Origin of the sequence: Thermostichus vulcanus str. 'Rupite' (assembly GCF_022848905.1) — a bacterium.
Taxonomy (GTDB): domain Bacteria; phylum Cyanobacteriota; class Cyanobacteriia; order Thermostichales; family Thermostichaceae; genus Thermostichus; species Thermostichus vulcanus_A.
The window spans coordinates 1-40,670 of the sequence record NZ_JAFIRA010000037.1 but is presented as its reverse complement, the minus strand read 5'-3'; the positions used below and the strand labels follow the sequence as shown (position 1 = coordinate 40,670).

General features: G+C 54.4%; 34 protein-coding genes, 2 tRNA genes and 1 pseudogene. 17 read left to right on the top strand and 20 right to left on the bottom strand.

The features are described from left to right. Together JX360_RS13015 and JX360_RS13010 are read left to right on the top strand one after the other, a co-directional pair. Window positions 1–2,151: translocation/assembly module TamB domain-containing protein (locus JX360_RS13015; RefSeq protein ID WP_244351760.1), on the top strand; the 2,151-nt coding region annotated here is incomplete at its 5' end. Between the two features lie 218 nt (window positions 2,152–2,369). Next, the gene (locus JX360_RS13010) at window positions 2,370–3,359 is read left to right on the top strand and encodes a methyltransferase domain-containing protein (protein WP_425244407.1); all 990 of its coding nucleotides are present in this window, start codon (window positions 2,370–2,372) and stop codon (window positions 3,357–3,359) included. A 168-nt stretch (window positions 3,360–3,527) separates the two neighbouring features. On the opposite strand, the gene JX360_RS13005 is transcribed toward JX360_RS13010, so the two are convergent. Further along, window positions 3,528–3,833 (bottom strand): Mo-dependent nitrogenase C-terminal domain-containing protein, encoded by a 306-nt coding sequence (locus JX360_RS13005; RefSeq protein WP_244351742.1) that lies wholly within the window; start codon window positions 3,831–3,833, stop codon window positions 3,528–3,530. Window positions 3,834–4,435: 602 nt separating this feature from the next. Between JX360_RS13005 and bchB the strand changes: the two genes are divergently transcribed. From bchB to JX360_RS12975, 6 genes and pseudogenes are all read left to right on the top strand, one after another. Next, window positions 4,436–5,968, top strand: coding sequence for a ferredoxin:protochlorophyllide reductase (ATP-dependent) subunit B (bchB, locus tag JX360_RS13000; RefSeq protein WP_244351739.1), 1,533 nt, complete (start codon window positions 4,436–4,438; stop codon window positions 5,966–5,968). Between the two features lie 119 nt (window positions 5,969–6,087). Then, window positions 6,088–6,795: a cyclic di-GMP-binding domain-containing protein, MshE-related gene (locus JX360_RS12995; RefSeq protein WP_244351735.1), complete on the top strand. Its 708-nt coding sequence runs from the start codon at window positions 6,088–6,090 to the stop codon at window positions 6,793–6,795. A 205-nt stretch (window positions 6,796–7,000) separates the two neighbouring features. Next, window positions 7,001–8,314, top strand: a pseudogene (locus JX360_RS12990) (AAA family ATPase); the annotation flags it as partial. Window positions 8,315–8,656: 342 nt separating this feature from the next. Next, window positions 8,657–9,676 carry a hypothetical protein gene (locus JX360_RS12985; RefSeq protein WP_244351732.1) on the top strand — a complete coding sequence of 340 codons (1,020 nt, stop codon included), beginning with the start codon at window positions 8,657–8,659 and terminating at the stop codon, window positions 9,674–9,676. Continuing rightward, window positions 9,673–10,452: a 16S rRNA (guanine(527)-N(7))-methyltransferase RsmG gene (gene rsmG, locus JX360_RS12980; protein ID WP_244351721.1), complete on the top strand. Its 780-nt coding sequence runs from the start codon at window positions 9,673–9,675 to the stop codon at window positions 10,450–10,452. The genes JX360_RS12985 and rsmG overlap by 4 nt, the downstream gene beginning before the upstream one ends. A 215-nt stretch (window positions 10,453–10,667) precedes the next feature. Continuing rightward, on the top strand, window positions 10,668–10,961 hold the full coding sequence (locus JX360_RS12975; RefSeq protein WP_244351718.1) for an RNA recognition motif domain-containing protein: 294 nt from the start codon (window positions 10,668–10,670) through the stop codon (window positions 10,959–10,961). Between the two features lie 77 nt (window positions 10,962–11,038). On the opposite strand, the gene JX360_RS12970 is transcribed toward JX360_RS12975, so the two are convergent. Both JX360_RS12970 and JX360_RS12965 read right to left on the bottom strand, forming a co-directional pair. Further along, the gene (locus JX360_RS12970; RefSeq protein WP_244351715.1) at window positions 11,039–11,884 is read right to left on the bottom strand and encodes a metal ABC transporter permease; all 846 of its coding nucleotides are present in this window, start codon (window positions 11,882–11,884) and stop codon (window positions 11,039–11,041) included. 36 nt (window positions 11,885–11,920) lie between these two features. Beyond that, complete coding sequence (locus JX360_RS12965) at window positions 11,921–12,682, bottom strand: metal ABC transporter ATP-binding protein (protein ID WP_244351713.1); 762 nt, start codon at window positions 12,680–12,682, stop codon at window positions 11,921–11,923. A 63-nt stretch (window positions 12,683–12,745) separates the two neighbouring features. On the opposite strand from JX360_RS12965, the gene JX360_RS12960 reads away from it, so the two are divergent. Further along, window positions 12,746–13,675: a metal ABC transporter solute-binding protein, Zn/Mn family gene (locus JX360_RS12960; RefSeq protein WP_244351710.1), complete on the top strand. Its 930-nt coding sequence runs from the start codon at window positions 12,746–12,748 to the stop codon at window positions 13,673–13,675. A gap of 82 nt (window positions 13,676–13,757) precedes the next feature. Continuing rightward, a complete protein-coding gene (aspS, locus tag JX360_RS12955) occupies window positions 13,758–15,563 on the top strand; it encodes an aspartate--tRNA ligase (protein ID WP_244351708.1) in 1,806 nt (601 codons plus the stop codon). Window positions 15,564–15,614: 51 nt separating this feature from the next. On the opposite strand, the gene JX360_RS12950 is transcribed toward aspS, so the two are convergent. From JX360_RS12950 to JX360_RS12940, 3 genes are all read right to left on the bottom strand, one after another. Then, window positions 15,615–18,713, bottom strand: a complete 3,099-nt coding sequence (locus tag JX360_RS12950; RefSeq protein ID WP_244351706.1) for a PAS domain S-box protein — start codon at window positions 18,711–18,713, stop codon at window positions 15,615–15,617. A 161-nt stretch (window positions 18,714–18,874) separates the two neighbouring features. After that, on the bottom strand, window positions 18,875–20,047 hold the full coding sequence (locus tag JX360_RS12945; RefSeq protein WP_244351694.1) for an RNA-guided endonuclease TnpB family protein: 1,173 nt from the start codon (window positions 20,045–20,047) through the stop codon (window positions 18,875–18,877). Between the two features lie 82 nt (window positions 20,048–20,129). Further along, window positions 20,130–21,584 (bottom strand): response regulator, encoded by a 1,455-nt coding sequence (locus JX360_RS12940; protein WP_244351691.1) that lies wholly within the window; start codon window positions 21,582–21,584, stop codon window positions 20,130–20,132. A gap of 142 nt (window positions 21,585–21,726) precedes the next feature. Between JX360_RS12940 and fabI the strand changes: the two genes are divergently transcribed. Then, complete coding sequence (gene fabI / locus JX360_RS12935; protein WP_244351688.1) at window positions 21,727–22,503, top strand: enoyl-ACP reductase FabI; 777 nt, start codon at window positions 21,727–21,729, stop codon at window positions 22,501–22,503. A 33-nt stretch (window positions 22,504–22,536) separates the two neighbouring features. Beyond that, the gene (locus JX360_RS12930) at window positions 22,537–23,679 is read left to right on the top strand and encodes an AI-2E family transporter (protein WP_244351677.1); all 1,143 of its coding nucleotides are present in this window, start codon (window positions 22,537–22,539) and stop codon (window positions 23,677–23,679) included. An 11-nt stretch (window positions 23,680–23,690) separates the two neighbouring features. Here JX360_RS12930 and JX360_RS12925 read toward each other — a convergent pair whose 3' ends face one another. The 4 genes from JX360_RS12925 to JX360_RS12910 all read right to left on the bottom strand — a co-directional run bounded on the left by JX360_RS12925 (window position 23,691) and on the right by JX360_RS12910 (window position 26,548). After that, the gene (locus tag JX360_RS12925) at window positions 23,691–24,902 is read right to left on the bottom strand and encodes a coiled-coil domain-containing protein (RefSeq protein WP_244351675.1); all 1,212 of its coding nucleotides are present in this window, start codon (window positions 24,900–24,902) and stop codon (window positions 23,691–23,693) included. A 67-nt stretch (window positions 24,903–24,969) separates the two neighbouring features. Beyond that, window positions 24,970–25,728: a DUF92 domain-containing protein gene (locus tag JX360_RS12920; protein ID WP_244351674.1), complete on the bottom strand. Its 759-nt coding sequence runs from the start codon at window positions 25,726–25,728 to the stop codon at window positions 24,970–24,972. Between the two features lie 51 nt (window positions 25,729–25,779). Then, a tRNA-Ser gene (locus tag JX360_RS12915) sits at window positions 25,780–25,869 on the bottom strand. A 130-nt stretch (window positions 25,870–25,999) separates the two neighbouring features. After that, the gene (locus tag JX360_RS12910) at window positions 26,000–26,548 is read right to left on the bottom strand and encodes a hypothetical protein (RefSeq protein WP_244351670.1); all 549 of its coding nucleotides are present in this window, start codon (window positions 26,546–26,548) and stop codon (window positions 26,000–26,002) included. A gap of 475 nt (window positions 26,549–27,023) precedes the next feature. On the opposite strand from JX360_RS12910, the gene JX360_RS12905 reads away from it, so the two are divergent. Together JX360_RS12905 and JX360_RS12900 are read left to right on the top strand one after the other, a co-directional pair. Continuing rightward, window positions 27,024–28,007 carry a PhoH family protein gene (locus JX360_RS12905; RefSeq protein WP_244351667.1) on the top strand — a complete coding sequence of 328 codons (984 nt, stop codon included), beginning with the start codon at window positions 27,024–27,026 and terminating at the stop codon, window positions 28,005–28,007. Next, entirely contained in the window at window positions 28,007–28,798 is a 792-nt protein-coding gene (locus JX360_RS12900) for an HAD-IA family hydrolase (RefSeq protein WP_244351666.1), read from the top strand. The genes JX360_RS12905 and JX360_RS12900 overlap by 1 nt, the downstream gene beginning before the upstream one ends. Here JX360_RS12900 and JX360_RS12895 read toward each other — a convergent pair. From JX360_RS12895 to JX360_RS12885, 3 genes are read right to left on the bottom strand one after another with little or no spacing between them, the layout of a single operon-like run. Further along, window positions 28,776–29,558: an alpha/beta fold hydrolase gene (locus JX360_RS12895; protein ID WP_244351664.1), complete on the bottom strand. Its 783-nt coding sequence runs from the start codon at window positions 29,556–29,558 to the stop codon at window positions 28,776–28,778. The genes JX360_RS12900 and JX360_RS12895 overlap by 23 nt on opposite strands. A 14-nt stretch (window positions 29,559–29,572) precedes the next feature. After that, on the bottom strand, window positions 29,573–30,358 hold the full coding sequence (locus JX360_RS12890; RefSeq protein WP_244351662.1) for a lysophospholipid acyltransferase family protein: 786 nt from the start codon (window positions 30,356–30,358) through the stop codon (window positions 29,573–29,575). Then, window positions 30,355–31,494 carry a cob(I)yrinic acid a,c-diamide adenosyltransferase gene (locus JX360_RS12885; RefSeq protein ID WP_244351660.1) on the bottom strand — a complete coding sequence of 380 codons (1,140 nt, stop codon included), beginning with the start codon at window positions 31,492–31,494 and terminating at the stop codon, window positions 30,355–30,357. The genes JX360_RS12890 and JX360_RS12885 overlap by 4 nt, the downstream gene beginning before the upstream one ends. Window positions 31,495–31,805: 311 nt before the next feature. On the opposite strand from JX360_RS12885, the gene JX360_RS12880 reads away from it, so the two are divergent. Together JX360_RS12880 and JX360_RS12875 are read left to right on the top strand one after the other, a co-directional pair. Continuing rightward, window positions 31,806–32,741, top strand: a complete 936-nt coding sequence (locus tag JX360_RS12880) for a PLP-dependent cysteine synthase family protein (protein WP_244351658.1) — start codon at window positions 31,806–31,808, stop codon at window positions 32,739–32,741. Window positions 32,742–32,825: 84 nt separating this feature from the next. Next, a tRNA-Leu gene (locus JX360_RS12875) sits at window positions 32,826–32,906 on the top strand. 31 nt (window positions 32,907–32,937) lie between these two features. Here JX360_RS12875 and JX360_RS12870 read toward each other — a convergent pair. From JX360_RS12870 to JX360_RS12850, 6 genes are all read right to left on the bottom strand, one after another. Further along, window positions 32,938–33,774: a type II CAAX endopeptidase family protein gene (locus JX360_RS12870; protein WP_244351657.1), complete on the bottom strand. Its 837-nt coding sequence runs from the start codon at window positions 33,772–33,774 to the stop codon at window positions 32,938–32,940. Window positions 33,775–33,779: 5 nt separating this feature from the next. After that, window positions 33,780–34,061, bottom strand: a complete 282-nt coding sequence (gene clpS, locus JX360_RS12865; protein WP_244351656.1) for an ATP-dependent Clp protease adapter ClpS — start codon at window positions 34,059–34,061, stop codon at window positions 33,780–33,782. A 304-nt stretch (window positions 34,062–34,365) separates the two neighbouring features. Beyond that, window positions 34,366–35,913: a lysine--tRNA ligase gene (lysS, locus tag JX360_RS12860; protein ID WP_244351655.1), complete on the bottom strand. Its 1,548-nt coding sequence runs from the start codon at window positions 35,911–35,913 to the stop codon at window positions 34,366–34,368. Between the two features lie 291 nt (window positions 35,914–36,204). Further along, a complete protein-coding gene (locus JX360_RS12855) occupies window positions 36,205–36,885 on the bottom strand; it encodes a transposase (protein WP_244351654.1) in 681 nt (226 codons plus the stop codon). A gap of 148 nt (window positions 36,886–37,033) precedes the next feature. Continuing rightward, window positions 37,034–37,354, bottom strand: a complete 321-nt coding sequence (locus JX360_RS18015; protein WP_425244406.1) for a DUF2252 family protein — start codon at window positions 37,352–37,354, stop codon at window positions 37,034–37,036. Between the two features lie 32 nt (window positions 37,355–37,386). Next, the gene (locus tag JX360_RS12850) at window positions 37,387–37,647 is read right to left on the bottom strand and encodes a DUF2252 family protein (protein ID WP_244351652.1); all 261 of its coding nucleotides are present in this window, start codon (window positions 37,645–37,647) and stop codon (window positions 37,387–37,389) included. A gap of 57 nt (window positions 37,648–37,704) precedes the next feature. Here JX360_RS12850 and JX360_RS12845 point away from each other — a divergent pair, with 57 nt between their 5' ends. After that, the gene (locus JX360_RS12845) at window positions 37,705–38,841 is read left to right on the top strand and encodes an iron-containing alcohol dehydrogenase family protein (RefSeq protein WP_244351636.1); all 1,137 of its coding nucleotides are present in this window, start codon (window positions 37,705–37,707) and stop codon (window positions 38,839–38,841) included. Window positions 38,842–38,849: 8 nt separating this feature from the next. Here the strand turns inward: JX360_RS12845 and JX360_RS12840 are convergent, their stop codons facing one another. Beyond that, on the bottom strand, window positions 38,850–40,442 hold the full coding sequence (locus JX360_RS12840; RefSeq protein ID WP_244351624.1) for an ArnT family glycosyltransferase: 1,593 nt from the start codon (window positions 40,440–40,442) through the stop codon (window positions 38,850–38,852). Window positions 40,443–40,670 lie beyond the last annotated feature (228 nt).

Below are 40,670 nucleotides of genomic sequence, written 5' to 3'. Positions count from 1 at the left end.
CTGGAAGATATCATCTCTACTTTTAAGTGGCGGCAATGGAGCGATCTCACCCGTCGTGGGTTGCAGTTGCCCCCCTTGCGCCCTGCATCTGTGTTGGAGAGCGAACCGGTAGGCTTGCCCGAACACCCTTTGGTGGAGCAGCTGCAGTACTATGCCCAGGTGTTGGCCACCCACCTGGAAACGTTGGCCAGCCGCATGGATCCCTTGATCCCACCCCCTAGCAGCTTGCGGGGTGAGTTTCAGGCCAGTGTCACCCTTGCTGGTGAGTTAAGTCAGCCTAGCGTCAGCTTTCAACTGGAGGGTCAGAATTGGCAAGCGGAAGAATTTGGGGTCGATACCCTCTCCGCCAGTGGTAGTTTTGCCGATGGAGCTGTGGTCTTGGAACCGCTGCTGCTGCGCAGTGGAGAACGACAGGCCAGCTTCTCCGGTACCTTGGGCCTGAACGAACAGTCGGGATCCCTGCAAATTCAAGGGTTGCCCTTGGCCTTGGTGGATCGCTTTTTGCCAGATGAGCTGGAGCTGGAGGGGGATCTGAACCTGGATGTGGAATTGGCGGGCAACCTGCGGGATCCCCATGCCACCGGATCCCTGACAGTGTTGAACGCCCAGATCAACCAAGTGCCACTGCGGGAGGTGGGGGGCCAATTTGACTACAACCAAGGGCAGTTGCGCTTCAATAGCACTCTCTTGGCCAATGGGGACGAACCGATCCGCATGGTTGGCCTAGTGCCCTACACCCTGCCGTTTGCGGAAGTGCGGGCCGAATCCGACCAGATCGATCTCACTTTACAAGCCCAAAATGGCGGTTTGCGGCTGATCAACCTCTTTACCGATCAAGTGCGCTGGGAAGGGGGACAAAGTCAACTGGAGCTAGCCATTCAAGGTACTTTGCGAGAACCCAGTTTGCGGGGAAACCTCAGCGTCAGCGACGGGATCCTCAGCTTTGCCGCCTTGCCGGAACCAATTACCGACCTGAATGGCCAGATTGCCTTTAACCTCAACCAACTGGAGGTGCAGCAGCTGAGCGGGCAATTTAGCCAGGGATCCCTCTTGGCCAATGGCATTTTGCCCATCAACTCCCGCGGGGCCTTGCAATCGGGGGAAGGGTTCCAACCCTTGAGCCTGCAACTGCAGGGGATCAACCTCACCTTGCCCAATCTCTACAGTGGCCAACTGGAAGGGGAAGTGGTGGTGGCGGGCTTGCTTTTGCAACCGCTGATCGAGGGCCGCCTGCAGGTGTCGGAGGGGATTGTGGATGTCAGCCCCCGCAATGGGGAGACCCCAGCAGTGCCAGGGATCCCCTCGGATCCGCCCCCCTGGCAACCGCGCCTAAACGGACTGGAACTGACTCTGGGATCCGGCATCCAAGTTGTACGTCGCAACCTGTTTGAATTCACCGCTTCCGGTAACCTGCGCCTGTTCGGTACACCCCAAGATCTGCGCCCAGCGGGCACCATCACCTTGGATCGAGGCCGTGTTGCCCTGCCTATAGCGGCCTTTCGCCTGGATCGCTCCCGTCGTAACACCGCCATCTTTGATCTGGACAATGGGTTGGATCCCTTTTTGGATTTGCGCTTGGTAACTCAAGCTACCGAGGTTTACCGCTTCCCACAAGATATTTCCCCCTTTGACACCAACCGCAATGTCTTGGGATCCCAGCAGAGCATCGACATTTTTGCCACGGTGAATGGGCGGGCCAGCGAGTTGGGGGAAGCCGATCCCCGCAATGGCATTTTGGCCCTCTCCAGCAGCCCCAGCCGCTCGCCGGAAGAGATTGTCGCCCTCCTGGGGGGAACGGCTTTGGCCCGTCTGAATGCGGAAGTGGGGGTGGCGGGCTTGGCGGGAACTGCGCTTCTGAACGACTTGCAAGAAGCCTTGGGGGATACCTTGGGCCTGGATGAAATTCGTCTCAGCCCTGTCCCGCAAATCGATACTCGCGCCCCCAATCGCTCCTCGGTGGGACTGGCTCTGGAAGTGGCCAAAGATCTCGGCCCCGCCCTGTCGGTGTCAGTGCAGCGGAACCTGACGGATTCCTTCCAGCCCACCCGCTACAGCACCCGCTATCGACTGAATGAGCAAACTCTCACCCGTGCCAGTACCGATCTAGAGGGTAATAATGTCATTTCCGTAGAATTTGAGACCCGCTTCTAAAGGGATCCTTCCCTGGGATCGGTTCATTCAAGGCTACAATGCAATCCTATCCTAAGTTTTGTAACGACCTCGGTGAGGCAAGGAATCCTTATGGATGCGTTCATCTGTTGGAACTCGCGGGGTGGATCCCTGGGGTTAGGCAGAATGTATTGGGTAAATGTATTGGGCAGAAGCTGGACAGAATACCAAATCACTGACCACAAGATTGAGGAATGGCGATGATGGTGCTGGGTTGGGGATTAAGCCTGCTGGGTTTGCTGCTGTTGGCGGGCATTGGACTCTATCTACTCAGCGCTCGCCCCTACCGATCGGCGGATTCGGTGGCCAACTCCTATGACCAATGGACCGAAGACGGCATCCTGGAGTTTTACTGGGGAGAACACATTCATCTGGGCCACTACGGATCCCCGCCGCAACCCAAAGACTTCTTGAAGGCTAAAGTGGATTTTGTCCACGAAATGGTGCGCTGGGCTGGGTTGGATCAACTGCCTGCCGGAACCCGGGTGTTGGATGTGGGGTGTGGCATTGGGGGGAGCAGCCGCATCTTGGCCCAGGACTACGGCTTTTCCGTAACGGGGATCACGATTAGCCCCCAACAGGTGAAGCGGGCGCAAGAACTGACACCAACCGGTTTGGATGTGCAATTTCTGGTGGAAGATGCCCTGGCCATGTCTTTCCCAGACGGTAGTTTTGATGTGGTTTGGTCGATCGAAGCCGGTCCCCACATGCCAGATAAAGCTCTGTTTGCCAGAGAGTTGCTGCGGGTGCTCAAACCGGGGGGCATCCTGGTGGTCGCGGATTGGAACCAACGGGATGACCGGCAAAAACCGCTGAATGGATGGGAACGTCTGGTGATGCGACAACTGTTGGATCAGTGGTCTCACCCTGCCTTTGCCAGCATTGAAGGCTTTGCAGAACTATTGGCTGCAACCGGATGGGTGGAAGGTGAGGTGATCACCGCCGACTGGACGGAACCGACATTGCCCTCTTGGCTGGATTCGATTTGGCAAGGGATCCGGCGGCCCCAAGGGTTTCTGCGCTTTGGCCTGGCGGGCTTTCTGAAGTCTATCCGGGAAGTGCCGACGCTGTTGCTGATGCGCTTGGCCTTTGGAGTCGGCTTGTGCCGGTTTGGGATGTTTCGCGCTGTTCGAGCGGCAGCTTCTCCTCTGGCTACCGAAGTTTCAGCCGGCGTGGCAACCTCTCAATAGGTAGGGAACTCTTACGCCAATAAACCCGACAGCATCCTACCTTAGGCAGAGCGCCCACTCAAAAAGGGGGGTGTCGCCCGCATTCCAGCCCTAGGGTGAAAGCCTGGATCCCTAGAGACTAGGCTGCGGATCCCGGCTTCACTGTTCTTGAGGTGAGGGATCCCGTTCCTACTGCAAGTAGGGGGTTATATCTTCCCCTCGCTCAGCCAGAAACGACAAAGCCCGAAAGCGTAAGCCCATCATTTGGTCGTACAGAGGGTTGAGCTTGCACATAGGGGGAATATGCATTACCTTATGGCCGAACAGCACCACATCTCGCTCAAAGGGACATTGAGCCGGGATCCACCGACAAACCCAGTGAGCCAAGCGGGGATCCCGGATTTTGAAGTTGTCGATAGAAGCTTGAAAGGGTCGTAACGGGGCCTGCAACCAGTCGCGCAGGCGGGCCGTAGGTTTGAGGCGCAAGGAAGTCATGGAAACTGTCAGCTCCCGAGGAGCTTTGCGAGCACATTGCGAGGAAATTGTTGCGGAACTCATAGGTCTTCACCTCACACCCTGAAGGAGCACCACTCCTTCTAAACTGGTTAGTCACTACGTACGAAATCAATCGATCTTCTGTATCAAGGGAAACATTGGCTACATCCCCTCTCTTAGTTTGCCTCCCCCAACCGAAAACTGGCTTGTGTAAAACAAAATCTCCGACCAACGTTGTAGAGCTACACATTTTGTCTTCAAAAGTTAATGTGTAACGATAACTACAAAAATTACCTCCTCAGCGCTCTCGGTCACCGGCGCTTTGGCTAGAGGGATGGGTCAAGCGATAGACTCTAAGCTGACTTTCCCTATTTCTGTTATAATCTGTTATAAAACTTATCTCTGACCTAAAACCAGGCAGATACCAGCAGTTTCGGTTGCCTTGACTCGCTTAGGGAGAAGTTTTCTTTTGATCAAAGCTGGTGTAATGCGAGCGTTACGGAGGATAACGATTGCCCAATCCCAGCGAAGCGACGTTCTAGAATTCCAAGAGAGATTCCAGCCGGGATCCCAGTTCTAACCCCTTGCTTGGGAGCCTCCCTATGAAATTGGCCTATTGGATGTATGCTGGCCCCGCCCACATTGGCACCCTCAGGGTGGCTAGCTCGTTCAAAAACGTTCATAGCATTATGCATGCTCCCCTCGGAGATGACTATTTCAATGTGATGCGATCCATGTTGGAGCGGGAGCGTGACTTTACCCCCGTCACCACCAGCGTTGTTGATCGGCATGTATTGGCGCGGGGATCCGACGCAAAAGTCATCAACAACATCACCCGCAAAGACAAAGAAGAACACCCGGATTTAATTGTTGTCACCCCCACCTGTACCTCCAGCATCCTGCAGGAAGATTTGAACCACTTTGTTCAACAAGCGCAATTGCTGAGTCGCTCCGATGTGTTGTTGGCGGATGTTAACCACTACCGCGTCAACGAGCTGCAAGCCGCGGATCGCACCCTGAAGCAGATTGTCGAGTTCTACATCAACAAAGCTCGGAAAAATGGGGAACTGAGCGACTCACCCCAAAAGACGGAACGCCCCTCCTGTAACATTCTCGGCATTTCCAGCCTTGGGTTTCACAATGCCCACGACCTGCGGGAACTGAAGGTGTTGTTGCGGGATTTGGGAATTGACCTCAATTTGGTGATCCCGGAAGGAGCCAGCGTACACGACCTGAAGCACCTGGGCCGAGCCTGGTTTAATGTGGTGCCCTACCGCGAACTGGGACCGATGGCGGCTCGCTATTTGCAGGAGCAGTTTGGCACACCCGCGATTGAGGTGACCCCGATGGGGGTGGTGGAAACCGCCCGCTTCATCCGTCAGATCCAAAAAATCCTGAATGAGCAAGGGATCCCGGTCGATTATGAACCCTATATCCAGGAGCAAACCCTACATGTTTCTCAGGCAGCTTGGTTCTCTCGCTCCATCGACTGTCAAAACCTAACCGGCAAAAAAGCAGTGGTCTTTGGGGATTCCACCCACGCCGCAGCCATCACCAAAATTTTGGCCCGTGAGATGGGGATCCATGTCGTGTGGGCGGGTAGCTATTGCACGTACGATGCGGAGTGGTTCCAAGCGGAGGTTGGCCAGTATTGTGATCAAATTTTGATCACCGATGATCACACCCGCGTTGGGGATGCCATTGCCCAGGCGGAACCGGCAGCGATTTTTGGCACTCAGATGGAACGCCATGTCGGTAAGCGGCTGCACACCCCCTGTGGCGTGATCTCTGCCCCCATTCATGTGCAGGATTTCCCGATTGGCTATAAACCCTTTTTGGGCTACGAAGGCACCAACCAAATCACCGACTTGATCTACAACTCCTTCACCCTCGGCATGGAGGATCACCTGCTGGAGATCTTCGGGGGCCACGACACCAAAGAAGTGATTCACAAAGGCTTAAGTGCCGACTCTGACATCAACTGGACACGAGAAGCACAAGCGGAACTGAATAAGGTGCCCGGTTTTGTGCGGGGTAAGGTGAAACGCAATACTGAGAAATTTGCCCGCGAACGGGGATTGACTGAGATCAGTGTGGAGGTGATGTACGCTGCCAAGGAGGCCGTTGGGGCTTGAGTTAACCTTCCATGCCATGACCACGGATGATCACTCCATCGGAGCGCAGATTGAGTGCTTGCGGATAGAGTGGGAGGCAGAAGGGTGCTGTTTCTCAATTTCTGGAGGGATCCCGAATCATGAGTGCTGATCTACCCAATGAGCCAGGCTCGCCACCTAAAGTACCTGAGAAGCAACCAATCGGGCAAGTTCTAAAACAAGCGGGCCTTTTGAATGAAGGGCAGATCCAGGTGGCGCTGATGGATCAAAAGTATTCCGGGCTTTTGTTCGGTGAGGTCTTGGTGGCTCGGGGCTGGATTAAACCGGAAACCATCACCTTTTTTCTCGATCACTTGATCTTGCCGCGCACCAGTGAAGAGCAATCCCCCAGTACAATCCCTCCAGTCGCTCCGCCCGTGGACTTTCAGCCCGACCCTTCCCCGAGGGATCCCGCCACTGTGCCTAAACCCCTGACCTCGGCAACAGAACCTCCCCCCCCGCCCGATGAGGATTTATCCCGCTACATTACCCGTTCGGAGCGGATCCCTTCCGTACCCATCCGCACCAACGCCCCCTCAGCGCAACGGCCTACACAGCCTCCAGCAGCCATTCCTCCCCATGCTGATCGCCGTACCCGCAGTGGGTTGAATCCCTTCCGCCGTACGGCTCCGCCCACGCAGTTTCCCTCTCCAACCCTATTCCAAGCCAAATCTTCCAAATCTAAAGAAACCTTCTTCTCCGGTTTGAAAGTAGATGGGTACTCCATCCAGGAGGAGTGGGATGCTGCCAGCGAGCATTTATTGGATGAGCTATTGGAAGATAGCGATTTGCGGGAATTGTTAGAGTAATTCATCCGCTCAAACCATGAAAAGTCGTTTTTCCCCTGGTTTGTGGCTAAATATCGACGCCACGCTTCGGGAAGATATCAACTCAGTGTTGCAACCTTTGCAATCTGGGGTCCAGACTTTAGAACATCAACAATGGGTTCAACCACTGCAGAAAGATCAACCCTCTTCATAACCTTATAAATGGGGGTTTTACATTAAGGGCATTATGGATTTGTTCGAGTATCAAGCTGCTCAGCAGCGGGAAAAGCAAGCCCCTTTAGCCGCACGAATGCGCCCCCGCACCCTGGATGAATTTGTGGGTCAGGAAGCCATTTTGGGGGAAGGGCGGTTGTTGCGACGCGCCATCCAAGCGGATCAACTGTCATCCCTCATTTTCTTTGGCCCACCCGGAACCGGAAAGACAACTCTAGCTCAGATTATTGCCAATCAAACTCGCGCTCATTTCATCGCCATCAATGCTGTCTTGGCTGGGATCAAAGAGATTCGAGCCGCCATCGATGAAGCCCAAGAACGATTGCGATTGTATGGCCAGCGCACCATTTTGTTTGTAGATGAGGTGCATCGCTTCAACAAATCGCAGCAGGATGCTCTCTTACCTTGGGTGGAAAACGGCACGGTCATTTTAATTGGAGCCACTACTGAGAATCCTTATTTTGAAGTCAATGCTGCTTTGGTGAGCCGCTCCCGATTGTTTCAACTGAAGACCCTTACCCCCGAGGATCTGACCCTTATTGCTCAACAGGCTCTCCAGGATCCGGAACGGGGTTATGGCGCACGTCAAGTCCAGGTGGAACCTGCAGCCCTGGAGCATTGGGTGAATGTTGCCAATGGGGATGCCCGTGCTTTGCTCAATGCCCTGGAACTGGCGGTAGAAACCACGGATCCCAATTCCGAGGGCGTGGTTCACATCACCTTGGCAGTGGCGGAAGATTCCATTCAACAAAGGGCCTTATTGTACGACCGTGATGGAGATGCCCACTTTGATAGCATCAGCGCCTTCATTAAAAGTGTGCGCGGATCCGATCCTGATGCTGCTTTGTATTGGCTGGCACGGATGATTCATGCGGGGGAAGATCCTCGTTTTTTATTCCGTCGTATGGGAATTTTGGCCAGTGAAGATGTCGGGTTAGCCGATCCGCAAGCGATTGTAGTGGTGAATGCCTGTGCTGCCACGTTTGATCGGGTGGGTTTGCCGGAAGGGCATTATGCCTTGGCTCATGCGGCGCTCTACTTGGCCACAGCCCCCAAATCCAACAGTGTTTTAGGCTTTTTTGAGGCCCTGCGTGCTGTTGAACAAACGTATTCTGGTGAAGTGCCCAATCACCTAAAAGATAGCAATCGAGATCAAAAAGGCTTAGGGCATGGGTCAGGGTACCGCTATCCTCACGCTTTTCGAGAACACTGGGTCCCTCAACAATACCTACCCGACCATTTACAGGGATCCCATTTTTATCAACCTTCCGATCAGGGTTACGAAGGCAAAATTCGGAATCAGGTTCTCAAGCGCCGAGCCATCCAGCCTGAATAGGCCCTTTTCATGCTCCGCAGTCGCGTGTCGCGTAGCATTAGCGTTGCGTAGCAACGATGCCTACGGCAGGCTGCGCCAACCCAACAGTAAACGCAGGTTTGCAACAACAACGGTGGTGTCCCTAGCCCATTTCAACCGTGCTAGGGTGCTCCGCACCGCTGTCGCGAAGGGGATTAACCCCGTGCTAGATGACTAGTGTCGGTGGGGCCGACCTGGCCTCACCCCCTAGCCCAGAGCTGCTCTTGTGGGCGCTCTCCTGTAGCAAAGGGCGCACTATCCTATGATCAGGAGTAAGACCTATGTCAGCAGGGATCCCATCAAGACCATCTTTCCATGCTCATTGCTGCCGAGTCCTTTCAAACCTACTTGTATCGCCGCCGTCGTCAGCTCACCCGCCGCCTTAAACGACAACAGGGGTGGGTTTTGGTTCTCGCTTTGCTGGCTTTGTATTTGATCCGTTGTGAGGGACTCTCGCCTCGGCAGTGGGCTGGGCAAACTTGGTGGCTGGTGTTGATCCCGTTGTTGGGGGGAGGACTTTATAGTTTGGGCGCAGGGCTGATCTGGATACTGCGTCAGCAGTGGCTCGCTCCTGCCTCAGGACAAGGATCCCGGCGTTCGACCCACCTGTTGGCCCAAATGATCAGCTTGCCCCACCTGGCTCTGGCGGCTCTCATCTGGCTGGGGCTGGCAGTGTGGGGAGAGCACCTCATGCCCCTTTTGGTTCGGCAAAAACCGCAACTGTTGGCAGGTCTGTTGATCAGCTGGCTTTTGGCCCAGGGGTGGATTCTTATCCGACCGGGGTGGATGGTGGAGGCGGGCCAGCTATGGACCGATTATCTGCAAGAGCTGCGGGGATCCGTTTTGCAGCCCTGCTACCAACGGCTGGAAACCTGTCGCCACTCGCTCCGTCTCTATCACGCCATTTGGCAAGACCTGCAATTGGAGGAGATGGAAGCTCAGCACCTGCTGCAGTTGTTCTCAGAATCTTTGCTACCCCTGACCTGGCCGTTGCGGGCTTATGCCCAGCAGGTGCATCAGTGTTGTCAGCAGCTATCGGGTCTGTTGGCGCAAATGCAAGAACGGGTCGAACGGCTAGAGAAGGTTCTATTGGATGTGGAACTGGAGTTGGAAGCCCATCAACCGCTGCAGGCTCAGCCCCAACCAATCAATTTGCTAGCAGAAGATTGGGCGGGTTGGCGAGAGCTGGATTTACAAGAGCTGGTTTCTTTGAACCAGGAACTGCTGGGTACGGATCGCTCTCTACAGGGTCTGACCCAAGAACTGAAGGGCTGGGCCGATCAAGCCATTCCGGTGCGGGTGAAATCGGGACGATGGCTGGGATCCCTGGGATGACGGAGGCAGAACCCTCCCCGTCGGATTCCCCACAATCTTTGTGGGAACGTTGGCCTCTTGATCTGGGTTGGCAGCCGTCCCCTCTCCAGCAGCAGCAATTGCAACAGCTTTATCCGCTGGTGATGGCCGGAAACCAAACCCAAAACTTAACCCGCATTACGAACCCTGTGGACTTTTGGGAGAAACATCTGTGGGATTCTCTACGGGGATTAACCCTGTTAGGGGATTGGGATACCCTGCAATCTCAAACTTGGCGAGGCATTGACATCGGTACTGGTGCAGGTTTCCCAGGGATCCCGGCCCAAATTGCCCTACCCCGAAGCTCTTTTACGCTGCTGGATAGCACCCAGCGCAAAATTGCCTTTGTTCGAGACACACTGCAAAAGCTCTCCCTCAATCAGGCTAGGGCGGTGGCTCAGCGGGCAGAAGTTTGGGGGCAAACCCGACAGGAACGGGGTAGCTACGACGTGGCCTTAGCCAGAGCCTTGGCTGCGGCTGAAATTTGCGCTGAATATTGCCTACCGCTGTTGAAGGTGGGTGGACGGGCCATCCTCTACCGGGGCTACTGGACAGAGGCGGAAGCCCAAACCCTGCGACAAGCCCTTAAACCTTTGGGGGGAACGTTGGCTCAGGTGGAAGCGTTTACCACGCCCCTCAGCCAAGGGGTACGTCACTGCCTGCTTCTGGAAAAAATTGCCCCTACTCCGGCCATCTATCCTCGCTCTCCTGGCATTCCCAAACGCCAACCGCTTGGGCAAAGTAAGCCTTCAACCTAAAGGCTTGGATCCCTGGCTTGGGTACCCGGTTGTGCTCTGTACAAATGGGTTCTTAAACCCTTAAAAAAGACCTTGAATGGGTGGGTTTGCAAACGTCAATAGGGGGACTAAGATGTGGTTGGCATCAAGTTCGGATTTAACGGGTGTCCTGACCAGGTGAGTTTCCGAACTGAACGCTAAAGGGTAAAGGGTAAGGTTCGGAGATTCGCTACATCATGACCATTTTTGTGGGTAATCTGTCCTTTAAGGCCAGCGAAGAAGACCTGCGACTCGTGTTCGCTGAGTATGGTGCTGTCAAGCAGATTAAGTTACCTGTCGATCGTGAAACCGGTCGAAAGCGGGGATTTGCCTTTGTGGAACTGGAAGACGAAGCCGATGAGCAAAAGGCCATCGATGAGTTGGATGGAGCCACATGGATGGGACGGGATCTGCGGGTCAACAAAGCATTGCCTCGTCAAGCAGGTGCTGGAGGCGGTGGCGGTCGGGATAGCCGCTCTCCCCGGATGTAAACCGGCCTAGCCGTAGCTTATTCCCACTTCCTCAGAAAGCCTTGAACCAGGGATCCCGAAGGTGCAATCCCTGGTTTTCAGCGTGAGTGCATAAACACTTTGCCCAGTACTCTGCCCAGAAAAGCCAACCCAAACCAGAAGGAGGCCACCAAGACGATGGCCGGGCCAGAGGCAATATTCAGGTAGTAACTGGCATACATACCGATTAAGCTGGCACTCACCCCAAATAGGGATCCCAGCAACATCACCTGTTGCAGTTGAGGCACCAGCAGATAGGCTGTAGCCGCTGGGGTGATCAACATCGCCAACACCAACAGCACTCCCACAGCTTTCATGCTGGCCACCAAAGTCAGGGAGGTGAGCACCATCAACCCCCACCCCAGCTGGGCGGTGGGCAAACCCGCCGCCTTGGCCCCCAGGGGATCAAAGCTATAGAAGGTGAGTTCCTTAAAAAAGAGAGCCACCAAAGCCAGCACCAACAGGGCAATGGCCACCACCGTCAGCACATCGGCAGCGCTCACCCCGAGGATGTTACCGAAGAGAAAATGATTCAGATCGATACGGGCCCGCCGTTGGATCAGCGTGATCAAAACAATGCCGAGGGCAAAAAAGGCGGAAAAGACGATCCCCATGGCGGCATCCGCTTTAATGGGGCTAGCGGAACGAATCCACTGGATCAACAGGGCACTGAGCACCCCTGCCACAAACGCCCCGACAAAGAGATTCAGGCCAAACATATAGGCCAGGGCCAAACCCGGCAGCAGGGAATGGCTGATGGCATCCCCCAGCAGGGCCATGCTCTGCACCAGTAGGTAACTGCCCACCACCGCACAGAGGATCCCAACCGCCACGGCCACCAGCAATGACCGCTGCATGAAGGCAAAACGGAGGGGATCCATCAGGCTGTGCCAAAGGAATTCCATGGAAGCTTTTGGAAGAGTGCTGGGGTGTGGATTGGGTTAGGCGGCCAAATCCAAAGTCATGGAGTGACCATAAGCCTGCTGCAACAGGTGTGGCTGTAGAACCTGAGCCGGGGATCCCTGGGCGATCACCACTTGGTTTAACAGCAGCACTTCATCGAAATAGGTCAGCGCCTGCCCCAGATCATGATGCACCACCATGACGACGTGCCCGGAATCCGCCAGCTCCCGTAACACCTGAAACAGAATCGCCTCGCTGGGGTGATCGATCCCGGCGAAGGGTTCATCGAGGGCGTAGATCTCTGCTTCCTGAGCCAAAGCCCGGGCCAAAAACACCCGTTGCTGTTGCCCCCCCGACAACTGGCCAATCGGTCGATCCCGGTAGTCCTGCATACCCACCCGCTCTAGAGCTTGAGCCGCCCGCTGCCGCCCCTGCCGACCAATACGGCGCAACCAGCCGGTGGGCTTCACCCGCCCCATCAACACCACATCCCAAACCGTGGCGGGAAACGTCCAGTCAATCAGCGACCGCTGCGGCAGGTAGGCGACTTGCTCAGATCTAAGATTTTGTCCCTTGTAGCGCACCACCCCTGTTTCCACAGGCACTAAGCCAAGGATCCCCTTCAGAAAAGTACTCTTGCCGGCTCCGTTCGGCCCGAGGATGCCGGTTATCCCTCCCGGTCGAATCTCACAGCTCACCCCCCGCAACACCCTGGAGCTGCCGTAGCGCACTGACAGATCCTGCACCGAGAGGGATCCCCTCGCTGAATGAAGACGGATTGGGGTGGGTTGCTCTTTCATTTTGATTTCATTTTCTGCTAAGCCCAGTGTACACTATGGGGGTTGCCAAATAATGAAACAATTATGAAAAGCAATGCTTTCATGCTCTGGCTGCGGCGCTTGGGTGGCCGTTGCTGTTGGGTGGTAGGCGGGATCCTGGTTTTTTCGGGCTCTGCCTGGGCTCGTCCCCGCGTGGTGGCGACCACGACTCTGATCGCCGATTGGGTGGAGCAAGTCGGCCAAGATCGCATCCAGCTCACCAGCCTCCTGCAGCCGGGGGTGGATCCCCATGTGTACGAGCCGGTGCCTGCCGATGGGGTGGCCCTAGAGCAGGCGGAACTGGTGTTCTACAACGGCTATAACCTGGAGCCGGGCCTGATCCGGCTGATCAACGCCACCGCCCAGCAGGCGCGACGGATCCCTTTGGCTGAGAAGATTGACCCGATTGTGACTGCGGAGAACGGGATCCCGACCCCCGACCCGCATGTGTGGGGCAATGTAGAAAACGTCATCACGATGGTGGAGCAGATTCGCCAGGAACTCACCCAACTAGCCCCAACGGAGGCTGCCTTTTTTCAGGCCAACGCCGCCGCCTATCAAGCAGAACTGGAGGCATTACACACCTGGATTATTCAGCAAATTCAAACCATCCCCCCCCCCAACCGGGTTTTGGTCACCACCCATGATGCCTTTGCCTACTACACCCAAACCTATGGGCTGACTATGGGGGGATCTCTGATCGGCATCAGTACCGAAGAACAGCCCAGCGCCCAAACCGTAGCCCAACTGGTGCGAGAGATTCGCGCTCTGCAGGTACCGGCCATTTTCGCCGAAACCACCATCAACCCGGCCCTGATTCAAACGGTTGCTGCCGAAGCTGGGGTACAGGTAGCCGAACAGGAGTTGTACTCAGACTCGTTGGGGGAACCCGGTAGCGGGGCTGAAACCTATCTGGAGATGATGCGCCTGAATACGCTGACGATTGTGAATGCCTTGGGTGGATCCCCGAATTGAGCATTCAATCCTAAGGGATCCCAGGCAAGGGAACCGAGTTTTGTATGATGGGAAATCAGCCTTTCGTCATCCCCTTTCCTCCATGTCCTCTGCCATCCGTCGCCCGGCTCGCTCTCTGTATTGTGGAGAAGTGCGCTCTGCCCATATTGGCAAAACCGTGACCCTTTACGGCTGGATCGACCGCCGCCGCGATCATGGGGGAGTAATTTTCCTGGATTTGCGGGATCGCTCTGGCGTGGTGCAGTTGGTGGCCGATCCCCAAAAAACCCCGCAGTCTTACCCTCTGGCTGGGGAAGTGCGCAATGAATACGTGGTACGGGTAACGGGGGTAGTTCAAAAACGGCCCACCGATTCCTTGAATCCCCGTCTGGCAACGGGGGAAGTTGAAATCTATGCAGAACAGCTGGAGATTCTCAGTCGGGTCAGCAAGCAGATCCCCTTCAGTGTTTCGGGAGAAGACGCAGAGGATGTGCGGGAAGAAATTCGCCTGCGCTATCGCTACCTGGATTTGCGCCGGGAACGCATGTCTCGCAACCTGCAATTGCGCCATCAGGTGATTAAGGCAATTCGCCGCTTTTTGGAGGATGAGGCTGGGTTTGTGGAGGTGGAAACCCCAATCCTGACCCGTTCTACCCCAGAAGGAGCCCGAGATTACTTGGTGCCCAGCCGGGTTAACCCTGGTGAGTGGTTTGCTCTGCCTCAATCCCCCCAGCTTTTTAAGCAGCTCCTGATGGTGGCTGGGTTGGATCGCTACTACCAAATTGCCCGCTGTTTCCGGGATGAAGATCTGCGGGCGGATCGGCAGCCGGAGTTCACCCAACTGGATATGGAGATGAGCTTTTTGGATCAAGAAGGGATCCTGGAACTGAACGAACAGTTGGTCTGCCACATCTTCAAGACCGTTAAGGGCATTGATTTACCCCGTCCCTTTCCACGGTTGACCTATGCAGAAGCCATGGCCCGCTATGGATCCGATAAGCCAGATACCCGCTTTGGCATGGAACTGGTGGATGTTTCGGAGTTGTTTCAGGGATCCCGGTTTAAGGTCTTTTCTAAGGTCTTGGCAGAGGGCGGCTCAATCAAGATTTTGCCCGTACCGGGTGGGGATGAAAAAATCTCCAATACCCGGATCAAACCCGGTGGGGATCTGTTCAAACTGGTCACTCAATACGGTGCGGGTGGCTTAGCCTTCATTCGGGTACGGCCCGATAGTCTAGACACCATTGGTGCTCTGAAAGAGAGCCTCAGTCCAGAACAGGAGCAGAAATTACTTTCCCTAACCGCAGCCAAACCGGGAGACTTATTGCTATTTGGTGCAGGCCCTACCGCTATTGTGAATGAGTCCTTGAACCGACTGAGATTGCATTTGGGCCACGAATTGGGGCTTATTCCGGAACATGCCCTCAATTTGCTTTGGGTTACCGATTTCCCCATGTTTGAGTTCAATGCAGAAGAAAATCGCCTCGAAGCCCTCCACCACCCCTTTACGGCACCTCATCCCGACGATTTGGCCGACTTAAAAACAGCGCGGGCCCAAGCCTATGACTTGGTGTGGAACGGTATTGAGGTGGGCGGCGGATCCCTGCGGATTTACCAGCGGCAGATTCAGGAGCAGGTGTTTCAAGCAATTGGCCTCACCCCGGAACAAGCCCGCGAAAAATTTGGCTTTTTACTGGAAGCTTTTGAATATGGCACACCTCCCCATGGGGGCATTGCCTATGGCATTGATCGGTTGGTGATGCTCTTGGCCGGTGAAGACTCGATTCGGGATGTGATTGCTTTCCCGAAAACTCAGCTGGCGAAATGCTTGCTGACAGGGGCACCCTCAGAGGTTGAGAGTAAGCAACTGAAGGAGTTATACGTTGCTTCTACCTATCAGTCCGAGTAGAAGTAGAAAAAACGCTTTCAACCTACTGAGTTGAATACATGGCATGTAAACTCAAGAAAGAGGAAGGAGAACATGAAAGATGCTACCTTTCTCCAGTTCACTTTCAGCCCAAATACGGCCACCATGCTGCTGAACAATAAGCCGGCAAATCGCTAGGCCCAGTCCAGATCCTCCTTTTTTTCGAGCATCGGAAGCATCAACTTGCTGGAAGCGCTCGAAGATGTGTTCTAGTTTATCGACAGGGATCCCTCGCCCTTGATCTTGAACGCGGATATGAACCTGTTGATTTATGGATTCTGCAGCAACCCAAATTTGTCCCGATGGAGGAGAGAATTTAATGGCGTTGCTAAGCAAATTGGTGAACACTTGGATTAAAAGATCGGGATCCCCTTGTACCTGTAAACTGGGTTGTGCTTCACAGTGAATCTGGATATTGCCTTGCTCAGCCACCATTTGAACCGTTTCGATAGAGCGGGCTAGAACTTCCTCGATAGGACAAATCTGGAGGTTAAGGCTGACTTTCCCAGATTCCAAGCGCTCTAAGTCGAGAATATCGTTAATCAGTTTGATCAATCGAGTCGTACTTTGCTCAGCAATTTGAAGTAGGCGTTCCCCAGCCGGAGAAAGGGATCCCAGTTTGCCAGTGTTAAGCGCTGTCAGGGATCCATGAATTGCTGTGAGGGGAGTTCTAAGTTCATGGCTCACTATCGAAACAAACTCCCTTTTCATACGCTCCAATTCCCGCTTTTCGCGGATATCACGGACGATCCAAGAAAAACCTATCCAATCTCCTTGAGAATTGCAAATAGGAGACACCGACAGAAAAACCTCCAGGCGTTCCCCAAGTCGATTGCGATGTACTGTTTCGCGAGCATCTTCAACATGATCGGGATCCAGATTCAGCTCTTCACCCAAAATTAAGCTCTGGATCGGGATCCCTATTGCCTCTGCGGCAGAGTATCCATAAAGATGTTCAGCTCCTCGGTTCCAACTGGTCACCACCCCTTGTAGATCGGTGCTAAAAATTGCATCCACAGAAAATTCTACAATTGCAGCCAAACGAGCCAGTTGTTCTTCTGCTAGTTTGCGCTCGCTAATATTTTCGCTAAAGGATACCACAAAAGCAGGCTCACCTTGTTTATCTCGGACGGTAAACACATGAAAACTTACCCAAATTAGGGATCCGTCCTTTCGTCGAAACCGTCGCTCGTAGGTGAATTTTTCCCGTTCCCCAGAAATGAGGGATTTCCATAAAGCTTTCGATCTTTCTAAATCTTCCTCTAGGGTGTGTACTTCTGTTCCAAGCCGTTGAATTTCTTCTAAGGTGTAGCCACTTTCTTGGCAGGCTAATGGGTTGGCAAACAAATATTGTGGTGTTGGATCATATTTCATGATCACAATACCTAAAGGAGCATTCTCAAAAATACCTCGAAATCGCTGCTCGCTTTCTTGTAAAGAGATTTGGGCTCGCTTGCGTTCAGAAATATCTTCTGCGAAAGAAACAATAAGTTTCGGGGATCCCTGTTGATCTCGAATAGCAAAATTGCGAACCTGAACATTTATTAGGGAACCATTACAATGATGATAGACTTTCTCGTAGTCTACAAACTGAAGGGATCCCTCAATTAACCGCTGCCAATTCTCTCGGGTCACCTCAAGATATTCCGGCAGATTGTAATCTTCCCAGTGTAAAGTCTTCAAGTCTTCTGCTGAAATCCCTAGCAAATCGAGAGCAGCCTGATTCGCCTGCAAAAACTGAGGCGGAAGTTCTGGAGTTATCAACACCATACCAATCGGGGCATAATCGAAAATACTCCGGAACTTTTCTTCACTCTGGCGCAAGGCCTCTGTCCGCTCCAGAATTTGCTGCTCGATGCGTTGATTGGTTTGCTGTAGCTCATGCAGGGATCCCGTCACCACCAAGCTCATTTGGTTGAATGTGTGAGCCAATACATTCAGTTCCTGAATCCAACCTGCAGGAATGGGCTGACCCAACTCTCCCTCCATCAAACGTTGCGTCTGCTTTGTCAGGGAGCAGATAGGCTGACTGAGCCAGCGATAAATGACAACACCCATGACAACGGAGATCCCTGTTGCTAGCAAGCTGAGCATCAGAATCGGGCGTGTACTGGCTCGAATGGCTTCGGCAAAATCCGCCTCCGGGATCATCACCACTAGCAACCAATCCAAACCTTGTGCATCCTGAATCGGGGTGACTTGCAAGAAAAATGGATCCCCATCAGCTGTTTGTTGAAAAGTAGTTTGTAGAGAAAAAATATCCGAGAAACCGTTCCATTCTCTTTCGATAGCCTGTGTTGCTGCACGAACGAGTGGATCTGTACTTTGGGCTGCTGGCAACCGCTCCTGCCCACCTGGGGTGCGAATAAAGGGCACTTCTTCTGTAGAAGTTGCCACCAACTCACCACTGCGCTCCACAATAAAGCTCTGGCCAGACTTTTCTACTTGTAAACCTTTGAGAAATTCAGAGATCTGAGACAAGGTCAAATCAATACCCAAGACTCCTTGCCACATTCCTCTTCTATCCCGAAGGGGTAAGGTTGCGGTAATCCCCAGGACGGGATCCGCTGCATAGACGTAAATGGGTGACCAGGTTGCCGTTCCAGCCTTCAGAGCAGCCTGGTACCAAGGGCGTAGGCGTGGGTCAAAGTTGTCGGTTCTGAGCAGTTCAATCGGGATCCCGTTCTCATCGACACGCCAAATTTCTCTGAGGTTATTTGTGGAGGGATCCCGGCGATGCAAGAGAAAACCTGGGGCACCCTCAACCAACAAAAAATTGCCTGAGGAACTGCCCAAATATAACGTATTCAAGAAAAGATCCGATTGCACCTGCTGCCAGAAAAAAGGCCGTAGCTGTTCAACCTCCTCAGGATTCAAAAGACCCTGATTGAACACAGCCTCATTCAGCCGCAGCATCAAAAAGGGTTTTTCGGCAAAAGCCTTAACGTGCTCCCCCACACTATTGGTGATTTCTTGGGCCAATTCTGCAACCAGATTTTCGGCATTGCGTTGCCCTTGTTGAATACTAAACCACGTTGTGTAACCAATCGTTGCCGTGAGTTGCACCACAAAAGGCACAACCAGAACCCAACGAATGGGAAATTGCGGCCAAGGTTTCGGCAATTCAGCCACTGGTACCATCCTTACAATCGCAGTGCCCAAGGGTAGGCTCATTAACCCTCTTCTGGGCAGACCATCCTGAGGCCATTCTCAACATCCTGTGGATCTTACAGTTCAAAAGGGGAAGGAAAGGGTTGACACTCCCCCGGTTAGAAACCGGGGGATTCTCCCTTCTAGCCCCTTGCAACCTTAGACTGCAAGGTATTCATGGAGTTCAGGGGATTGCCAACTACCCCATCCCCTGAGCCGACCCTACCTATTACGGGCAGGGCTTCTTTTAGACTCAAAGGACACGAAAACCCGTCCCACTGGGCTAGGTTCATTGCGGCATTCCAGTCGGCATCACAGCAATACCCGTCCTGCCCGGTGAACAAATGCCCACTCCTTTTCCCAATCAATCCTGTCCTGTGGTCGGTTTTGGATGTGTAGGCAGCAGGACGTTTATGCAGCGTCCTACCCGCCATCTCCAGCTTGTAGGCAACCTTCCACTCCAGGTCGTAGTACGACCAGGTATGGCGCGATTTCCCGGCATCCGAACGCGCCTTCTGGCTCTGTCTGGATTGGCGGATACCCGATAGGTCTTCCATCCACACATCCGCATTTACCGCATTGGCAAACCGCACAATGCGGCGGCTAACGGTGTGGTTGACTGCCCTCATCCAACGGGCTTCTTTGCGCTCCAGTCGCTTGAGTGCTCGGTATTTACCCGCCTGTTGCAACTGGGCACGACGCTTCTGGAAACGACGACGACGATAGGCTACCTCTCCACCCCCAAAAAACACCGCCCGACCCCAACGGGTGGCCGCCACCGCCAAACGGTTCTGCCCCCGGTCAACACCCAGCCGCTCTGTACTCTTCACTTCGGGAACTTCCCAAGTGATAGATAGAACGGCATACCAAACCCCACGTATTTGCATCAGCTTCAAGGTTCCCCGTTCACAATCCTGCTCAGCCAAGATGCGCTCAAGGCGTTCAGCATAGTAGGAACTGCTAACCTCAAGGGGAACCCGCTTGTCACCCTGAATTGTGGGGAAGCTCACTGAGTAGGTGCTGCCTACTTTGTGCAGCTTCCAGTTTTGGTTGTTGACCTCTGGCCAGAACACCTTGAAGTGTTTAGCCCGCTGACCTGCCTTCCCCTTCAGGACACGAATCACCTGGTTGGAGAGGGCAGACTTGAGCGGTGTCACCACTTTGGCGGTGGTCAAGGCTTTGCGTTCCTTCGGACTCATGCGCAGCAGCTCGTTTGCCAGTGCGGTTGTCGCCCAAACCGTCTGGGCCAACATCTCCGCTTTGACCGCGTTGAGATCAAGAAACTTGAGCTTGAGTGTGGTGGTGACCCGTTTCATGCAGACTATTGTACTGTTTCTGTTGCTGAATAAATTCAGTCTGTGCGCTTATATCCCCCGGTTAGAAACCGGGGGCTTTACGCTATTCCCCGTAATGACGACGCAGACGATTGCTAATTCGGGCTACCAACTCCACTTGGGTCACGGGCTTGCTGATAAAATCATCCACGCCACAGTCAAAAGCCTGAGCGATCAAGATTGGATCCTGGTGGGAGGTGAGCATGAGAGTCGGCAAGTGTTGGTAGCGAGGAGAGCGGCGTAAAGCTTGGCACAAATCCAGACCAGACTGCTGTGGCATATCCCAATCCAGAAGCACTAACTGAGGCGAATAGGTTTCTAGGTAGTGCCAAAACAAGGTGGGATCCGCCAGCAGCTCCACCTGAAAACCCTTGAGAAAGTGGGCCAAGATTTGCAAATAGGCTGGGTCATCATCCACCAGCAGCAAACGAGCTTGACTCAGAGAATCCATTGGGGCATGGGGGGTAGGGCTCGAGATTTGGGGCTGAGTGGTATCCAGTTCTTTCTTCAGGGCTTGCCAGAGGGTTCTGCCTTCTTGAGGATCAGGGTGTTGGCTATCAATCCACTGCTCTAGACGACGGGCTAGTTCTGTACCTGCTGTCAGACCAAAAGTGCCCAGGGATCCGGCCAACATGTGCGCTGCTTTGCGGGTTTGGGCTTGCAGTTCTGGGGTAAGGGCGGCTTGTTCGAGAGCGATGAGCCCTGCTTCAATTTGGCTGAGGCGGGCCATCAGTCTGGGATGGAACTCCGGCCAGACAGTACTGATCAGGGCTTGGGGTTTGGTGGGGGTATTTAGGGTATTTGCATCTGGGCTAGTGGCGGGATCCTGTACTGGAGAAGGGCCATATTCAGTGTTGAGGCGAAACCCCATCCCATACACGGCTTGAATCAGTTCGGCAGGCGCACCGGCTTTGCGCAATCCTTGGCGTAGACCCTTGATGTGGGCTTTGACGGTCTCTTCTTGGGGAGTATCTTCTAAAGACCAAAGATGATCGATAATTTCGGCACGGGTGAACAGGCGTAGCGGAGAGCGCAAAAACAGCTCCAACAGGCGATATTCTTTCGGGCGCAGTGCCACAGGAGTGCCATCGTAGTAGACGGTTGCCTGTACGGGATCGAGGCAGAGCTTCCCCCACTGCAACAGGATTTGTGGGGGTTGAGTGCACCGTCGCAACAGAACTCGCAAACGGGCCAGCAGCTCCATTGTGCTACAGGGCTTCACCAGGTAGTCATCGGCCCCGGCATCCAGCCCCCGCACTTTGTCTTGCTCGGCAGCTAGGCCCGTCAGGATCAAAATTGGGGTGGAGATCCCCTGAGCGCGAATTTTTCGACACAGTTGGATCCCGTCCAGTCCGGGTATATCCACGTCGATAATCATCAACTGCGGCTGCGTGGCCAAGGCCATTTCGTACCCCAGTTGGCCATCTTCTGCCCGTTCTAAGGTGTAGCGTTCTTGCCGCAGTACGGAGGCTATCCAACCGGCCAGTACAGGATCATCTTCGATTAAAAGGATTTTCATAGCAGAGGGCAGATTCTCTGACAAGTATGCCTGGATGGGTGGAGAAGGAGTGCTGATGACAGCAGGAAAGGATCCCTGGGCCAGTTCTTACCCCCCACCTATGGGAGGATGGAAGAGTGCATACCCCCTGTCTCTGTTTCCTATGTTAGATCTGACCGGAAAAAAAGCCTTGGTGACTGGCATTGCCAACGAACGCTCCATCGCCTGGGGCATTGCCCAACAGTTGCACAAAGCTGGGGCTCGTTTAGGGGTTACCTATTTGCCCGATGAGCGGGATCGCTTCAAAACCAAAGTCCAACAACTCACGGATCCCTTGCAACCGGATTTTCTCCTCCCCTGTGATGTCCAAAGTGATCAGCAGATTGCGGATCTGTTTCAAGCCGTTAGCCAAAAATGGGATCAGATCGACATCTTGGTTCATTGCCTAGCCTTTGTGAAAAAAGAAGAATTAACGGGCGACTTTAGCAACATTTCTCGGGATGGGTTTGCTCTGGCCATGGATGTGAGCACCTACTCCCTGATTGCTCTCTGCCGTGCCGCCAAGCCCCTGTTGAAATCTGGCAGCAGCGTTCTGACGCTGACCTACTTGGGAGGGGTGCGGGTAGTACCCAACTACAACATGGCCGCCGTGACCAAAGCGGGCCTGGAAACCTGTGTGCGCTACCTAGCAGCCGAGTTCGGCCCCGCCGGGATCCGAGTCAACGGCATTTCTGCTGGCCCGATTCGCACCTTAGCCTCTTCAGCCATTTCTGATTTTCATGCCATGCTACGGGCAGTGGAGGAGAAAGCCCCCCTGCGGCGTAACATCGATCAGGTGGAAGTGGGCAATACAGCCGTCTTCCTGGGTAGCGATCTGGCCAGTGGTATTACTGGGCAGATTCTTTATGTAGACAGTGGCTACAGCATCCTTGGTTTTTAGGATCCTCAGGATCCCTTGTGAGTTGACTCCGGCATGAATCGTTTTTCTCCTTTGCAGCGGTTGCTGCTCACCTGGATTTTGATCGTGATTAGCGGTTGGCTGGCCATACGGGTAGGTCAGCTATTTGGGCATTTGCTCACCAATATCTTGACGGCAGCAGTGCTGGCCTTTTTGCTGAACTATCCGGTGCAGGTGTTACGGCGCTACCGGGTTAGTCGGGCTTTGGCAGTGACTCTCGTCTTTGCCCTGTCAGTGGTTCTTCTGGTGCTGGTGGGGATTGCAGTGGTGCCGGTTTTGGCCAAGCAAGTGGTTCAATTGGGGGCGCGGATCCCGGATTGGGTAGACACGCTACAAAATTGGCTGAATCAAATCAGCCTTTGGGCCGCCGAACGGAATATCAATCTTCCTTTTGGCCAAACGGAGCTGGTGAATACCCTCCTGAATCGTCTGCAAGCCAGTGCCGAGAAAATTGCCGGACAATCTTTAGATCTTCTCTTGGGTACTTTTAACCAGGTGATTGATTTGGTGCTGGTGCTGGTTTTGGCCCTCTATATGTTGCTGTATGGGGGGCAGTTTTGGCATGGGCTGCTCAGCCTCTTTCCCCAACCTTGGGGGCCCCGCATTGGTGAAGCCCTGACCTTGAGCTTTCAAAATTTCTTGATCAGCCAATTGGTGTTGGGGTTCATCATGGCCCTGATGCTGGTGCCGGTTTTTGGCGTTTTGCGAGTGCCCTTTGGGTTGCTATTTGGCCTATTGATCGGCTTGCTGGAGGTGATCCCGTTGGTGGGCGGGGTGATTGGCATTGGGGCAGCAGCGGTGTTGCTGGCTTTTCAGGATATATGGTTGAGCCTGAAGGTGGTGCTGGTTTCCTTGATTGTGCAACAGATAAAGGATCGGGTGATCGCCCCACGCTTAATGGGGGAGTTGATCGGCTTGAACCCAGTGTGGATTTTGATTGCTCTTTTGGTAGGGGCACAACTGGGGGGCATCCTTGGAGTGATTATCGCCATACCCTTGACCAGTGTGGTGAAAAGTATTTATGAGATCTCCCGTTCTGCCGATTTAGTCGCAGAGGGTGGGTTAAGTTCTGGTGCAAAAGGTGCTGCTGATAGCGATAACAAGGTTGAACTTTACCGGGATCCCAGTCTGACTAAGCCCGAGACCAAAAAGATTTGATCCCAGCCCAGCTATCCGCCGTTGGGATGGCCATTTTCTCGGGCAAAGCGAATGTAGGAGCGGATTTCTTGAATGGTTTCCGCCAGCTGCACAAGCGTTTCGTCGTGCTGGTTGAGGCGTTGTTCCTGGTTCGCCAACAGTTGAGCCAGCCGTTCTTGGGTGCGATTGGCTTGTAGCATGAGATCCAAAAGCAGTTCCTGACCTCGTCGTGCCGCCAGTGTCGCTTCCTCTAAGGCTGCTTGGCTGCGAGATAGGTTATCCACTCGGGCATCTAGCCGCTGCAGAAGTTGCGTCAGTATCTCTTGGTTGTGCTCCAGTCTGTCTTGTCGAGCTTCTTGCTGCGCCAAGAGCTGTTCGAGAGTTTCTTGCCGAGTTTCCTGCCGCGCCAGGAGTTCTTCTAGCCTGTCCTGCCGAGTTTCCTGCCGCGCCAGGAGTTCTTCTAGCCTGTCCTGCCGAGTTTCTTGCCGAGCTAGGAGTTCCTCTAGCCTGTCTTGCCGAGTTTCCTGCCGAGCTAGGAGTTCCTCTACCCTGTCTTGTCGAGTTTCCTGCCGCGCCAGGAGTTCTTCTAGCCTGTCCTGCCGAGTTTCTTGCCGAGCTAGGATCTGTTCGAGGGTTGCTTGTCGAGTTTCCTGCCGAGCTAGGAGTTCCTCTAGCCTGTCTTGCCGAGTTTCCTGCCGCGCCAGGATCTGTTCGAGGGTTGCTTGTCGAGTTTCCTGCCGAGCTAGGAGTTCCTCTAGCCTGTCTTGCCGAGTTTCCTGCCGCGCCAGGAGTTCTTCTAGCCTGTCCTGCCGAGTTTCTTGCCGAGCTAGGAGTTCCTCTACCCTGTCTTGTCGAGTTTCCTGCCGCGCCAGGAGTTCTTCTAGCCTGTCCTGCCGAGTTTCTTGCCGAGCTAGGAGTTCCTCTACCCTGTCTTGTCGAGTTTCCTGCCGAGCTAGGAGTTCCTCTAGCCTGTCTTGCCGAGTTTCCTGCCGCGCCAGGAGCTGTTCGAGAGTTTCTTGTCGAGCTTCTTGCTGCGCCAGAAGTTGTTCTACCCTGTCTTGTCGAGTTTCCTGCCGAGCTAGGATCTGTTCGAGGGTTTCTTGTCGAGCTTCTTGCTGCGCCAGAAGTTGTTCTACCCTGTCTTGCCGAGTTTCCTGCCGCGCCAGATTTTCCGTCAAAACATTGAAGTTCTGCTTCAGTTCAAGGATGGCGGCGGTTAGCAACTGTTCTTGCTCAGGGGTCATGCTCAGAGCAGGTTGAAATACCCTGGATCCTAACATTCTGGTCAGAGCCGAATTAGCAAGTTCCTATTTATCGTCCGATACCCATAAGGGATCCCAGTCCTACTGCCAGAAGGGCTGCCAAGCTGGTTTGAATGCCGTTCACGACTTCATTGGTCAGCCAGGCAATACGAGGTTGCAACACCACCCCAATCCAACTTTCCGCCAGGGTCGCCAGGATCCCGGCCAGCCAGCAGATGCCCAACCACAGTAGATTGGCTGCCACCCATTCCCCACCTATGCCCCAAGCCAATGCCGAAAGTCCTGCTGCCGCTGTGACTCCCGCCAGGGATCCCTCTAGGCTAATCGCCCCTTCTGTACCTGCCGGTACGGCTTGCCAGGTGGTAATCAAAAAAGTCTTGCGGCCATAGGCTTTCCCTACCTCGCTGCTCACCGTATCGGCTAGCTTGGCAGCAAAACTGGCACTGTACCCCAGCCACCACAACGGATGTGGGAAAAGGGTATAGCCCACCGCACAAATGGCCCCTGTCAGGGCGGATCCCCAAACATTTTCCGGCCCCCGCGCCCCACCTCGTTTTTCGGCAATCCCTTGGTCTTGCTTGCGACGGAGCCCAAGCTTAGTCACGGCTGTTCCGATCAAAAAGTAGGCCGCTACTACCCCATACCCCCGCCCCCCTAGGCCCCCCCAAACCAGCAGCCCAAGAATGCCCGCGTGGATAACCCCTGCTCGGGTCAATGCTTTCTGCGGGCTCAACAGGCCCAACAACACCAGAGCAAGATTGAGCCAGAGAGCCACACCCCATTGACTCAGGAGCCACGCCTGCCACATATGCCCATAGATATTGGTGAGACTGTTAGTGAGCTAATTTGGTAACTGGAACGGAGAGGGAGGGATTCGAACCCTCGACGGAGCTTTTGACCCCGTAACTTCTTAGCAGGAAGCCGCTTTCGACCACTCAGCCACCTCTCCAGTTAAGCTCAGGCTTGTCCCAGTTCGGCAAAACAGTTCCGCAAAACCAGGTACAGAAGCCCCTAACCGGGATGCCTCCCAGCGAGTAGCTCAACCATTGTAGAAGATGGGATCCGACCCGGCAACTCTCCTAGCTCACCACCTGCACATACACATCAAAGCTGCCGCTGTTGTCACCATAGCTGCCCTTGGCATCGTTGACATTGAAGGCAATATCCAGACTGGGATCCAGCTCCACCTCTTGGGGCTGCTCTGGCGAAGCCTCTTGCACTTGATGAACCACCAGTTGGGCGTTGGGCTGGAACAGAACAATGCCATAGCGGCAGAGACCAGGATAGCGCCAGCCATCCGGAGTCGGGATCCCTTTGCCGAGAGGAGATTTGATCCCCGTGGAAAATGAGAAGCCGTAGCGCCAGGCCACATTGCTGACGAAAAATCGGATCCGGCTAGCCCGCAGCGGACGTTCTTCCCAGCGCAAGATATTCCCCAGCTCTTGATTCACCCGTAACCCTTGGAAGCAAAGCCAGTCCTGCAACCCCTCTTCTGCAGAACGGTTACCCTCGATCACCAAAGCCTGACTCCAATCCAAGTCGCTGCCATCACAGGTGATCTGCACAGGAACAGCAGCCAATTGCATTTCCGGTAAGCCTAAAGTATCGGATGCAGATTGAGTAGACATGGGTTTCTCCTTTTTGGTAACTATTTCAAAGTGAACGCAACACAAAATGGATCCTAAAAATTTGGGATCTGGAACCTTAATAGAAGTTTGCCTAAATCAACAAAAGATGAATGACCAGCCTGAGTAAAGCTCCTGAAGATTTCAACCCAAGTGAAGATCAACCAGCCTTCAGACGTTCTCGATAATATACCAAGATTACTTGATGAATAAAGTCAAAATCCTCAAAAAAGGCCCTTTGCAATATCTCTTAGGAATCCGTTAAGCCATCATGATTTGAGCTTGGATGCAGGTTTGGCAGTGATCCTTGTGGGATAAAGATCTTCCCTGGTTGCGTATTCCAGGACACATTGGCTGTTGGTTCAGTTCTGAATCTGAATCTGTTAAGGTCTTTTACCGAGCAAGATGCGCAGCATCACCGCAAACCCTTCTGATAAGATCACCATCACACGTCTTCTGGGTGCTCAGCGCCCACGGCATGCACGACGACCCCTCCTCCACCGCCACTGATTTTGAGGTCATTCCTCTGCCTGATCCCCAGCAAGCGATGTCCTTGGCGGGTATGCGAGAGGCTAACCTGAAATGGATTAGTCGCTATAGCGGTGCATGGGTCACCTTACGGGGGCAAGATCTGTACCTGAAAGGCACCCCTCAACAGCGGCAGCAGGTGCGGCAATGGCTGGAGTTGCTCAAGCCCCTCTGGCAGGCTGGTCAACCAGTTACCACCCTGGATGCAGAGCAAGCCTTTCGTGCCCTTACCGACGAAGATGCTCTGGTTTACCGACAGGCGCAGGCAACGGTATTGGCTCGGACTCGCAAAGGAGAACTGATCCGACCCAAAACTCCCCGCCAGCAAGATTATGTGCGAGCCATTCGTGCCCACGATCTCTGCTTTGGCATTGGCCCGGCAGGGACTGGCAAAACCTACTTGGCGGCGGTCATGGCAATAGCCGCCCTCCAAAACCGGGAGTACGAGCGCTTGATCCTGACCCGACCTGCGGTAGAAGCAGGGGAAAAATTGGGCTTCTTGCCGGGAGATCTTGTGGAGAAGGTGGATCCCTATCTGCGCCCTCTCTACGATGCCCTGTTTGAATTCATTGACCCCACCAAATTGCCACAGCTGATGGAACAAGGGGTAATCGAGGTCGCTCCTTTGGCCTATATGCGGGGCCGTACCCTCAGCAATGCCTTCATTATTTTGGATGAAGCCCAAAACACCACTCCCGAACAGATGAAGATGGTGCTCACCCGACTGGGATTTAAGTCGCGCATGGTGGTGACCGGAGACCTAACCCAAACGGATCTGGGCAGCCACCGCCCTTCGGGTTTGGCAACAGCAGAACGGATTTTGGGGGGAGTGGAGGGCATTGCCTTCTGCTACTTCGACCAGCGGGATGTGGTGCGTCACCCTCTGGTTCAAAGGATTGTCGAGGCTTATGAGCGGTACGAGGCGCGGGAGTAATGGTGTTGGTGCTGTTTTTCGATGCAGTGGGTACGCTGTTTCGGGTGCGAGGCAGTGTTGGGGAAATTTATGGTCGGGTGGCGGCAGACTATGGGGTGCAGGTGGATCCCCAGGAGTTGAATCGGGCGTTTTATCAGGCGTTTGCTAGGGCTCCGGCGGCGGCATGTCCAGGGTTGACCGGATCCGAATTATTGGCGTGGGAGCGGGCTTGGTGGCGACAGGTGGTGCAGGATACTTTTAGCCTTAGCCAACTCGGGGATCCAGGGGATAATCTCAGAGGTGATCCCATCGGAACCGCGCCGGTTTTTCCTGAATTTGAAGCCTTTTTCGATCAGGTGTTTGATCTCTTTGCTGAAGGAGAGCCTTGGGAACTGTATCCAGAAACACTGCCTGTGTTGCACACCTTGCGAGAGCACGGGATCCCGTTGGGCGTGATCTCCAATTTCGATAGCCGCCTGTTGCCGGTGTTGAAACGGTTGCAGTTGCAGGAATACTTTTCCAGCATTACCCTCTCTACCCAGGTGGGTTATGCCAAGCCGGATGCCAAGATTTTTCACACCGCCCTGCAAGCGCAAGGGATCCCTTCTGAGCAAGCTTTACAGGCTTTACACATTGGCGATAGCTACAACCAAGACTATCTGGGGGCCAAAGCAGCCGGACTCAATGCCCTTTGGTTAGATCGCTCTGAGCACCCTGATTACTCTGATTACAAGACAGATCATCAACCCACCAAAACTCAGGAAAGGATTCCCGACCTGTGGGGATCCCTCACCGCGTTCCAGAAGCGCTAAACAGGGTTGGGGCAAGAACGCCATCCCGCTTGAGCAAGTAACGCCGCAGGTTCATCTGCCGCTCCAACAAGCAGGCATGGCCACTGGAGGGGGAAATCTCCACCTGCACCTGAGGTAACCGCTCCGCCAGCCGTCGCACCTCATTCACAGAGGGCAACAGTCGATCCCGTCCCCCCGCTACCAAGAGCGTGGGCAGAGCCAAGGATTCCAGGGGCAATTCATCCACCGCAAAGGATCCCAGCAACGCCAAGCGATGGGCTGCCACCTCTTGATCAACACTGTGAACCGCCCGACGCAGTTGCTCCCGATCCTCAGGCTCCATCTGGTTCAACTCCGCCAAGAACCCCAACCCCCGCTCCGACAGAGTGCGATAGAGACCTGGCGGCAAAAAGGGCAACAAAAACCGTCCCGCCAGCCACAAAGGTCCTCGCCGCAACGAAGAGGCCGGATTCACCAAAATCAAGCCCCGACACCGCTGTGGCCAACGAGTCGCCACCTGTAAAGCTAGGCAAGCACCAAAAGACTCCCCACACAAGTAGGCTCCTCCCTCCATCTGGGATCCCACCCAATCCGCGAGGGCCTCCCAACTATCCCCCGACTCGGGATGATTCAAGCTCAAGGGGCGAATGCGAAATTCCTGCTGCAAGAGTTGTGCCTGCCGGTAAAACAAATCGCCTGTGCCGTCCATGCCTGGCAAATACAGCAAGGGAGGCCGTTCTTCACGGCTGGATCCGGTCGAAGGGCTAACGAGGGTAGACACCAGTAACTCCATACTCAAGGGTTCAATCCAGCTTGTACTTGTTCTCGAGCGGCAGCAGCCAACTGTTGGATCACCTGCAGTCGTTCCCGCCGGGATCCACGGCGCTGGGCATGAGTCAGCCAAAGCGGGGATCCCACCTTGAGGGCAACGCGGCGATAAAACACCACCGGATGCCCGGTTTCCTGTTGAAACATCGGCTCTGTCGGGTCAAACCAGCGGAAAAAAGCCATTGGGATATCTACCCCCCGCCATTCCTCCCAAACCCGCACCGCCACCGGCACAATCGGCAAGGGATCCACACCCGAAGCTAAAGCCAAATGGGCAAACCCCGGTTGAAAACGGCCTACGGCTTGGGGCGAAGTCTCGCGGGTGATCTGCTCAGCCCCCTCGGGGAAAATCCCTACCCCCATACCCGCCGCCAAACTGGCCTGCGCCTGCCGAAAAAAATGCATCTGCCGCTGGGATCCCTGCCGCAGCGGTATACAGCCCAAACCCAAGGCGATCTCTCTTAGGAGTGGCACTTGTGAGAGGTAATAGTGGCAGGCAAAGCGGATCGGGCGGCCCAACCCCGCGATCAAAACCGGCGCATCCAGAAAACTGCGGTGATTACTCACCACCACCATGGGACCATCTGGAAGCTGCTCCGAACCTTCAACCCACACCTCTGTCTGACAGAGGGAGAGCAATAGATGCGCCAGATCCGTCGGATGCGGGTGAAGGGACAGAGGAGGAAACCAAGAGGGTGCTAGCACGGCTGGATTCAAGATGGTTTCAAAAGAAGTTTCAAAAAGTCTCGTCAATAATCCACTCCCCGCCGCAGATCAGCCCCCTGCTCAGCATAGTGCTTATGACTCACCATTTCCGAATGGACAGAAGCCAGCTCAAAATAGGGCAGCGGGGCATGGCAGCGACCTGTGATGATGATTTCCGTGTCGCGGGGTTTGCGTAACAGCGCCTGCACAATTGGCTCCACATCCAGCAGTTCCAGATCCACCGTCGGGTTCAGCTCATCCATGATGATCGTTTTGTAAAGCCCTGAGGCCATGGCTGCCCGTGCCAATTCCCAACCCCGTTCCGCTTCCACATAGTCAATTTCCTGTTGCTTACCTCGCCACACGATCGCATCCCGGCCACAGCGCTGGTGATCCACCAAGTCCGGATAACTTTCCCGCAAAGCCCGAATGGCTGCATCTTCGGTGTAGCCTGTCCCCCCTTTCAGCCATTGCATGATCAACACGCGATGGGAGAGATCTTTGCTAATGCCGCGGCCAATCGCCTGCAAAGCCCTTCCCAAGGCGCTGGTGGATTTGCCTTTACCGGCTCCGGTGTAGATCTCAATGCCGCTGGAATGAAACTGGCCATTCTGTCGATTTACCTCCTCTGCTTGGCGCATGCTGCGCATTTCCGAGTGCAGGTCGGCCAAATCGATAATTTCTTTGGGGGCACCCCGCCCGGTGATGATCACTTCCATCGGTTCCGGCTTTTGCCGCAGGGTGCTCACCACCTCATCTACAGACAATAGGCCCAGATCCAGCACCGGGTTCAGTTCATCCAAGACCACCACCGAGTAAAACCCAGAGGCCAAGGCCCCTTTGGCCACATCCCAACCCCGGCGAGCCTCCTGCCGGTCGAATTTGGTGATCTCTTCTGGGCCAAAAAACTCACCCCGTCCGGTGCGCAATTGATCGATTAAATGGGGAAAACCCCGCTGCAAGGCAGCAATGGCAGCATCTTCTGCATAAGGGCGGCCCGGCCCTTTCAAGAAACGCACCAACAACACACGGCTGGGGGCAGCATTTTCAATCCCTAAGCCGATGGAACGCAGCACAACACCCAGGGCCGCCTGAGACTTGCCTTTGCCCTCGCCATCGTAAACATGGATTTGGCCCCGCCGCCGGTCGAAATTTTGGGCGGTAACAATGCCAATTTCTGCCATGACCCTCCGGCTTGTGCAGTTGCCCCTAGGGTGCCGTAGGCATAATACAACTACTTTACGCAACTACTTGCGCCACCCTACCCCCATCTTAAGGTCTAGCAGGGAAAACAGTCAGCTACCGAGGAGCTACGGGTGGTATGGGATCCCTGTTCTGGGGCTTTCATCCTTAATGCCCAACCTCAATGCCCAACCCTAACAGGAACGAAGAAACGGTTCACCAAATTGTTCAAGAGACCGGGATAAGATGAGCAGTGATTGTCCAATGCCTAGGGCACGCTCCATCCTTTAGCGAGGGATCCCGCTTGTCTCCGATGCAATCTTCCTCTCGCCCGTTGTTCCCTGCCGTCGAAAGTCCGATTGAGCTGGTGGGGCAAACCCCCCTGATTCGCTTGCGGCGGATTGCTGCCGATTTACCAGAATCTGTGCGCCTTTATGCCAAGGCGGAATGGTACAACCCTGGGGGGTCGGTGAAGGATCGACCTGCCCTGAACATGATCCAAACCGGGGAAAAACAGGGCAAACTCACTCCCGGCAAGATTATTCTGGATGCCACCAGTGGCAATACCGGCATCGCCTATGCCTGGATCGGGGCAGCTTTGGGATACAAGGTCAAGCTGGCTCTCCCGGCCAACGCTAGCCCAGAGCGCAAAAAGATCCTCACCGCCTATGGGGTGGATCTGGTGCTGACGGATCCGGCGCTTGGGTCAGATGGGGCTATTGAAAAAGCACGTGCTCTTTATGCCGCGAATCCCGATCTTTACTTTTACCCCGATCAATACAGCAACCCCGCCAACTGGCAGGCCCATTATCACGGTACAGGGGTGGAAATTTGGCAACAAACCGAAGGGCAGGTCACCCATTTTGTTACCGGACTGGGCACCAGCGGCACCTGTATGGGGGTAGGTCGTCGTCTGCGGGACTATCGCCCGGATATTCAAATTGTGGCGATGCAGCCGGATTCTCCCTTTCACGGGCTGGAGGGGTTGAAGCATATGGCTACGGCCTTGAAGCCGGATATTTACGATCCTTCACTGCCGGATCTAAACCTAGAGGTCTCGACGGAAGCGGCTCAGAACATGGTAAAGCGCTTGGCGTTGGAGGAAGGTTTATTGGTGGGCATTTCCGCTGGAGCCAATGTGGTGGCAGCACTGCAGGTGGCGCGTCAGCTTTCTTCGGGAGTGGTGGTGACCATTTTCTGCGATGGGGCGGATAAATATCTCTCGGAGCGGTTTTGGACGGAAAGCTAATTGCTATGCCAATCTATCCGTGCCAAAGCTGGCAGCTCCCTTAACAGCAAGGCCGATCTGCCGCTATGATAATTAAGCTCAGCAGCGGATGTGGCGGAATTGGTATACGCGCACGTTTGAGGGGCGTGTGGCTTTGCCTTGCGAGTTCGAGTCTCGCCATCCGCATGGTTTTGTTGATTGAAGTTGGGTACAGAGATCAAAGCGATTCATCAGTGGACTTGGCGGAGCTTCGAGAAATCTTGAAAGAAATATCCAACACCCAAAAGGTAATCCCCAAAGACAAGACCCCTAGCACTCCTGCCAAGGGATTGCCCCCAACGCCTGTCACCCATTCGGGGGCTCTGCCGGTATAGTCCACCCAGTTGAGATTATTCACCCAGGTCATGCCCCACACCCAACCAGCATGAAGGCCGAGACTGAGGCCCAATTTGTTGTGGGTCCAACGACGGGCTTGCACCAGCAGTAATCCCATCAATCCTAAGCCCGGAAACTGGGGCCAAGTGGCCAGAATCTCCGGCAGCGGCTTGAGAAAATGAGCGATGGCAAAAATCAGGCTGGATCCCCAGGTGGCAAAGGCCATCCCATAGTCCAGAGTCATTTCCTCCAGCATCCAACCCCGAAAAAACAGCTCCTCCACCAGTGCCACAGCCAAGCCCAAGAGCAACCCCAGCAGACCAAAGCCCAGCAGGGATCCCCAGCCAACCGGCCTCCAAGTCAACCACCCCAACCCTCCTTCCAGGGCAAAGAGCAGCAGCAGCCCCCCGCACCCTGTCACTAGACCCTGCAGGATCCCCCCCCGGCACGCCCAACTACGATCCAATCCATAGGTGGCAAAGCCACGGGATCCCCGCCACTCGCCCCAAAGCCAGATCCAGCCCAGCAACAGCCCGTACAGGGGCAGCCACAGGTAGTCGCGCCCGTTGGGAAAGAGCCACCAGCCCACCCCGACAAACGGCAACCAACCCAGAGCCAGGATCCCTAGGAAGTACAACAGCCGCCCCGGAAAAGGACTGGCACTCAGCCGAGGGAACATCAGGCTCAGCGTTCCGGTTCAATCGAACTGGTCAGGCCGTGCTGGCGTAACTGTTCACAGTAAAACTCGGCGTGCTCTCGAGGCACCACGATCACTACAGCCATACCATTGTTGTGAGCTTCTAGCATGATCTCAGTGGCCTGAGGTGGCATCATGGCCGGGATCACCTGTACCAAAACCCCCACCACATATTCCATGGTGTTAAAGTCGTCATTGTGCAACAACACCCGATACATGGGCATGTGCTTTGGGGTGACAGAGGGCTTAACCAGAGTCTCCGTAGGCACGAGGATCACTCCTTAAGGTGACGACAACAAGGTGACAAAGTGTAATGAAATTTTAGCCTTCTCAGCAGCGATTGTGGGGTTCAAAAAGCAACTGTACTCAGGGGATACACCCCTAGGGAGGGGATCCCCAAGTTCCGTCAACAGCGCCGCGCCCAAGAAGTTCTTCACAGATTTACAGTCCTTTGTGCCAAGGGCACGCTAGCGCCTATATCTGCGACAGGCTTTGCCAACGTCTCTCGTCCTATGGACGACCCGGAGGGTCATCGTGCTCCGCACGAGTCACTTAGCACAGAGTCAATCCCCTTCATTGGGCTTCGTCAGCCCCTTCAGTAGCCTCTGGTCGCAGCAACGGAAAGGCGATCACATCCCGAATGCTAGGGGCATCACAGAGGAGCATCACCAGCCGGTCAATCCCCATACCCATGCCGCCTGTGGGTGGTAAGCCGTATTCCAGGGCGGTGAGAAAGTCTTCGTCTAGAAAATGGGCCTCTTCATCCCCGGCTGCTTTCAGGGCTGCCTGAGCCTCCAATCGTTGCCGTTGATCCACCGGATCCGTTAGCTCCGAGTAGGCATTGGCGGTCTCTCGCCCGACGATAAATAGTTCAAAGCGCTCTACCAACCCCGGTTTACTGCGGTGGGGTTTGGTTAAGGGGGAAACCTCGACTGGATAGTCTAAGACAAACGTAGGCTGGCGCAACTGGCTTTCACAACAGTGCTCAAAGGCTTTTACCAGTAGCTTGCCAGGGGAGTCCTGCTCAGATAGATCGGGGATCCCTTGTTCTTTCAGGGCGGACAGCAGCTTGGCAGTGGATCCCTTCTCCACATTCTCTACCTCGATGCGGATCCCGGTCGCCTCTTCCACCAACTCCTGCATCGTGACCCGTCGCCAGGGGGGGGTGAGATCAACAGATTCTCCCTGGTAGCTCAGCTGCAGGGATCCCCGCACCGTTTGGGCGGCATGGCAGATCAGCGTCTCCGTCAGCTCCATCATGGTGTGATAGTCGGCAAAGGCTTGATACACCTCCAGCGAGGTGAATTCTGGGTTATGACGGGTGGAAATGCCTTCATTGCGAAAAATACGCCCGATCTCATAGACCCGCTCAATGCCCCCGACCACTAGGCGCTTCAGGTGCAGTTCTGTGGCAATGCGCAGGTACAGATCCAAATCCAGGGCATTGTGATGGGTGATAAAAGGTCGTGCCTCTGCCCCACCAGGGATCAACTGCAGCACGGGGGTTTCAATTTCCAGAAACCCCTGACTTTCTAAGGTTTGTCGTATCGACTGAATGGTTTTGGCCCGATCGATCAGGGTTTGTTTTACCTCGGGGTTGACGATTAAATCCACGTAGCGCTGGCGGTAACGCTTTTCCACATCCCGAAGGCCATGCCACTTATCCGGTAGGGGCAGCAGGGCTTTGGTGAGCACCTGATACTCGTCCACGAGTACCGATAGTTCCCCTTTCTCAGTCCGCTTCAGGCAACCCTTGGCTCCGATCCAGTCGCCGGAGTCGATGAGCTTATCCAAATTCCTGAAGGCCAGCTCTCCCATTTTCTCCGTTAGCCGTTTTTTATCCAGGTAAAGCTGGATGCTACCAGAGCGATCCTGAAGGGTGAAAAAAGCCAGTTTGCCCATGACTCGCCGCGCCCGAATCCGCCCTGCCACAGAAACCTGCACCTCTTCTCGCGTAGCACCCGGTTCTAGATCGGCAAATTTCTCTTGTAAATCTCCAGCTAGGTGGGTCACCTCAAACCGATAAGCATAGGGAGGGATCCCTTGCTCCTGAAGATGCTGAGCTTTTTCCAAGCGGGCAAAACGCTGGGCTGCTTCGCTGCTGCTGGGTAGAGTGGACATGGGAATGGGGAGGGATTCAGTGGACGGTCATCAATCCAGTCAAGCCCAATCTGGGATGACGAGATCAGTAAGCTTCACATTAGCAAACAGCATCACAACCCCAGCTCGATTTCTTCTATCCAGGTGGAGTTAAAGGGAACAAACTCAACCACCTGCCGTTAGGAAGGAGCCAGGGATACTCCCACACTCAGCATCACATCCGGCACTAGAGGCGGCAACTTCAAGGCGTAAAATAGGCCAATGCTAGTGGTTGCCAACCCAGAGCACCCTGGCTGAGCTGCTCTCAGCCATCTATGCTGTGCGTCCAATGCGCAGACTATTCATAGCCTCCCTGATCAGGAAGTAAGGATCCCTTGCCACTGTCATCGAGCGAGAATACTCTGCTAGAACCGAGCCTCTGTAGTTACAGCCCTTCAATCCTTCAATAATCCAGTTGCTATTGATGCGGATTAAAAACAGTTTGTTACTATTGATAAACTCATTGAACAACTCTTTGCGCGCAAACCCTCTATCCCCTACGGCTAGACCATTCTCAGGTGTCATCCCTAAGACTAGTTCCCAACAATAAGCGTCGTGTTTATCTCCAAAACGAATCAATAATTCACTGGGAGCCTGCGTCTCTTGGTTCAAGGTGGTTAATAGTTTGACTTGATGATACTGCTTTATCCAGAAGAACTTGCTTGTCAAACTGATGACCGTTGAATCAAGGGGACAGATAATCACATCTTTCTGGCTGGGCCGACGACGCACTTGGTGGAGTAAATCCACAAAAAGTCGGTTGATAGACTGTAAGCTTCGGCTTGAACAAGCTCTAGAGAATGAAGATAAACTACCTTCTACTCCAGTGTGGTGGAGTTGAAAGAATAGATCTCTCAAGCTTGTGACTGACTTATCCAAAATATAGGTCAGCCAGATTTTGACGAACAACTGGGTGTTCATCACCGGATAGTCGTGGCTAGGAAGTTGAGCCAACAGAGACTTGACAACTCCTGGAAGGGAACGTAAGCTAGTCGTTGCTAAATAATGTTTTTGTAAGGGCTAGATTAACATATCTGGCCCTTTTTCTTGTCCTTTAAGCTATCGCGCAACACTTGTGCTTTTGATTCGATAGCCTGCTATCTTACCTTTCTCTAGCAACAATATCTCCAGCTTCTACTGCCTCTAATAGGCGTTGGAAATCTGACCTCACCTGATGGGAATAAGCGATTGCAAAATCTGTGATCAATCGATCAAAAGTGTCTGTCTTTCCTAGATAGCCACTGATCATTGCAGCATCGCCTGTCCGAGCATGAGCACGGGCTAGGGCAGAACCACAAATCTCAGAATAGTCTTCCAAACTGCGAACAGACATTCCTTTGAGTTTAATAGAGGTTTTCCAATCTTTTAGTTGACGGAAATAAAAATCTTGTCCGGTAGTATTGCTCGTCCAACCCAGAAAGATATCACTGGCGGCTTGGATTAATCGTTGTCCCGTTACAATACGTTGCCCTGCATGCTCACTGCATGGTCATATGTAGCCAAATCGGCGGTCATGACAATGGCGCTGCCCCGTAGAAACGTGAACGGAGATTGCATCATGCGCCAGTACCGAATTGGGATTAACTCTGGCCTCCGCCCCTGGTTAGACTGCTCAATGAGCGCAATCGGATCCTGGCGGGTCTCAGAGGGTTGCCATTCTCGGTGAACGGATCGGGGTACAGTCTGAGGCAAGATAAGATTTACGGCTAAGATCATCCCTGTGTTCCCGGATACCGAGACCTCATCTAGCTCTTTTCTGACAAGCTGTTGCCGATGTTGAGCACCCCTTCTGACTTTGAGTTGACTTTTGATCTTGCCATTCCTGCCCCAGGCCGAGTGTATCGCGGGCACCGCATTCTGGAGTGGGTTCCCCTGACTGTGCTGGGATCCCGTGTGTTGGTGATCGGAGGAGAACGATCGTTAGCCGGGGTGCGGCCCGCTTTAGAGCGAAATTTTGCTCGGGATCCGGGGATCCAAACCTACTGGACCACCTACGGTGTGGATTGTAGCGAGTCGGAGTTGGGGCGTTTACAGGCTTTGGCCACAGCGGAACAGATCACCGGGATCCTAGGGGTGGGTGGAGGAAAAGCCCTGGATACCTCCAAATTGGTAGCCCATCGACTGCGGCTCCCGATTGTAACCGTGCCTACTTCTGCCGCCACCTGTGCTGCTTGGAGCGCGCTCTCCAATATCTACTCCGATGCCGGCGCCTTTCAGCGGGATGTGGCGTTGGACAAAGCGCCTGATGCCCTTATTCTCGACTATGAGCTGATTCGACAGGCTCCGCTGCGCACCCTAGTGGCTGGAATTGGGGATGCCTTGGCCAAGTGGTATGAATCTTCGGTCAGTAGTGGCGCCTCTAACGATGCCCTGGTGATCGGGGCGGTGCAACAGGCCCGAATTTTGCGGGATTTGCTGCTACAGGGATCCCTGGCGGCTCTACAAGAACCCGGTGGAGTGGCTTGGAAGCAGGTGGTAGATGCTTGTATTTGTCTGGCAGGGATCGTCGGCGGTATGGGGGGGGCCAAATGTCGCACAGTTGCTGCCCATGCGGTTCACAATGGCTTGACCCATCTGTTGGGGCATCGTGCCACTCTGCATGGTGAAAAGGTTGCCTTCGGGATCCTGGCCCAATTGCGTCTTGAAGAGATTTTGCAAGGTAGTCAGTTGGCTTTGGCGGCACGGACCCAGTTGATGGAGTTTTATCGTCAGGTGGGCCTACCCCTCAGTTTGCGAGATTTGCACCTGGCTCATCTGGGATCCGCTGAACTTTTACAAGCGGCTCAAGTGGCCTGTCAAGCGGGATCGGATATTCATCATTTGCCGTTTCCAGTCAGCCCGGAAGCGCTGCTGGTTGCCCTCACCACCACCGATTTGACCAGCTCAAGTCCCGTCGCGCCCAGAGCTTGAGGGATCTACTACCGCAAGCGGGAATAAGGACGAGGATAGGGCCTGAGCATTTGGCGTGCCAGGTACACCTGGAAGGTTTGCGCCACTGCTCCTGCCCGCAGAAGCGGAATGTCTGCCACAGGTTCGAGGCTGGCAAAATAGTCGCCATAGGTGGCCGGGATCCCTTCACTCGGTCGAAATAGCTCTGAGGTGATCAACAGCCCATCCTGACCCAGCCAATCTTGGGGTTCAGACCAAAAGGCAAACCCCCGCAGATCCCCATCCAAGCAAGTGAGGGGCTTGTCCGTCAGGGGGGCCAGCGCCATACCGATCTGTCCTGCCAAAAAGTAGGCATTGGTAAAGATAAAGTCGGCTTCCGCCAGTGCCCCCGCCAGAGCAGCATCGGTCTGAAAAGCCTGGCGTAACTGCTCGATCTCGATGAGCTGGGTGGAGGGATCCGCCTCTACCGGCCACAGTCCCAACCCTCCCGGCGCCTGCAACAGGCCCAACCGCACATGAGCCAACCCCACCCCCACCAGCAACAGCACCACCAGTGCTGAACCCACCAACCAACGCCCCACCCGCCCCCACCCTTGCCAGTGGGATCCCAACAACAAAGTCAAGACCCAAAACCCTGGCATCGGCCAAGTGGGCAAAATTTGGCGGTAGCCCCCCATCACCGTGAACCCCATCACCAGCGGTAACCCACAGGCCAGAATCAGCAGCCGCTTCAGATCCGCATCCGTGAGGCGTAGCCCTTGTACCGTCTGCAGAAGAATCCGTCCGCTATCGGCCAAACTCACCTGCCATAAGGGGATCCCCAAACTGGGCAACAAATAGAGGATCCCGACCCCAGCCGTCAGAGCCAGATCCCACAGCTGATACCCCGCCTGCGGCAACGCCCGCCCCCCCTGAAAGCGAAAGGAAACCCAATCCTGCTGGGCATTCCACAGCAACACTGGGCTGAGGGCCAGCAAAAAACCCAGCACAGCCATGAGCGTCCACCTTGACCCCAAGGCACGCCGATGGTGAGAGCTCAGCAAACAAAACAACACCAGACCAAACCCCAACGCCAGCCCATGGTATTTCCCCAAACAGGCCAGGCCCACCAACAGCCCAATTAACGCCAATCTGGGCCCCGGCTGGTACCGAGTGGCCCCGTATAGCCCAAACTGCCCTTGCAGACTGCGAGAAGGGAGAGGAAAAAATTCTCGGCCACACACCCACAGCGTCGCCGACATAAAAAAAATCAGCGGGCTATCCGGCAACGTGAGTACCCCAAACCCCACCAGCAGAATCGGGGCAACATTGACCACCGCCAAGGTGATCAACCCAGCTCGAACGGAAAAGAGGTGAACCGCTGTCTGGTAGAGGAGGAGAGAGGACCCTGTAAACAGTAGCACAGAGCCCAAACGGATGGAAAAGGCTGACACCTGCCCCGTCAGCAGCGGCCCCAACCCCGTGACCCAAGCCACCAAGGGAGGATGGTCAAAGTAGCTCCAATCCAAATAGCGAGTGTAGAGGTAGTAATAGGCTTCGTCAAAGCCAGGCGGTAACCCAGCCGCAATCAACAGACGCAGGATCAGGCTAAACGCCAAAATCAGTAGGACAATGGCAGGCAATGGGCGGGATCCCCAATGAGCGTGGACTGGGAGGGGTGACTCGAACAGGCCTGTTGCAGGTTAAACCCAAATGCCCTTCCGCAATAAGGGGAGCCCCACGCGATCAAATTACACCGAGGACTACAAAGACAGGCCCAACTTGATCCCCAACGCCGCATGGGCAACCAGCACACAGAGAATCAGGCTGCCCACATAGGCATGGGTGGTTCGCAACGCAGCGCGATTGCC

Bases quoted from the DNA above. Each gene is read 5' to 3' on its own strand.
- JX360_RS13010 (WP_425244407.1), top strand. From the start codon at position 2,370: ATGATGGTGCTGGGTTGGGGATTAAGCCTGCTGGGTTTGCTGCTGTTG.
- JX360_RS13005 (WP_244351742.1), bottom strand. From the start codon at position 3,833: ATGACTTCCTTGCGCCTCAAACCTACGGCCCGCCTGCGCGACTGGTTG.
- bchB (WP_244351739.1), top strand. From the start codon at position 4,436: ATGAAATTGGCCTATTGGATGTATGCTGGCCCCGCCCACATTGGCACC.
- JX360_RS12995 (WP_244351735.1), top strand. From the start codon at position 6,088: ATGAGTGCTGATCTACCCAATGAGCCAGGCTCGCCACCTAAAGTACCT.
- JX360_RS12985 (WP_244351732.1), top strand. From the start codon at position 8,657: ATGCTCATTGCTGCCGAGTCCTTTCAAACCTACTTGTATCGCCGCCGT.
- rsmG (WP_244351721.1), top strand. From the start codon at position 9,673: ATGACGGAGGCAGAACCCTCCCCGTCGGATTCCCCACAATCTTTGTGG.
- JX360_RS12975 (WP_244351718.1), top strand. From the start codon at position 10,668: ATGACCATTTTTGTGGGTAATCTGTCCTTTAAGGCCAGCGAAGAAGAC.
- JX360_RS12970 (WP_244351715.1), bottom strand. From the start codon at position 11,884: ATGGAATTCCTTTGGCACAGCCTGATGGATCCCCTCCGTTTTGCCTTC.
- JX360_RS12965 (WP_244351713.1), bottom strand. From the start codon at position 12,682: ATGAAAGAGCAACCCACCCCAATCCGTCTTCATTCAGCGAGGGGATCC.
- JX360_RS12960 (WP_244351710.1), top strand. From the start codon at position 12,746: ATGAAAAGCAATGCTTTCATGCTCTGGCTGCGGCGCTTGGGTGGCCGT.
- aspS (WP_244351708.1), top strand. From the start codon at position 13,758: ATGTCCTCTGCCATCCGTCGCCCGGCTCGCTCTCTGTATTGTGGAGAA.
- JX360_RS12945 (WP_244351694.1), bottom strand. From the start codon at position 20,047: ATGAAACGGGTCACCACCACACTCAAGCTCAAGTTTCTTGATCTCAAC.
- JX360_RS12940 (WP_244351691.1), bottom strand. From the start codon at position 21,584: ATGAAAATCCTTTTAATCGAAGATGATCCTGTACTGGCCGGTTGGATA.
- fabI (WP_244351688.1), top strand. From the start codon at position 21,727: ATGTTAGATCTGACCGGAAAAAAAGCCTTGGTGACTGGCATTGCCAAC.
- JX360_RS12930 (WP_244351677.1), top strand. From the start codon at position 22,537: ATGAATCGTTTTTCTCCTTTGCAGCGGTTGCTGCTCACCTGGATTTTG.
- JX360_RS12925 (WP_244351675.1), bottom strand. From the start codon at position 24,902: ATGACCCCTGAGCAAGAACAGTTGCTAACCGCCGCCATCCTTGAACTG.
- JX360_RS12920 (WP_244351674.1), bottom strand. From the start codon at position 25,728: ATGTGGCAGGCGTGGCTCCTGAGTCAATGGGGTGTGGCTCTCTGGCTC.
- JX360_RS12910 (WP_244351670.1), bottom strand. From the start codon at position 26,548: ATGTCTACTCAATCTGCATCCGATACTTTAGGCTTACCGGAAATGCAA.
- JX360_RS12905 (WP_244351667.1), top strand. From the start codon at position 27,024: ATGCACGACGACCCCTCCTCCACCGCCACTGATTTTGAGGTCATTCCT.
- JX360_RS12900 (WP_244351666.1), top strand. From the start codon at position 28,007: ATGGTGTTGGTGCTGTTTTTCGATGCAGTGGGTACGCTGTTTCGGGTG.
- JX360_RS12885 (WP_244351660.1), bottom strand. From the start codon at position 31,494: ATGGCAGAAATTGGCATTGTTACCGCCCAAAATTTCGACCGGCGGCGG.
- JX360_RS12880 (WP_244351658.1), top strand. From the start codon at position 31,806: ATGCAATCTTCCTCTCGCCCGTTGTTCCCTGCCGTCGAAAGTCCGATT.
- JX360_RS12870 (WP_244351657.1), bottom strand. From the start codon at position 33,774: ATGTTCCCTCGGCTGAGTGCCAGTCCTTTTCCGGGGCGGCTGTTGTAC.
- lysS (WP_244351655.1), bottom strand. From the start codon at position 35,913: ATGTCCACTCTACCCAGCAGCAGCGAAGCAGCCCAGCGTTTTGCCCGC.
- JX360_RS12850 (WP_244351652.1), bottom strand. From the start codon at position 37,647: ATGATCTTAGCCGTAAATCTTATCTTGCCTCAGACTGTACCCCGATCC.
- JX360_RS12845 (WP_244351636.1), top strand. From the start codon at position 37,705: ATGTTGAGCACCCCTTCTGACTTTGAGTTGACTTTTGATCTTGCCATT.